The sequence below is a fragment of the Microbacterium sp. UBA3394 genome (genome assembly GCF_002358725.1).
Classification (GTDB): domain Bacteria; phylum Actinomycetota; class Actinomycetes; order Actinomycetales; family Microbacteriaceae; genus Microbacterium; species Microbacterium luteum.
In genome coordinates, this window is the sequence record NZ_DEPK01000024.1 from 1 (window position 1) to 47,001 (window position 47,001).

Below are 47,001 nucleotides of genomic sequence, written 5' to 3' on the forward strand. Positions count from 1 at the left end.
CACCCCATCCTGACGCACAGGGGTCATCAAACGGCGCAAGAGTAAAGGCCTCGCTCCCGCCGAAACGCGGTCGTACTGCTGAGGAGAGTCCACTGAACCCGCGGCGAGTGCTGAGGCAACGTCTCAACCCGCCAAGTCCGGCCAGATGGGTCGTCTGGGAGCATCCCATTGAGGGATTCAACGATCCGCTGGCAGCGGCGGCGCGTACACATCGTGAAGGGAAGAGACGTAGGTCGTCCTGAAACGACATAGACGATGTCAACCTGCCAGAGGCCAAGCGGCCCGCCGACGTACAAGGGCGCGTACCCGCTCGACCAGCCCTGGTAGGGGACGTCCGCGAAAGTGACGACGTGGTCATCAAGTCGAATCTCGTATGTGCGCAGGTATGAGCGGACGGTGAGGGTCCTCTCTTCGAACGTTGCTCGCACGCGCAACGCGAGCGCGAAAAGTGTCGCTGGGAATGCGATGAACAGCAGATCGAACGGACTGTACTCACGCGTGGCGCCGATCGCGACGTATACGGCCGTGAGGGCGACGATCAGGAGTGCCAGAGCAATCGCGGCAACCTGCCGATTGCTTTGAGCTCACCGTTGATCTCGGTCGCGCGCTGCTCATCACACCGCATAGAAGCGTCCTGCCCCGTAACCAGCGTGAGTCCGAATAATCTGTCGGCGAATTCTCACCGATGCCAACGCCAGAAGTGACGTTATCAAGCGCTTACCCATGGACTCTCGTACGGCGGACGTGCGCCCTCTGTGTTTCTTCGACCGCAACGCTGACCGCGGTTGTCCCAAGAGTCGAACTTCGCTACCTGGACCTCGGGTTCGTTGCTCATGGTGGTCCTTGGTAGCGTCGGCGGCGTGACGGGCTCGCCGACAGACCGAAGCGCCGGAGACGGCACCGCGCGTGGCCCAGAGGCGGCGATCGCTGTGCTTTCAGGCGCGTCTCTGGCATTTATCCTCGCCGCGTCTTCGCTTGGTTTGGCTCGTGAGACGCTCCACTTCAATTGTTCCTGGGGGAGCGGTGGCGAGTGGGGCGTCGATGGGACGTGGGCGTGTGCGGACGGGATCGGGTATCTGTTCGTCGCTGTGATCCTTGCCGGCATGTCGGCGCTGCTGTGCCTGGCCGGGCTGCTCACCGCCGTGACCCCGCCGTCGCGTGGACGGTCGGTCGTGTTCGTCTCACTCGCTGCGGTGTCGCTGGTGTGGGTGGGCTGGTGGACCTACTACGCGGCAACCGCGTACACCGGTCCCCGACCCGAAGGTGAAACCGGGATCGGCGTGTGGGCGGTCGCCGTGCTTCCCGCGCTCGCGCTCGCTGTGCTCGGCCTGCTGTCGGCCGCGGTGGGTGCCCTCACACGGCACCGCTGGTCGCTATGGGTGCTGTGGGGAGGAATCGCCCTCATCGTCGCAGGTACCGTTGTGCAGCCCGGGATCGGCATCGCGTCAATGGTTTCCGCCGGCCTCCTGGCCGCAGCTGCAGCAGACCGGCCCGGCTTGCGCTGAGATCCGCGCGCTTCCGTGGCGCGTCCGGGTGAGTGCCTGCCGCGGAGCGCACTCCGGATCGGGTGACGCGCATCTTCTCGCCCAGCCATCGCGTGTGACCTCGCTCGACAGTGCGGACCGCGATCTGGTCGAATGGCTGAGGACGCGGCCGAGCGCAACCTGCAGATCATCGGCGAAGCTGTCGTTCACCTCCCGGCGGAGGTCACCGGCGCCCATGCCGAGATCGCGTGGCCGCAGATCCGCGGCTTCCGGAACATCCTCGTTCACCAATACTTCGGCGTCGATGTCGATACGGTCCGCGATGCCCTGTGCTGACTCGATGCCCGCGTCCAACGGCGTCGCCGATCGATGGACCGATCGTCCTCCGCCTACGCATCGCCGCCGAGCCGCCGCTCAAGGTGCTCGAGCAGGCGTTGCTGCTGTTCGTTGAGCAGATCGGCGGAGTGCTGGGCGAAGATATCGGCCACGGCGGCGAGGTCGACAGTCGGCTCCGCGCCGACGCGATCGGCAACTATAGGGGTGAGTACCGCGGCGAAGAGTTCGGTCAACTCGTTGACCTCCCTGTCGGTGCTGTCCGGCCCGAGGTGACCGAACTTCTCGTCGATGTCCTTCACCGCGGGAGCGATCGCGCTGTCGCTGAGCCGTTCGTAGAGTCGAGCGATCTGGGCCAGCCCGTCGACGCCGGCAAAGTGGGCGAGGAGCACGGACTGGTCGCGGTCGTACGTCGCTCGTTCCCGGGACTGCCCGGCAGCGAACGCGGCGAGGAACGGGGCCAGCTCCGGCGGGAGATCAGGGGCCGCGCCGGACGTGCGGAGGTGGGCGATGATCGCGCGCTGACCGATGAGGCGGTCGATCTGGGCGGTCAGTTCCGCATCCAGTTCGTCCAGGAGCTCCCCGGCTTCGTTGGCGTCGTCGTCGAGCAGGGCGGGCATGCGGTCCAGCGGGATGCCGAGCGCAGCGAGGCGCTTTATCCGCAGGACCCGGATCAGGTCGTGCACGTCGTACTCGCGATAGCCGTTGCTGCGACGCTCTGGCTCCACCAGGACGCCGATCCGGTGATAGTGCCGCAGTGCACGCACGGTCACACCGGCGAGGCGCGCCAGTTCGTTGCTAAGCACTCTCGGTCACCGCCGGTCCGCTGCTCCTCGTTGACTCCGTCTCCGGTTCCAGATTACGGAGAGAGGGCGCGGCCACGCCGAGGACCACGGCGATCAGCCACACCGCACCGAGGGTGATGGCGGCGACGTTCACACCGGCGTACTCGGTGAGGACCGCAGCGATGACGATTCCGACCGGGACAGCGGCCGTCAACATCGCGTTCTGCGTCCCCATGATGCGGCCGCGCATCCGTTCCGGAATGCGCTCGATCATCAGCACCCCGATCAGACTCCCGAACAATCCGCTGGACAATCCCGCGACGAACGCGCCGGCGAACACGGCCCACGCCGAGGGGAGGGCGGCGACGATACCGAAGCCGAGCGCGCTGCCGTTCAGCCCTGAGAGGAACCATGTCCGACGTCGTCCGCGCGACCCGGCGATCGCATAGATTGTGCCGCCGATGAGCGTGCCTGTCGCAAGTGCGGTGAGCACGAAGCCGAGCATGCCGGGCTGGCCCAGCAGCGTGAAGTAGACGGGCAGGATCAATCCCTGCAGCGAGCCCAGCACGACCACCGATGCGAGGCTGAGTGTCGTCGTCACGACGAGGAACGGGCTGCGGAACAGAACCCCCCAGCCGTCGCGGAGCTGTGCCCACCCGCTTGCTCGCGTGGCACCTTCCCCCTCGTTGTCGCCGACGATCGTGCCGACCCGGTGGGGGATGAGCAGGGTGAGCAGAGCGGCGGTGAAGGAGGTCGCCGCGGTCACCCACAGCACCGTCGAACCATCGAACAGCACCATGAGGGTTCCGGCTGCCGCGGGGCCGAGCAACAGCGCGACGGCGCCCAGCGCCTCCCGGATGCCCATGAGCCGCTCCGATGGGATCCCGCCGTGACGGACGATCGCGGGCAGGAGAGCGTCCCTGGCCGTCATGCCCGGCACGTCACCGAGCGAGCCGATGATGCCGAACAGGATGAACCAGCCCAGGCTCAGGCCGGTGATCAGATCGATCACGGGGAGCGCAGCGATCGACGCGGCCGAGACGAGATCGGTCACCACCGACGAGGTGCGCCTGTTGATCCGGTCGATCACGACACCCATGACGAGACCGGCGAGCACGGCCGGGAGCGCGGTGGCCGCAGCGACTGCACCGGCGCCGAGCGCGCTGCCGGTGACCTGCAAGACGATCAGCGGAAGAGCGACTCCGGCGATCGAATTGCCGAGCAGCGACAGCAGATAGGACGCGAGATAGGCGACGGGAACGAGCTTCATGCCTCTAGTCAGAACCATGTCGTAGGGGCGGGGTCAAGCACCTTCGGTGATCGCGACTGAGCATCGCCCTCAACGGCGTTCACATCGCTCCGTCTCAGCCACCGATCTCGGCAGGTTCGCTCGCCGAGCGAGGATGCGACGGTGCCGCTGACGACATGGGCGTGATGGTCGGTGCCCGGGGCTGTGTTACTCGTGATGTTCTGCCACGGTTGGATCGTGGGAAGCGAGGAGAAGAAGCGGAGGAGGGGTCGCGCCAAGGTTGGCGCGGTCCCTTACGCGGGGACGGTGAGCGAGCCTCTTCTCGGTCGCGTGTCGGAACGTCACGCCGTCGATCATCTCCTTGCCGAGTTGCGTGCGGGACGAGGCGCCGCCTTGGTGGCCCGTGGACCTGCGGGCATTGGGAAGACCGCGCTTCTCGAATGGGCTGGCGACGAGGCCCGGTCGTGGTGCGATGTGTCATGGTGCGTCGGGGTCGAGTCGGAGTGCCAGTTGGCGTATGCCGGGCTGCACCAGCTTTGCGCGCCGATCCTTGGCCGCGTGTCCGGTCTGTCAGGGGCGCGCTGGGAGGCGCTGGAGATTGCGCTCGGTATGCGGCACGGTCCGCCCCCGGAGGTTTTCCTCGTCGGCGTAGCTGTCTTGAATCTGCTGAGCGAGGCGGCTCAGAGCAAGCCGATCTTGTGTCTCATCGACGACGTGCAGTGGATCGACGACGCCTCGGCGCAGGTGCTCAGGTTCGTCGCAAGGCGCCTCGACCGCGAGGGCGTCGGGATGGTCTTCGGGCTGCGCGACTACGAGGCGGCGCCGAGCGATGACCTCGACGGCATCGAGCCGCAGCTTCGATTGGAAGGTCTCGCGGAAGCCGACGCGCGGGCGCTGTTGGCCACCGCGATGCGCACGCTTGTGGACGACGAGGTCATCGAGCGGGTGATCGCGGAGGCTCGCGGTAATCCGCTGGCGCTCTTGGAGCTGCCACGTCGTGCGGCTGTGACCGATCGTGCGGGCGGATACGAGCGGCCAGACATGTTCAGCGTGCCCGAGCAGGTGGAGCGTGGCTATCGGGAGAGCTCCGCGGGCCTGGCAGACGACACGCAGCTTCTCCTCCTGCTCGCCGCCGCGGACTCGACCGGCGATGCGTCACTCCTGTGGCGCGCAGCCGGTCGGCTCGGCGTCTCGCGCACGGCGGCCGAGCCGGCGAGGCGGACCGGACTCCTCGATATCGATGACCGCGTTCGCTTTCGTCACCCCCTCGTCCGCTCGGCTGTCTATCGTGCAGCGTCGCCCCGTGACCGTCGCCGCGTGCACAGTGCTCTCGCGGACGAAGTGGACATCGAGATCTACCCGGATCGGCGGGCATGGCACAGGGCGCAGAGTGTCGTCGGAACGGACGAGGATGCTGCGGCTGAACTCGAGCGCGCAGCGGAGCGCACGCGGGCCCGCGGCGGGGTCGCCGCCGCCGCCGCATTCCTGCATCGTGCCGCCGAACTGACCCCCGACGGCGCCGACCGGGCGCGTCGAACGCTCGCCGCGGCTCACGCGAAGAACGACGCAGGAGCCTCGGCGACCGCGAGCAAGCTGCTGACGATCGCGGCTGCCGGACCGCTGGACGAGCTTCAGAGCGCCCGCCTCGATCTGCTCCGGGCGCGCATCGCGTTTCACGTTTCCGCCGACAGTGATGTGATGGGCATGCTTCTCGCTGCCGCCGAGCGGCTCGCAGCGGTCGACCCCGAGCTCTCCCGCGAGACCTACTTGCACACGATTGACGCCGCAATGATCATCGGCGGCCCGCGCGGCAGCCACCCGGCTGCGCGGGTCGCCGAAGCTGCGCGTGGCGCGCCGCAGCCTCCGGGGGTGCCTCGCCCACTTGACCTGCTCCTCGATGCGCTCGTGGCGTGGTTCACGCAAGGCGAGGAGACGGGCGCGGCAGCGACTCGACGGGCGCTGGCAGCATTCCGGGAAGTCGGCTTCGACGGGGAGGCGCTCGGTGAGATGGCGAGCCGGCACTGGCTCTGGCTGGCTACACGTATGGCTGCGGCGCTCTTCGACGGCGAGCTCGGACGTGAGTTGGGCGACCGAAACGTACGGCTGGCCCGCGAGTCCGGCGCGCTCGTCACGCTCCCGCGGTCGTTGGTCGCCTTGTCGGCGAGACTGGTGCTGTCTGGCGACATCGCGCGGGCGGAGGAGGCAGCCGCGGAGGCGAATTCGTTGACCCGCGCCACCGGAGCCGCCCCGATGCCCTACGCCGACCTGATCATCGCCGCGTGGCGAGGAAGGCGGGACGAGACGGTGCGGCTCTTCGACGCGTCGACCCACCAGACCACGGCGACCAGTGCCGCCGCCGCCACCGCCCACTACGCCCTTGCCGTGCTCCACAACGGCTACGCGAACTATGCCGCGGCGCAGGACGCGGCTCAGCGCGCCGACGAGACCGAGGAGCTCATCAACAGCAGCCTCGCCCTCCCGGAGCTCGTCGAGGCGGCGGTACGCGCCGGCGATTGGGGCGCCGCGGACACCGCGGCGCGAAAGCTCTCGGCACGCGCCGCGTCCGGCGATTCAGCGTGGGGGTGCGGCCTCGCAGCGTATGCCCAGGCGTTGATGACGTCGGGCCCTGAGGCCGACGACCACTTCCGCGACGCCTTGGGACTGCTGGAACAGAGCACGATCGTGAGCTCCCTCGCGAGGACGCGTCTCGTCTACGGCGAGTGGCTGAGGCGGCAGGGGCGCCGTCAGGATGCCCGCGAGCAGCTGCAGGCCGCGCATGACGTGTTTTCACAGATGGGCGCAGAGGCGTTCGCCGAGCGTGCAGCCTCGGAACTTGGGGCGACCGGCGAGCGCCGCCGTACTCGCGAGAGCCAGCTGACGGATTCGCTGAGCGCGCGTGAGACCCAGATCGCGCGACTTGTCGCCGCCGGACAAACATCGCGCGACGTGGCGACACAGCTGTTCCTGAGCGAGCGCACGATCGAGGCGCACCTTCGCAACGTCTTCCGGAAGCTCGGCGTCCGATCCCGCCGCGAACTCGGAGATGTCCTGCCGCGCTGATTCTCCGTCGCGATTGACCGTGTGGCGGGAACACAGGTTCGACTGATCGTGGATTCGCAGGACACTGTCGAACGGAGGCTCGTGATGTCGGATGCAACCGAGGGCGAAGATTCCGTGCCGACGGAGAACGACGCGATCACCGGCCCACCGACGTTGGCGGAAGACCTGCTCCTGCTCCTGTTCCAGCCGGGCACTTCGTCGTCGGGCCCCGGCACCATCGCCGGCGAGAACATCCTCTTCTATGTTCTCGGTGGAGCGGTGCTGGCCGAGTTGGGCATGGGTGGCCATGTACGTGGACCCGATCAGCGGGGTGCCTCGGTCGTGACAGCCGTTGCGGGAAAGCCACCGAGCGACCACGTCCTCCGGGCGGCATGGGAGTACATCGCAGACAAGCCCCGCGAGATCCAGACCGTGCTGGCTGCCATCGGACCGGCTCTGCGCGGTCCGATGCTCGAGCGGCTCATCGAGCGAGGCGACCTTCGAAGTGAAACGGCCAAGGCGTTCGGCCTGTTCACCACGACCGTCCTCCGGGAGGGGGACAGCGGTCGGCGCAGGACCCTCCTCGGCGCCGTCCGCGGCGTGATCGTCGACGGCGCTCAGCCGGACCCCTGGACGGCAGCTCTCGCCGCACTGATCTACGCGAGCGGCACGCTGCCCCAATTCGACCCCGAAATCCCGTGGACGTCCGCGGTCATCGCTCGCGCCGAAGAACTGAGGGCGGGGGAGTGGGGTGCGGATGCTGCGGCCGATGCCGTGGCCCGCACCATCACCGCCGCCATTGTCAACAACATCATCATCGCCGCGGCTGTTCTGCCGCGCACCTGACACCGTCCGAACCGGCGGCATCACCGAAAGGAACGAGAAATGAGAGTCTTCATCATCGGCATCACCGGCGGCGTCGGATCGCGCCTCGCACGAACGCTGCAGGAACGCGGCGACACCGTGTCGGGCCTGGTGCGTCGATCCGACCAGCGCGAGAGACTGCGCACAGCCGGCATCGAGGCCAGAGTCGGAGACCTGACCACCATCACGCCGGATGACCTCGCCGGACTCATGAGGGACGTCGATGCGATCGCCTTCACGGCCGGGGCGGGGGGTGGAGGGCACGACGCGACGTCTGCCATCGACCGCGACGGCGTCATCAAAACCATCACGGCGGCTCGGATCGCGGGCGTCGCGCGGATCGGTCTCGTCTCGGTCTTCCCAGAGGCGTGGCGCGAACGAAACCTCGGCGCCGGCTTCGACCACTACATCGCCATGAAGAAAGAAGCAGACATCGCGTTGACGCAGAGCGGCCTCGACTGGATAGTGCTCCGGCCAGCGGTGCTTCTCGACGACCCGGGGCGCGGCACGGTCGCGCTCGGCCCAGCCGAGTTGCACGGTGAGATCACCCGGCAGGATGTCGCCGACACGCTCGCCGCGCTTCTCCACGAGCCGCGCATTTCGAGGCAGATCCTCGAACTGAACCACGGCGACGCCTGGATCGAAGAGGCCGTCGAGACCAACATCCGGGCGGCGTGAGGTCGAACCCGGCCCGCCGATCACGAGGTGACTTGACCCGGTGGCGAGCACACGGTCTCCACTGGAGGACAGCCGGATCGCGCCCGCGACCCCAAAGCCGCAAAGGACCCTGAGATGAACCCCATTGAGCAACTGATCGCCGGCTTCCAAGACCTCGTCGCCCAGGTGCCGGCCCTGCTGCAGCCACTCATCCTTATGGCGGCGGGCGCTGTCCCCTTCATCGAAGGTGAGGGCGCAGCGATCATCGGATTGGTGGGTGGCCTCAACCCTGTGGTCGCGGGCTTGGCGGCAGCGGCGGGGAACTTCCTCTGTGTCGTTCTCGTCGCGCTTCTCACCTCGCGTGCGCGGACGGCGGTGACCAGCCGTCAGCGGGTGGGCGTCCCGGCCGGTCCGAGCGACGAGGCCCCGGAGCACACCGAATCGGTCGGCGCCGCACCGTCCAAGCCTGCGTCGAAGGGGCGTCAGCGGTTCAACAGATGGCTCGTCCGCTTCGGCGTGCCCGGTGCGAGCATCCTCGGTCCGCTCGCCATCCCGACCCAGTTCACCACGGCCGCCCTGGTCGCGGCGGGCACCCCGCGCGGGTGGGTGCTGCTGTGGCAGGCCGTCGCCATCGTCATCTGGACCACGGTGGCCACCGTGTCTGCACTGATCGCCCTGCAAGTCGTCAGCCTGATCTGATTCACCAGATGAACACGCTCATCCGACGTACTCTCATCCCCCTTTCCGGATCATCCGCGACGACCTTCCCGCGTACCTGCTCGCGAACGGCTTCGTGTACGGGCTCCTGATCATCGGGCTCCTCATCGGCATCATGTTCCCGGAGGTTCGTGACGCGCGGGTCGATGCGGTCCTGGCCGGCGGATCACTGACGGGTGTGTCGGACCTCGCGAGCAGCGTCTGGCCCCTCGCTGCCGTGGTCCTCTTCAACAACGTGCTCGTGGCGTCACTCGCCGTGATTGTGCTGCCCTCATTGGTCATACCGTTCGCGGGAATCGCCCTCTTCGCAATCAGCCTTGTCGACACCGGCATCCTCCTCGCCCCGGTCGATGCGGAGGCGGCGTGGGCCCTGCTGCCGCATAGCGTGGTCCTCCTCGTCGAGTTCCAGGCCTATGTGCTGCTGATCTTCGGCGTCTTCCTCCATGGGCGCGCCTGGTTGCGTCCGTCCAGCGTGGCTGCTCCCACCAGGCGTCGCGGTTACGTGCGCGGACTCGAGAGGATTGCGTGGCTGGGGTTACTCGCGCTCGTGATCCACATCGTGGCGGCGATCTACGAGGCATTCGAGATCGTCTACATTCTTTAGGTCGGGGCTGGTGGCGGGGCGCTCATCCGGCCCCCGTGGGGAGGGTGAGGATCTCGGCGCCGCCGTCGGTGATCGCGATGGTGTGCTCTGTGTGGGCCGCGCGGGCGCCGGTGGCGCTGCGGAGCGTCCAGCCGTCGCCGTCGGTGACGAGCACGTCGGTGTCCGCCATCACCCACGGCTCGAGCGCGAGGAGCAGACCCGTTCGGAGTCGGTAGCCGCGTCCTGGTCGGCCGACGTTGGACACGTGGGGATCCTGATGCATCGTCGAACCGATGCCGTGACCGCCGAACTCGGTGTTGACGGGGAATCCTGCGCCGAGGAGCACCTCGCCGATGGCGTGCGAGATGTCGCCGATGCGCGAGCCCGGCCGTGCCGCGGCGATCCCGGCCGCGAGTGCGCGCTCGGTCGCCTCGATCATCGCGAGGTCGGCGCTCGCCGCCGTGTCGCCCACGACGAAGCTGATCGCGGCGTCGGCGGCGATCCCGTGTTTCGACACGGCGAGGTCGAGCGTCAGGAGGTCGCCATCGACGAGCGTGTCGTCGTGCGGCATCCCGTGCAGAACGGCGTCGTTGACGGCGGTGCACACGTAGTGTCCGAACGGACCGCGGCCGAAGGGCGGCGCATAGTCGACGTAGCACGAGCGTGCTCCCGCCGCCATGATCATCTCCTTCGCCCACTGGTCGATCTCAAGGAGGTTCGTCCCCGGTGTGATTCGTGATTTGAGTGCCTGCAGGATGTCCGCGACGAGTGCGCCGGTCAGCCGTGCGCGCGCGATCTCGGCGGGCGACAGTATCTCGATCATTCCAATAACTATACCGGTCAAACAATCCCGGTATTACAATCGCCTCATGATGGTGAGAAATGCGCTCACGGCCGACGAGGTCGCCCGTGGGCAGCGGCTGGGTGAACTGTTGCGTCGTGCGCGCGGATCCCGTTCGATCCTCGCCACCGCGCTCGACGCCGGCGTCTCGCCCGAGACGCTGCGGAAGATCGAGTCGGGTCGCATAGCGACCCCCGCCTTCCCGACCGTGGCAGCGATCGCCGACGTGCTGGGACTCTCCCTCGACGCCCTGTGGTCCGAGCTCAACGGCACTCCCTCGGACGAGACGCAGACATCAACTCATCAGCTGGTCTCCTGACGACTCCGTCTCGCCCGGCGACTCCAAGCAGACCGGTTCCCGCGTCACATTCGCATGTGGGAGGCGCCGTTCAGATCCAGGATCGCCCCGGATGACCACTTGGCTGCCGGCGACGCGAGATACACGATGGCCTCGGCGACCTCTTCCGGTGTGCCCACCCGTCCAAACGGGCTCTGCCCGCGCACCCCTTCTCCGGCATCGCCGGCCAGGGTGTGCGCTTGCCTCTCGGATGAGATGAAGCCGGGCGCCACGGACGTCACGGAGATGTCGTGCGGAGCCAGCGCGATCGCCATGGATTGGCCGAGCGAATGCAGTGCTGCTTTGGTCGCGCCGTAGGCTGGATGGTCCGGCTCGCCCCGGAAGGCTCCGCGAGAACCGACGTTGACAATCGCTCCCGGGGATGCCGTCGCGATCAGGTGCCGCGCCACAGCCCAGCTCAGGTGCGCGGCGCCGAGCAAGTTCACCGCGATCATCCTCTCCCACGCCGCGCCCCAGTCCTCGAACGAAACCTCGTCGATTCGGTGCATGGTGCGCGCCAGGGGGGCTTCCGCAGCGTTGTTCACGAGCACGGAGACACCCCCGAGCGCTTCGACGGCATGGTCGACGATCGCGAGGACCGCTGCGGTGTCGCGAAGGTCACCCGGCACGAGCGCGTGCCCCGATCCGGGAAGCGCCGCCAGCGTCCTCTCCGCGCCCTCGCGGTTGTGGCGGTAGTGCACGGCCACGCAATCGCCGCGGGCGGCGAAGGCACGCGCCGTCGCGCGGCCGATCCCGCCGGAGGCGCCGGTGATCAGGACGCCACGCGAATTCTCCGCCATCGCACACATGGGTTCAGCAGATCCCGTGTGCCGACCACACGGTCAACGTGTACGCGACCCTGAAATCGCCGTTCCGTCCAGCGGGATCTGACGCAGCTCACGGCGAGAACCGATCCCCAGCTTGCGGTAGATATTGCGCAGGTGCGTCTCGATCGTCCGCGTGCTGAGGAAAAGCTGCTCTCCGACCTCGCGAGATGTTGCCCCGGCGATCACCAGCCGTGCGACGTTCACCTCCTGAGCGGTTAGGGCATCCAGCGGTCGATCGCCATAAACCCGTGGTTGATCCCCGATCGCGCGCAGCTCCCGGGCAGCGCGCTCTGCGAATCCGTGAGCGCCCATGGTCGAGAACAGGTCGTGAGCCGCGCGCAGCAGTTCCCGTGCGTCGCGACGGCGTCCTTCTCGCCGCAGCCACTCGCCGTAGAGCAGCTGGACCCGGGCGAGATGCGCCGTGATCCGCGTGCGACCCAGCCGCTCGATGGCCTCGACGAATGCGCGGTCGACGCTCGGAGCATGTCCGGTGAGAGCCCGCGCGGATGCGGCGAGCCCGAGCGCCCAGTCGGTCCCGGCGGCGCGTGCCCGCGACTCGAGCACGCGGAAACCTCGCTCGGCCTGTTCGAGCTCGTTCGAGCGCACGGCGGCTTCGATGAGTTCGGGGAGGATGAGACTCAGGTGCGGCCACTCGTCCGACTCGCCGGCGGCGACGGCGACCTCGAGGGCCGCCCGGTGGTCGCCCGCTCCGTTGCGGAGCACGGCGAGCGCGTAGTGGGCGAGGTACACCTCCGTCCCTCGCTCCCGCGCGACCGCCTCGCGAAGGATGCTCGCGTGGAGGTCGAGCGTGTCGGCTATGTCGCCGCGCCACGCAGCCAGGAAGAGCTGTGCGTGGCGCAGGGGAAGTGCGCCGACGGCCCGGGAGATGGCCAACCCCTCGCCGGCAAGCTGCTCGGAGCCGGCGAAGTCCCCCTCGAGCACCAGCAGCGCGGAGCGGAAGAGCTGCGCCGCGGGGAGCACAGCGAGGTCGCCATGCCGTCTCGCCAACCGGATGTTTCGGACGCCTAGCTCGTCGGCAAGGTCGTCGTCGAAGACGGCCACCGCAGTCCGGCTGGCCCGCCAGAGCCATTCGCGGCTGTCGACGTCGGAGTCCGCACCAGTGCGGAACGCTTCCAGCGCCTGCCGGACGAGCGGCACGCTCGGCGCGTATCCGTCGGCGAACGACGTCGCCAGACCGTCCAGAAGGAGATCAGCCGGGCGCCGCACACCAGCCGGCGCGGGCACCGAGCAGGCGGCGTCGGCGATCTCGCGAACGACGCGGGCGTCACCGAGGATGATCGCTGCATCGAGCGCGTGCAGATATGCGACGCGGGCGAAGGCCGAATCTGTCGTCGCGAGGCGCCCGGCCGCCTGCGCCAGCATCCCGGGCACGTTTCCGCGCCTCGACCGATGGAAGGCGATCCTGGCATCGATGAGGACCGAGCGGCCCCGGTCCGCGTCGTCCAGGGGCCCTGCCCGCGCAATCGTGAGCAGCCGCATTGCGGCATCCGGAGCGCCCGCGCGCAGCTTCGCCTCAGCCGCACCCATGGCGCGCACGCTGCGTTGAGCGGCATCCGAGGTCAGCTCGGCGGATCGCTGCAGGAACGCAGCCGCCGCGGCGGTCTCGCCGCGTGCCTGGGCGCGCTGCGCTGCGCGCTCGAGTTCCGCGGCCGCGTTCTCGTCCGTGCCCGTGACGGAGAGGGCCCGATGCCAGGCTTGTCGGTCTGGATCGCTGTTCGCGTCCGTCGCGTCGGCCAGCGCCCGGTGCGCGCTTCGACGGTCTGCGGGGGGCGATGCCCGGTAGACCGACGATCGGACGAGCGGATGGCGGAACCTGACGTCGCTCCCGATCTCCAGCAGGCCGGCTGTCTCCGCGGCGTCGGCCGATTCGGGCCGAACCCCGAGCTGATCGATCGCGCGCCACAGCAGACTGGCGTCTCCTGTCGTGTCAGCGGCTGCGACCAGAAGGAGCAGCCGGGTATCGGGAGGCAACGCGGAAAAGCGGAGCATGAAGGTCTCCTCCACACGCCCGGGAGCATCCGAGGCCTCGAGCACGAAGAGGCCTTCTGCCAGCCGCGTTGAGTCTGCCTGCCGAGGGAGTTCGAGCAGAGCGAGCGGGTTCCCCCGAGCTTCCGCGATCAGACGTTCCCTCACACCGCCCACAAGTGGGACCGCCACCGAGGCGTCGAGCAGCGCGCCGGCACTCGCCTCATCCAATCCTGTGAGCGAGACCTCCGGCAAGCCCTCGAACATGCTGGTGTCGGTCGCGGGCGGGTCGCGCACCGCGCACAGCAACGCGATGCGTTCCGCGGAGAGCCGGCGCGAAACGAAGGAGAGAACGTGCGCCGAGACCTCGTCGAGCCACTGGGCGTCGTCGATCGTGCACAGGACGGGTCGGTCTTCCGCCGCCGCGGCGAGCAGGTTGAGAACGCCGAGCGCCACCAGAAACCGGTCGGGCGCCGGGCCGTCGAGGAGTCCGAGGGCGATTGCGAGCGCCTCTTGCTGAGGTTCGGCGAGCGCCGGAGCCCGACCCATCAGCGGTCCGACGAACCGATGCAGCGCCGCATGCGCGAACCGTGCCTCCGACTCGACCCCCGTGACCTGGGCGATCTCGAAGCCAGAGGATCGAGCCTCCTCGCGACCGGCTTCGAGGAGCGCCGACTTGCCGATGCCCGGTTCACCGCGGATGACCAGCACTCCGCTGCGTCCTTCGCGCGCGTTGGTAAGCAGCTGTCGTACCGCGGCACTTTCGATGTCGCGCCCTATCAGCTTCACCTTCGCCCCCGCCCACACTCGTCGGGGATCACCCGGAACCGGAGACGATACGGAACCCGTGTGGTCACCACCGCAATTATCTCGACGCGGTTACGTGGTTTCCACCGACGCGACGGTACATGCACGGGTGGAATCGTGTCGATCACGGAGGCTGACGCCTCCAACACCCGCACGAAGGAGCAGGCGATGAGACACGGCATCAGACGGAATCCCGCTGCGCAGACTGCGGGAGGCACTCCCGTGCCGGGCGAGGTGAGCTTCAGCATGGCGGCCGCGCTCGGGTGGACGATGCTGACGATGGCAGGGCCCTCGGTGCCGGCCGGATCCCTCTCGCAGGTCTCCCGCGAACGGCTCGGAAGGAGCGCTTGATGGCGTGGAGTACCCGCGAGCTCGCCGAGCTGGCCGGAACCACGGTGAACACGATCCGGCACTACCACGCGCTCGGGCTGCTCGAGGAGCCCGAGCGCAGATACAACGGCTACAAGCAGTACGGCATCCGTCACCTGGTGAAACTCCTGCGGATCCGTCGCCTGGCGGAACTCGGGGTTCCTCTCGCGCACATCGACACGGTCGGCGCCAGCGGACCGAGCGCTGCCGACATCCTGAGCGAACTGGACCTCGAGTTGAGCAGGAGCATCCAGCGCCTGCGGCGCGCGCGAGCCGACATCGCCACGATTCTGCGCGAGAACGCCCCGGCCGATTCGCCCGCGGGATTCGAGTCCGTCGCGCCGCACCTGTCCGAGTCCGACACGTCGATCATCCACATCTATTCGCACCTGTTCGACCGGGAGGCGATGGCCGACCTGCGTCGGATGGTCGAAGTCGACGCGGATGCAGGAGCGCTCGGCCGCGAGATCGATGCGCTTCCCGCCGACGCCGACGAGGCCACACGGCGCCGCCTCGCAACAAAACTCGCTCCGACCCTCGCACAGAATCTGATCGACTATCCGTGGCTCAATGATCCGGCCGCCCACCTGTCGAGAAGCGGGAGGATCACGCGCCGAACCTTCGTCGACGCGGTGGTCGAGCTCTACAACCCCGCCCAGGTCGACGTTTTCGCGCGCGCGGGAGTGCTCGCGAGGGATCTGCTGTCCGCCGAGCAGGAGCGCATCGACGCCGGCGGTTCCGAGGTAGTCCGGCGATGACGAATCTCGCCCACGACTCCGATGTCGCCGACCCTGCGGTCGAGGAGCCGGTTCTCCGGCGGCGCAGGTGGCCGTGGATCGCCGGTGGGGTGGTCGCCGTCGTGATCGCAGCCGGGGTGCTCCTCACCACGGTCTTCCAGTTCGGTCTTCCGTGGTGGAGCGACGACAACGACCGCAACCATGTCTTCGTGTCCGCGGACGGCGTTCGTCAGCACTACCAGGTGCACCTCCCGCCTCAGTATGACGGGTCGACGAAGCTGCCGGTGATGATGGCAGTGCACGGCTGCGGCATGACCGGGTTCGGGTGGAACTCGATGAAGGCGTCGACCCAGTTCAACGCCCTCGCCGATCGCGAGGGCTTCATCGTCGTCTACCCCACGCAGCGCCCGTTCGAGAACGCCATCAACTGCTGGAACTCCGCGGACCCGCGCAACCAGATTCGGGGCGCGGGAGAACCGGCGCTGCTGGCCGGGGTTGCCCGCGAGGTCGTCATGACCTACGGCGCCGATCCCGATCGAGTCCATGTCTCCGGTGCCTCCTCGGGAGCGGGCACAGCAGTGATCCTCGGTGTGACGTACCCGGATGTGTTCGCGTCGGTCACCTCGGTGGCCGGCGGAGAGTACGGCCTGAACCAGGTCGACCCCGAGCAGCCCGAAGTCACTCCGCCGGCCGACACCGCGAGGCAGGCGTGGGCTCAGATGGGCGACCGAGCCCGCCCCGTCCCGTTGCTGATCGTGCAGGGTGGTCGTGATCAGGCCGTACCGCCGATCGTCGGCGAGAGACTGATCGAGCACTGGAGCGCACTGCACGACCTCGTCGACGACGGGCTGCTCAACGACAGCCTGGCGCTGGCTGCTGACACGGTCGTGCACGATCCCGCCGAGGGGCGGTACGGATACGAGGAGACCTCGTTCCGCACATCGACAGGCGACGCGCTGATCGAGTACATCTTCGCCGAAGATCTGGCTCACGCCTGGCCGAATCCGGATGGTGCCGGGCTGTTCACTGATACCGCGGGGCCGGATGCCACCCGGATCGCGTGGACATTCGCACAGCTCCACGACCGCCGCTGACCTGGGGAGGCCGAGGGTCGCGGAGCCGTCGATTTGACCTTGTGGCGACAACACCATCTTGCATGACAGGAGCCGCTGCCGCCGGAGCCGAAGAATCGCTACCGCGGTCGATGAGAGGACAGCCGCATGATTCATGCTCAATCACTGACGAAGAGGTACGGAGCGAAGACCGCCGTCGACGGCATCGATTTCTCGGTCGCTGCCGGGCGCGTCACCGGTTTCCTGGGTCCGAACGGAGCGGGCAAGTCGACGACCATGCGCATGATCGTCGGGTTGGACCGTCCCACCGTCGGGGCGGTGACGGTCAACGGAAAAGCCTACGCGTCGCATCGCGCCCCGTTGCGCGAGGTGGGCGTGCTCCTCGAAGCGAGGGCGGTGCACCCGGGGCGGAGTGCCCGCAATCACCTGCGCGCGCTGGCGATGACACACCGGATCGGATCGGCACGAGTCGACGAGGTCATTGAACTCGCCGGACTCAGTTCGGTCGCGCACAAGCGCGCGGGGAGCTTCTCGCTCGGGATGGGCCAGCGCCTCGGACTAGCGGCGGCTCTTCTCGGCGACCCACCCACGCTGATCCTCGACGAACCGGTCAACGGCCTGGACCCCGCGGGCGTGGCCTGGTTCCGTCAGCTGGCCCGCCAGCTCGCGGCGGAGGGGCGCACGGTCTTCCTCTCCTCCCATCTGATGAGCGAGATGGCGCAGACGGCTGATCACCTGATCATTCTCGGGCGGGGTCGAGTTCTGGTCGACGCGCCGCTGAGCGAGATCGTGGCCAATGCCGGCGAAGCAACGATGCGGGTCCGTTCCGGCGATCCCGCTCGGCTGGAGGCTCTGATGCTCGGTGCTGGCGCTGACGTGACGCGTACCGACACAGATCTGCTCTCGGTTCGAGGCGTTGAGGCCGCAAGGATCTCTCAGATCTCCGCGGGCGCGGGTATCACGGTCTACGAACTCGCTCCGGCCTCGTCCTCACTCGAAGACGCCTACATGAACCTTACGCGCGAAGAGGTCGAATACGCGGCCGCGTCAACAGGATCGGAGAAGACCCGATGAGCACCACGACCATCGCCGGCGCTGTTGCCCCGCGCTACGGGCTCAGTTTCGGCGGCATCATCCGCTCCGAGGTGTTGAAACTGCTCAGCATCCCGTCGACGGTGTGGGCCTATGTGGTAATGGCCGCGATCACGATCGGGATCGCCGCGCAGGTGTCCGCCTCGACCGACTTCTCCTGGGCGGAAGTGGAGGTGAGCCAGGCGGGGATGCAGGCAACCGGCGCGTATGCCTTGTCGATCAGCAGAAACATCAATGTCCTCGTCGTCAGTGCGTTGGGCGTGCTTGTGATCGCCGGCGAGTACAGCACCGGAATGATCCGGTCCACCTTCACAGCCGTTCCACGACGTGTGCCGGCGGTCATCGCCAAGTTCCTTGTCTTCGCCGCCGTCACCTCGCTTGCCGGCATGCTCGCGACGGTCATCGCCCTGCCGATCACGCTCCCCCTGCTCGCGGAGAACGACGTTCATGTCCAGGCAGGCGACCCGCACCTCTGGCGCGTCATGATCGGCACCGTCGGCTACCTGACCGCGGTCGGACTGATCTCGATGGGAATCGGAGCGGTTGTCCGCAACGTCGCTGGCGGCCTGACCGCGGCATTCGGCCTCGTGGTCATTCTTCCAGCCGCGCTCGGCTTGGTAGGGGGCCTCGAGCAGCCGATCTGGCTGCAGAATGCCGCCGTGGTCTTGCCCCTCAATCTGGGCGCCGCCCTCACCATGCACCCCGGCTACCCCGACTTCGCCGCGCCAGGCGTGGAGGTCGTGCGACCGGAGGGGCTGTGGGTACTCGAACCCTGGCACGGTGCAATCGGTCTCGCGATCTGGGTGGTGGTGGCGCTTGCCGCCGCTCTCGTCGCCGTGAAGCGCCGCGACGTCTGACCCGTCCCACGCGGAGAGGTGACCACGACCAGACCTCTCCGCGGAGCCGGGAGACAAGAAGAGGGGAGATGCCACCGTGAGCATCTCCTCTCTTCGCCGACTCTGCTGCCGACGTCGTTCCCGTCCTCAGCCGACGAAGCGCAGCAGAGCGCTGTTGACCTCATCCGCATGAGTCCATAGAAGGCCGTGCGGCGCATCCTCGATCTCGACATACTCCGCGTCGGGCAGCAGTGTGCGGAACCGGCGCGCGGTGGCGTCGATCGGGAGGATGTTGTCCGCCGTGCCGTGGAGGATGAGCGCCGGCTTTCCACTTGACCGCACGGCCGCGACGTCGTCGCGGAAGTCCTCAATCCACGACGGCACGACAGCATACGCAGCGACCGGGGCCGACGAAATCGCGACGTGCCAACTCGCCTCGACCGCTTCCCGGCTGATCAGCGTGCCGAGAGTTGTCTCGAGGTTGTAGAAGTTCGAGAAGAACTGGGTGTACCACGCGTAGCGGTCTCCTCGCGCTTGAGTCACGATTCCGTCGAACACCTCCTGTGGCACGCCTCCGGGATTGTCGTTGCGGGCCACGAGGAAGGGTTGGAGCGAGGCGAGGAATGCGAGCTTCGCCACGCGGTCATGCCCGTAGCGGGCGACATAGCGAGCGAGTTCTCCCGTGCCCATCGAGAATCCGACGAGGACGACGTCGCGCAGGTCGAGCTGTTCGAGGATCGTGTTGAGGTCTGCGGCGAAAGTGTCGTAGTCGTAGCCGCTCCCTACTTTCGACGACTGGCCGAACCCGCGACGGTCGTAGGTGATGACGCGATACCCTGCGGCGAGCAGTTCGCGAGTCTGCCGCTCCCAGCTGTGGCCGTTGAGCGGATAGCCGTGGATCAGAACGATCGGTCGCCCCGCGCCCTGATCCTCGTAGTAGATGTCGATCGACGAGCTGTTCTCCGTGCCGACGGTGATGTGAGCCATTTCGGTTCCTTCTCTCTTTCGTGTTTGCGACAGCACGGCGGTCAGCCGTTGAGGGTCGTCATGTTGGCGGGGTCGTAGCGGTCTCCTGACGCAGCCGGCAGATCGGTCAGACGACCCACCTGGTCGTCTGACAGGACGAGACGGTCTGCGCCGGCGTTCTCCTGTACGCGCTCGATGCGGGTGGTGCCGGGGATGGGGGAGATCGCATGGTCGTGCGAAAGCAGCCACGCCAGCGCGACCTGCGCGGAGGTCGCGCCTGTCTCGGCCGCGACGGCCTCCACCTCGTCGACGATGCGCAGGTTCCGTTGGAGGTTCTCGCCGATGAAGCGCGGGTTGTTGCGCCTCCAGTCGTCGCCGTCGAGACTGTCCAGCGATCGGAACGCGCCAGTCAGGAAGCCTCGCCCGAGAGGGGCGTACGGCACGAGGCCAATGCCGAGCTCGCGGAGGAGGGGGAGCACCTCTTCTTGTGGATCGCGCGTCCAGAGCGAGTACTCCGACTGGAGTGCGGATATGGGGTGGATCGCGTGTGCACGGCGGATCGTCGCGGGGCTCGCTTCGGACAGCCCGATGAACCGGACCTTGCCCTCGTCCACGAGCTCTGCGAGAGTGCCGATCGCGTCCTCGACGGGAATCTCTGGGTCGACTCGGTGCTGGTAGTACAGATCGATGTGGTCCGTTCCCAGCCGGTTGAGTGACCCCTCGACTGCGCTGCGGATGTTCTCGGGGCTGCTGTCGAGGCCTTCGCGCCCGGTGTGAGAGACAAGCCCGAACTTCGTGGCGATCACCACCTCGTCGCGCCGGCCCCTAACGGCGCGCCCGACGAGCTCCTCGTTGATGAAGGGGCCGTATGCCTCTGCGGTGTCGATGTGCGTCACGCCGAGATCGAGGGCGCGATGGATCGTGCGGATGCTGTCGGAATCGTTGCGTCCGGCGCCGGTGTAGTAGTCGGACATGCCCATCGCGCCGAAGCCGATGCGTGACACCTCGAGCCCGCCCAGTGAGATCTTCTTCATCGGTTGTTCCTTTGGTTCAGTGCCTCGTGCGCCGGGGAGTCCGGCGACGCCATGGCGGCCGAGTGCCGCCCGCGGTCGATTCCTCGGTGCCCGATCCAGCCGAGGTGCGTGTGCCGGAAGGCCTCGAGCTTCAGCCCGTATCCGAGTGCGCGATCTACGGCGACATGGAATGCCCAGCACGCGGCGATGATCACGAGCCACGTCAGCTGAGTACCGCCGAACAACACGCCCAGGTACACGGTGACGAGGACCGCCGGCCCGGCGAAGTTGTGGACGGCGTTGTACGTGAAAGCGCCCACACGCGCGTTGCGGAGATAGCCGAGGGCGGAGAGGTCGAACACGAGAAACGCCGCGAGAAGGAGCCACCAGGGCTGTCCGAACGCGATCATCGCGAGCAGAATCGCCAGTGCGATCGCGCCATTCTCGATTCGTTGAATCGTGGATGCCATACTCAGGTCCGTTTCTTGAATCTTGAGCTCGTGCGATTCATGCGAACCCCTGTGCCCACCACAGGGTCAAGGGCGCCATCGTTTCGCACTTGCGTCCGCGTCGTCCCTCACTTACAGAGTGGTCTTGGCATGCGGGTCGGCGAAGCGACCACCCTAAACCTGGACGACGTCGACGAGGATGCTGGCGTGCTCCGGATTCGGGAATCGAAGTTCGGCAAGTCGCGGCTGATCGCGATCCACCGGTCCTCACTTGCGAGGGCGAAGTGCTCAAAGTCCGCCAGGGTATGCAAAAGCGATCGGTTCGACGCTGCTATCGCACACGCCGACGCAGCTTCCCAGCCACGTCGGTCTGCGCCGTCGAGGTCACCCAACCGAGCGCAAAGTGAGTGCAGGTGATAGCGGCCCCGACTACGCCCATGATCAGTCCCAGCACGACAAGCGCGCCCGCTCCGATATTCGCGTCAGGCGTCGGAATCACCAAGTACCAAAGCGAACCGATGAGTCCACCCGCACTTCCGGCAAGGCCGACGACCGCGCCCATTCTGCGAAGCATGGGTTGACCTCCTCGCTCTGTCGCAATCGCGACGCAGCACCTTGACGAAATCCAAGGGCAATGAATGCAGGTAACTCCCTGTCCCAACCACTGGGTCAAGCGGGCCGGCCGGGCGATTTCGATCCGGCCACGTCAACGATTTCGATCGGCTCAACCGCGCTCGTCGTCCTAGCCCCCTAAGCGTGGTTGACAGTGTCCCAAGAACACGCTCTTGGATCACTTCGACGGCCGTTTCCACGCCGAACAGCCGTCATCTGCTCTGACGAGAAGGCCACATCGGCTCAGGTTCAGGAGGTCCAGTGAACAAGAAAGCCGGCATCATCAGTACGCAGCGCATTCGCCCAGCACGAAGGCGGCGTGTACTCGTCGCCGCATCGATCGCCGTCGTCGGGGCGCTCGTTACGACGACAGTCGCCGGCTGTTCCTGGGCCCCGTCCGACACCGACTCCCCGACTCCCGATGTCGCCCAACTGGCGGGTGCGCTCGCTGAGCAGGAACTGGCCTGGGAGGAGTGCGAGTTTGAGGCTCCGCCGGTTCCCGGCGCCGACGTGTCCAACGTGGAGTGCGCCACGATCAAGGTCCCACGCGACTGGCATAACCCCGATCCCGGTCAGACCTGGGATGTTCGAATCTCTTTCGCCGAGAACATCGACCGTTCTGACCCTGAGTATCACACGACGATCCTCACCCACCCGGGTGGGCCCGTTACGCCGGGGCTGTCATACAGTGCGACCGTCCAGAGCTACACGCCCGAGTTGCGCCCGACGACCAATTACGTGAGTTTCGATCAGCGTGGCCTTGGGCAGTCCAGCCACGCGGAGTGCAACTACGAATACGATCCGGCCGACGGACTGGCGGCATCGAGCAAAGCGATAGCCGAGTCGTGCGCAGAAGACCCTGACGTCCGCACGATGACCACTGAGCAGGCCGCCTACGATATGGACTTCATCCGCCACCTGCTTGGCCTCGAGACCGTCACCTATGTCGGCTACTCCTATGGGACGTGGCTCGGCACATGGTTCGGTGCCCTCTTCTCCGACCACATCGACCGAATGCTGTTCGACTCCGCCTCCGACTCGACGGCGGACTCCATACAAGCCAACTACGACGCAGCTCACGAGGGCCGAGACCGTCAGTTCCGGCTGCACATGATGAACTGGATCGCGCGGAACGACGCGACCTATGGATTGGGTGCTGATCCGAAGGCGATATGGGACCGATACTTCGACACGACGTCCGAGGCGAAGATGGCGACGGCTGCGAACTGGGCGTGGACGTCGACGAACGTCAACTTGGCCTTCTCGAACCCAGTCGCCTATCCGTACGCAGGCGAACTTGTAGGGCGAATCATCGAGGCAGGTGAGGAAGCTGACGGTGAACTGGACTCCGTACAACTGGCGAGCGGCATCATCGACAAAATGACGACACTCACCGATGAACAGCGGGCGGCTGCTCACTCGCTGCTCGCGGCGCTCTCCGCGCCACCGGCCGTCGAACCCGATGGAATGATCCGCGCGACCCATGATTTCCTTATCGACTTCACAAAGTGCACGGATGGAGAATGGGAACAGGGTGACGAATACTGGGAAGACTTCAACGACCGAACTTCAGAGATCGCTCCGTTGAGTGCGCAACTGGGGCTCCTGGACGCTCCCCAGCCGTGCGCATTCTGGCCCACGGAGTCCGAGATGCCTCCGCTCAACGACTCCTTCCCCGAGACGCTCGTGGTTCAAAGTGAGCTTGACTCGATGACCCCTTTCGAGCAAGGCCACTCCGCCGGACTGAACCTGCCGAACACCAGCCTGATCGCGGTTGACAACGAGAGTGTTCACGGTGTCTTCCCGTACTTCACGGAGGAGGTTGATGGGCCTGTCCTCGACTTCTTACTCGGAGGGCCGCGCCCAGATCGAACGATTGTGGCAGCGGCGAAGCCGATGCCGCTGGAGGAGATCACCTACGAGACGTGGACGCCTCTCGATAGCGAGGGGCAGCACGGCGCCGAGACCCCGTATTTCACGGATCCGAATATCCCAGCGCGTTCGGGAACGCCCCGCGTGAACCCAAATCAAGCGACTGAACCCAGCGAACAGGAATGAGCGACTCGAACGCAGCGTCGACCCGAACCGCCCAGCCCGCGGCACGGCCCGGCCACAAGTGGCGGTTCACGCGATCTCAGTCAACCCGGGCGAGGTCGCGCACCGCGTCCCCGCGAGCGTCGACGGTGAGGTGCCGGGCTGATCTCGAGGTCTCCGCCACCGGCATCACTGCTCGTGGAGTCGCGAAGCTTCCGATCGAGGGCGAGTATCGTGACGGCGCGATCGTGGTCGCCGGAGAGTCGTATGCGCAGTCGATATGGGACCTGCCGACGCTGTCGGCATGGCGGGAGGCTCTGCCGGCGGCAGACATCATCGAAGTGACACGCACCCGCGTGCGCCTGGGGTCCGCGGCATCCGCTCGGCTCGCCGAAGAGCTACCACCGCTCGAAGATGCGGGCGCGCTCGTGAGCGTCATCACCGCACAACTGCTCACTTTCGCGCAAACGGGTGAGCCGGATGCCTGAACCAGCGCGCTGGCGCGGATGACCGTGCTCCGAGCGATCGAGACGCTTGAGCCGGGTGCAGTGGACATCGCACCCGACGCGATTGAGGAAATGCTGCTGCCCCGTGCTCAGCGAAGTCTCGAGTATCTCACTGACGCCGGCGTCGTCGAACGGCGCGCGAAGGACACCCTCCACGTTTCTGATCTGCTCCGCGGCCCGTTCGCGCACGGCATTGCGCTCGCCCTGGCGTTCCTAAGCGATGAGCTGGAGCCGGATGACCAGCCCCTTGATGATGCCGACCCGTTCGGCGATCCCGAGGCAATAGCCGAGATGGCGCGCCTCGGGATCGTCCATACGCCCGGGATGGCCGCAGAGATGATGAGGGAGCTCGCACCGCTACTCGCGGAAGATGGCATCGACCTCGACAACCTCGAGACGGATGCCGACCTCGACACGCTGAACACCGCTCTCGCTCGCGCGACCAAGCGCCGCAACCTCGAGTTGTTCACGCCTACCGGAGAATGGCGGGCGATGGCGCTCACCGTGCACCGCCTCGTCACGGAAGCGCTCGCCGAGGGCAACACTGATCTGGCGCGCACAATCATCGATGGCATCGAACCTGACCCGGTGGACAACCTCCCCTCCGTGGCGCAGGTCATCGGCGCGGGTCTCGGTGTCCTCGACCAGCAGCGACACGACGCCACGTTCGCGCAGGCCCTGTCGTCCGCTAAGCCGCCGGAGTCGGGAGCAGAGGCGATGCGAGCCGCGCGAGACATCCTCAGTGCGGCACGCAAGCAAGGCGCCTTCGATCAGCTGGGGAATCTGCACCGTCGCTACGCCGGCATGGCGATCCTCGAGGGTACACTGCTCGCGGTCGCCGGCACCGTCATCGCCCTCGCCGGTCTGAAAGGCGCGCACCTGCGCGAAATCGCTGACAGCGTGCTCAGCGGGTGATAGAGCGAGCGTTGGGTGCTTGCGGCTGCCGCGGCGACCGAGCGTCAATCAGTCGAGATCCGCACCGCTATCGGCTTGAGTCGATATAGAGCCTGATCTATCCTGGCGGTGATGACCTGGGATGTGCGGCTCTGGAGTGATGTGGAGTCGTGGCTCCTCGGACTGGACGACGACTCCTACGACGTGATCGCCGCGGCGATCGATCACCTGGCTGACAAGGGTGCGGTGCTCGGCCGGCCGCTGGTCGACCGGATCAAGGGGTCGCGTCACCACAACATGAAAGAGCTGCGGCCGGGCTCCGCCAGCGCGACCGAGATCCGGGTGCTGTTCGCGTTCGACACGAAGCGGCGGGCGATTCTGCTGATCGCGGGAGACAAGTCCGGGCAGTGGAAGAAGTGGTACGACGAGAGCATCCCGATCGCGGATGACCGATTCGATGAATGGCTCGACGGCGAGGAGGGCTGAGATGAGCAAGACGACGAACTGGAGTGAGGTGCGCGCCAAGCGTGCGCCGAACGAGACTTCCGTCGCGCGCCACCGCGAGCGGTTCGAAGCGGAGGAGCGGGCCTACCGTCTGCGTGAGGTGCGTGAGGAGCAGGGCGTCACGCAGAAGGAACTCGCCGAGCGGATGGCGCTCACCCAACCCACCATCTCGGCGCTCGAGTCCGGCGACCTCGACCGGTCGGGACTCGCCACTCTCCGGGCCTATGTCGAAGCGCTCGGCGGTACCGTGGAGATCACCGCGACGTTCGGAGAACGCAAGGTGATCCTCTCGGATGGGCACCATTCGGCTGCGTAAGAATCGCGTAAACCTGAACGCCCGCGAGCGCCTGCGAACCTCCACGTACACCGCCGCGAACCCAGTCGTATCAACAGAATCGCCTCTGAACGCCCGCGAGCAACCGCGCGGAGCCCGGGTTCAAATCCCTCCGTCTCCGCATTTTTGCGGGTGTTCAGTTACGTTCGCGTACGTTGAGTGAGGTTTACGTGTCGTTGCGGCGTGACCTGGGCAGTTCCTCTACGCGCGTATTGAAGCGATCTGCCCCACCGCGAGGTCCTGCGTGTCGCAGAGTGGTCAAGTGCGTCCCCTTTGCGTCCCGGGAGGCGGAGGGACGTTGTCCCTCGGCCTCTTGACAGGAGTCGGAATCTCTCCGGCACGCGCGGTGCGTCGGAGTAGAGATTTCTGTCGGCTCCAAAGGACGAATAGCTGGTGTCGGTGACCGATGAGTAGTTCCGAGTGACCGGTACTCGTCGGCGATTGTCATCTCTATCGATTGTTGGCGACAGTGCTCTCCCTGCACAGTGCCGAAAGTAACAGGATTAAACCGCCGCCGACACCGCAGTCGCATCTCGCATCAAGATGGCCCGCGCCGTCAGGCGCCGATGGTGCGTGGCCATTCGAAGGCCGGTGAAGTGATCGTCCGATTTGGGGGCCCGATCCGGTCGCGGCATATGTCTATGTTCTCGGCCGGACCGGAAGCCGACGCGGTTACGACTTGTCATTCCCACCGCTCATTCTGGCATCTGCCGTCAAGACTCTGGAGGCGAACAGCCACCTGCCGCTCCATCGGACGAGTCGGTCCTCGTAGCGACCGGTCATCTCGACGATTGGGGGAGACGGGCCCCACCCACCTTGCAGCAGGATGAGGTACGCGCGTCCTCGTGCCCCTTCTGCGTCCTCGCTCAGGGTGAGGTTCACGGTGATGTGACGTCCCATGCCGCCGGTGCGATCCGGAAACGCATCTCCCACGACCCGCAGTGCGCCGGCGCCCCGGTGCACCTGATTGCGATGCGGCAGGGCAAGGGAGCCGTCCGGCGTGAAGCACTCCGCCCACTTGTTGCCGTCGCCGCTGTCGATGCAGTGGCAGTAGTAGGCGTACAGATCGAGGATTTCCATGCGGTCCGCGGGTGTCAGACGGTCTCCGCCTTGCGTCTGACTCAATGGCTCATCCCGATGATGGCGCGGCTGGTAATCTGCCCGGACGCGAGATCCTCATAGGCGCGATCGGCTTCTTCGATCGAGTACCGAGCAGTGATCAATGTGTCGACATCTAGGACTTTCTCGCTCGCGAAGCGCACGATCTCAGGTAGATCCGTACGAGTGCGGGCGCCGAACGACCCGACGATCTCGTATCCGCGCCGCACTAGAGGTGTGATCTCGATTGATGCGGCAGCCCCGGCTGGCGCGATGCCAATGGCTACCATGCGACCGCCGTCGGCCAACATGCCGATCCCTTGGGTGAAGGTGCGAGAATTGCCCAGCGCCTCGAACACGACATCCGCGCCATCGTCCAGGAGCGCGCGCACGGCGGCGACGGCGTCGCCGGCCGATCCGTCCACAGCATCGGTGGCTCCGAGAGCGAGCGCGCTGTCAAGCTTCTCTTGCGCGATGTCGACTGCGACGACACGCTCTGCGCCGGCTGCGCGAGCCAGCGGGATGAGTGTGGACCCGATGCCTCCCACTCCGATGATTGCCACTTTAGACTCTGCCGTAATATTGGCCTGACGGTGCGTTGCGCCGAAGGCAGTGAGCCCGGCGCACCCAAGGATGGCGGCGTTCTCGACGTTCAGGCCGGGAGCGATCTTCGTCACCGCCGCGGCCGGAACAACGGAATACTCCGCGAGCCCGCCCATTGAGTACATCGCCAGGAACGAGCCGTCCGGCATGCGCAGGCGGCTCTCGCCGTCGTAGAGCGTGCCGTTCAAGCGATTCATCGCAAAGAAGTTGGCGCAGAGGTCGTCGCGGCCTCGACGGCATGCCGCGCATTCGGTGCACGGCATGATGAAGCCGCTGACTACGACGTCGCCCACGCGAAGATCCCCATCCTCGAGCCCTTCGCCAAGTGCGACGATCTCCCCGCTCACCTCGTGGCCGACCACGGCGGGGCGGGGGAAGGCGACCTCCCCCTTGAGGACATGCAGGTCGGTGTGACACACACCGCAGGCGATCACCCGCAGAAGGACCTCACCTTTCCGCGGCGAGGGCGTGTCAATGTCCATGACGGTCAGTCGCGGACTCTCGTCGAGGAGCACGGCGGCTCGCATCGTGGAGGGAATGGGCATCTATGACCTCCCGGTCTGTCGAGGTGTTCTCGTGCATTATGATATTTGATACACAAAGGAGTTGCATGAGATCTGACCTCGGCACGGAGGGCGGTGTCCTCACGGGCATCAGGGTCCTCGACCTAACGCACATTTTCTCGGGCCCCCAGGCGACCCAGATCCTCGGCGACCTCGGCGCCGACGTGATCAAGGTTGAGCGTGTCGAGGGGGGCGACCCTGCACGGCGATACGGGCAGGGCGTCGACGACGATGGTTTCGGGGCATCCTTCGTCGCACTCAATCGCAACAAGCGCAGTCTCGCACTCGATCTCGCCTCCGAGGAGGGGCGCGGGGTGCTGCGCAGGCTCGTGGCTGACAGCGACGTGCTCGTGCAGAACTTCAAGACCGGGCAGATGCAGAAGTGGGACCTCGACTACGAGGCGGCCCGAGCGATCAACCCTCGGCTCGTGTACTGCTCGATCTCGGGGTTCGGATCGGAGGGGCCGCTGGCGGCGCGTGCGGCGAACGACCTTGTCATCCAGGCCTACAGCGGACTGCTCAGCTTCACTGGGGAGGTGGGCGGCGGCCCCGTGCGCGTGGGCACCGCCGTCGCAGATCTGACCGCGGGGACGAATGCGGCCCTCGGTATCGTCGCCGCCCTGTTCCAGCGCGAGCGCACGGGGGAGGGCCAGGAGGTGCGCACCTCGATGCTCGAGGGCCTGGTGAACATGCTCAGCTACTTCTTCGCGGATTACTGGCAGAAGGGCGTCGTGCCCGAGCGGTTGGGGACGGCCAACCGGCTGGGCATCCCCAATCAAGCGTTCCCGACCTCGGACGGCTGGATCGTCATCTCCAACGCCAACGAGGCGATGTGGCGCCGCTGCTGCGCGGTTCTCGGGATCCCCGCTGTGGCCGAGGACCCGCGCTTCTGTTCGCTCGCCCGCCGCTACGAGAACACCGAAGCCCTCGTGGCGGCGGTGTCGGAGGCGACGCTACGCTTCACGACCGACGACATCGCGCGGCGGCTGGGTGAGGCGTCCGTCTCGTCCGGTCCCATCAACGATCTCCCGACGGTGGCGGAGGACGAGCAACTGGCGGCGCTCGGGACCTTCATCGAGGTGCCGGTCGGTCACGAGGGTGGCCGCACGGGGCGTGTGGTGTCGAGTCCGTTCTCGCTGTCTGCCGCTCCGCTGGCCGCGCGTCGCGGCGTGCCCGAGCTCGGCGCCGACAGTTCAGCGATCCTCGCTGAGCTCGGCTACGACGAGGGAGAGATCGCGGCGTTGAAGTTGGACGGTGTGGTCGATGGAATTTGATTTGTGATATTTGATACGCAGGCGTGATACGCTCGCGAGGTCGCGCCTGACGTGACCGTTTCGACGAGGAAAGGAAGTCTCGTGCTTACAAAGAAGTGGGCTTACGTAGGGTCCGCAGTGGTCCTGCTGGCGCTGACCGGATGCGCAGGTGGCGGAGGCGGCACCGGCGGTGATGGCGGAGAAGGTGGGGGCGGCGAGCCGATCACTCTCGGCATGGTCGCACCGCTGTCGGGCTCGTTCGCCGACGTTGGCGCCCAGATTGGCTACGGGGCGCAAGTCGCACTCGACGAGATCAACGACGCCGGGGGAGTGTTGAACGGTCGGGAGCTCGCGATCGAGAAGGCCGACACAGCCGACGGTGCCCAGGCGTCCGTGCAGGCCATCCGCGACTTCTCCTCGGAGGGACTCGACCTGGTCTTCGGCGAGCTGTCCAGCGCGAACTGCCTCGCCCTGGCGCCGCTCGTGGACGAGCTCGGCTCAGTCTTCATCACCACCACCTGCACCAACGACGACCTCACCGGCAAGGACGGCGGCGAGGCGCCCTTCGAGCGCTTCTTCCGCGTGGGTGCCACCAGCGCTCAGGACATGGTCGCGCTCGCGCGCACCATGAACGAAGCAGCGCCCGAGGTGACCACCTACGACGTCTTCGCCTTCGATTACGTCTCCGGCCACCTGCAGTGGGAGCAGTTCTCGGGAGAGCTCGACCAGCTCGGCGTGGACCTGAGCGCCGATGTGCAGTACTTCGTGCCGCTCGACGAGCAGAACTACACCTCCCAGATCTCGGCCCTCGCGGGTGTGTCCGAGGGCGCGGAGAACCGTGGCCTCTACCTCGGTACCTACGGTTCGGGCACGTCTTCGTTCATCAACCAGGCCGCCCAGTACGGGCTGTTCGACAACTACGACGTCGTGGTCAATTCTGGAAGCTACTGGCCCATCGCCACGTCCCTCAACGGCAGCGCGCCGGAGGTTTACAACGGCTACGACTACAACTACGCCGCCTACGACACCCCCGAGAACGAGGCGTTCGTCACGGCGTACACCGAGCTCGCGGAGAGCGTCCCGGACACGTGGGGCTACCAGGGCTACCTCGCCGTGAAGGCGTACGCCGCCGCGATCGAGGAGGCCGGCAGCGACGACGTCGACGCCGTCTTCGAGGCGCTCAAGGGCGTGAGCTTCATGACCCCACAAGGCGAGTTCACGATCGATCCCACGACCCACCAGGGCTCGGCGAACATCGTGGTCACCCACACCGTCGGCAACCCCGCGGAAGAGACCGGCGTCGAGGTCCTGGAGTCCTACGTCGTGCCCTACGCGGAGACCGAAAAGTAGGTCTCCCGGGCTCCCCGGGCGTGCGCCCGGGGAAGCCCGTCCACGCGGGCGAGATCCCGCGCTCGAAGCCACCGTCAACGAAAGAACGCGACGTGACCCAGTTCCTCACCGCCATCGTGAACGGTCTCGCCCTCGGCGTGCCGCTCTTCCTCGTGGCGAGCGGCCTCAGCCTCATCTACGGCGTGATGGGGGTGCTCAACTTCGCACACGGCGCTCTGTTCGCGGTCGGTGCCTATGTCGTGGCCACATCGCTCGCAGGTCAGACCGTCGGAATCGGCGGCTTCCTGCTGGCCGCCCTCGTCGGCGCCGTCATCGTGGGGGCGCTCGGCTTCATCAGCGAGAGGGCGATCTTCTCCCGACTCTACGCGCAGGGGCATGTCATCAACCTGCTGGCCTCCTACGCCCTCATGCTGATCCTCGACGGACTGATCATCATCACCTTCGGGCCGGGCATCTATCAGACTCGTCCGCCGCAGGAGCTTACGGCTCCGCTACGCGTGGGCGGGGTTATCCTCCCCTCCTACGCGGTGTTCCTCATCGTGGTGGGACTGACCGTCGCCGTGGCGCTGTGGTTCATGCTCGATAAGACGATGCTCGGCATCCGCATCCGCGCCGTCGCACACGACCGGATCACCGCCAGTGCCCTGGGCGTACGCACCCGGTGGGTGGGTGCGGGGGTCTTCGCAATGGGGACGGCGCTGGCCGGACTCGCGGGCGCGCTCGCAGCGCCGCAGCTCACGGTGGCGCCCGGTCTCGACGCGGTCTACATCATCCAATCGTTCGTCGTTGTGATCGTCGGAGGTCTTGGCTCGATCTGGGGGGCGCTGGCGGCATCGATCGGCCTCGGCCTGATCACGAGCTTCCTCATCACTTATGCCCCCGGGTGGGAGGCGTACGGCATGTACATCGCCATCGCCGTCGTGCTGCTCCTGCGCCCGCAGGGTCTGTTCGGCCGCACGAAGCTGCAGGGGGCATGACATGGTCATCACCAACCCCACCTCACTGATCAAGACCGATCGCAGGAGCTCGTTCGGTGGGGGCGCGGGGCGCGTCCTGGCGCGGTTTGACGTCATCGTCGTGGCCGTCGTCGTCGGCGTCGCAGTCTCGTTCGCGCAAGGGAACATCCAGTTTCTTGCCGCGACAGTCGCGATCTACGGCCTTTTCGCGATGGCGACGAACATGCTTGTCGGGTGGCTCGGGATCGTCACGTTCGGCGCTGCCGCCTACTTCGGGGCGGGAGCGTACTTTGTCGCCCTGATGCGCGAGTTCGAGATAGCCCCGCCGCTGCTCATTCTTCTGGCCGGTCTCGTCGGCGCCGTCCTGGCGTTGTTGTTCTCGGCCATTACGATCCGCGTCAATGGCATCGCACTCACCATGCTGACGCTTGTCTTTGGGCAGATCCTCTACCAGCTGCTGTTCTCGTTTTCCTTCCTCGGGGGCGACGACGGCATTCCCGGTGTCCCCTCCGGGCAACTCCTCGGGCTGCGACTGGCAAGGCCTGAGGACTTCTGGATTTACGCCATCGTCATCGTGACGCTGTGCGTGCTGCTGCTGAAGGTCGTTTACCGTTCCTCCTTCGGCCGGAGCGTTCTCGCCGTGCACGACGACCCGCTCCGCGCCGATTCGCTCGGCATCCCGCTGAAGAGCACGCGGGTGAAGGTCTTCGTCCTCGCGGGGTTCTTCTCGGCGATCGCGGGGGGACTGCTGGCCCAGCAGCAGGGGATCGTGACGAGCGAGAACCTGTACTGGATGACATCGGGACAGGTCCTCATCATGTGCCTCATCGGGGGCAGCGGACGCTTCTGGGGGCCGCTCATCGGGGCCGCCATCCTGCTCGTGCTGGAGAGCCAGCTGTTCCGCGGGATTAGCTACTCCGCCCTGTTCGTGGGACTGATTCTGCTCGCTGTCGTGATGTTCTTCCGCGGCGGTGTCGCCGGCCTCCCAGCACAGATCCGCGGATGGGTTCACTGGTTCGCCGATCGGCGGGACGCGAAGGCGAAGGAGGGCCGTTCGTGAGCGCGTTGCTGGAAGTGTCCGCCGTCGGCAAGTCCTATGACGGGGTCCCCGCCGTCACCGACGTGTCGTTCTCGGTCGTCGCCGGCGAGACCCTCGCGGTGATCGGCCCCAATGGCGCCGGCAAGTCAACCCTGTTCGGAGTCGTCGCCGGGGAGCACCGCGCGTCGACGGGCAGCATCCGCTTCCAGGGCGCCGATGTCACCTCCTGGCGCGCGAATCGGCTGGCCGGCGCCGGGATGAGTCGCACCTTCCAGGTGGCGCGCCTTTTCGGGAGCCGCACCGTGGAGGAGAACGTCGCCCTCGCGTTCGCCGCGAAGGATAGTTGGTACCGGAGAATGTGGGACTCCTTCGACTCGACGGTGCGCCATCACCGCGAGCGTCTGGACGCCTCGATCGAGCGGTTACACCTCGACCACGTGCGCGACCGGCTCGCCGCCGACCTGCCGCAGGGCGACCGGAAGCGCCTCGAGCTCGCCATGGCGGTCGCCCAAGACCCCGTGATGCTGCTTCTGGACGAGCCCACCGCGGGCATGTCGAACGAGGACTGCGACGTCACCGTCGCCCTGTTGGAGGAGATCAAGCGGGATCGGCCCGAGCTCGCGATCGTGATGACCGGACACGATATGCACGTGCTCCTGGCCGTGGCAACCCGCGTCATGCTCATGGCTGAGGGGCGGAAGGTACTCGACGGCGACCCCGAGGCGGTACGAACGAGCAAAGAGGCACGCGAGCTGTACCTGGGAGAGAACGCATGACCGCCACAGCGTTGCGCATGACGGGCGTCGAGGCCTGGTACGGGCCCGCCAAGGCCCTCTTCGGCATCGATCTGGAGCTGCGTGGGGGCGAGACGGTCGCACTGCTCGGGCGCAACGGCGCCGGGAAGACCACGACGCTGCGCAGCGTCATGAACCTGATGGTGCGGCGCACGGGCGACATCGAGGTCTTGGGCGAACCCGCGAAGGGCGGCGCCGACGCCATCGCGCGGCGGGGTGTCGGGTGGGTGCCCGATGACCGGCGCATCTTCCCGACTCTGACGGTGCGTGAGAACCTCACCCTCGCGCAGAAGGCGGGACGGTCGAAGGGGCGGGAGCCGGTCGCGCTCGACGAGGTCGTCGAGATCCTCCCGATCATGGGGCGTCTGATCGACCGACGCGGCTCGGCGCTGTCGGGCGGAGAGCAGCAGGCGGTAGCGATCGCGCGCGCGATCGTGGCTCGACCGCGGCTGCTGCTGCTGGACGAGCCCACAGAGGGGCTCGCTCCGGTGATCGTGGATGAACTGGAGCGGGCGGTCGCCGACCTGCCCGGTCGATTCGGGATGTCGATCGTGCTGGCCGAGCAGAACCTCACCTTCGTGCAAAGCGTGGCCCAGCAGGTGCTGGTGCTGGAGACGGGCCGGCTGGTCTACAGCGGAACGGCTGAGCAGTTCGCCGCCGACCCGGGGATCAAGGAGCAATTCCTGGCGATCGGTACTCGATGACCGGGGAATCGCGAACCCTTGCCGAGGCGGCCGCGGCGCTGAGCGGGGACGGGCTCCTCGAGCACGTGCGCGTGCGTGCCGCCGCGATCCTCCTCGACACCGTGGCCGGAGCTGTCGGAGGGCGCGGCAACGGGATGCACCGGCGTCTCGCGGATCTGCTCGAGCCCGCCGGAGGCGGACGGTCGACCCTTCTCGGGCGCGCCGAGACCGTCTCGGTGGGAGATGCCGTCGCCTACAACGCCACCCTCCCGACCGTGCTTCAGCTCGACGAGGGCGTCCGGCGCACGAAGGGCCATCCCGGAATCCATGTCGTCCCCGTCGTCCTGGCGGTGGGCGAGCAGCGCGGTAGTAGTTGGGCTGAGGTCCTCACGGCCCTCGTGGCCGGGTACGAGACCGCCGCCCGGATCGCGATCGCGATGGGGGGGACGAAGGCAGACATCCACCCGCATGGCAACTGGGGGAGCGTCGGCGCCGCCGTCTCCGCCGCACTCTTGTACGCCGGGCCCGACCCCGACGTCCTCACCCACGCCATCGACATCGCCGCCGGCGTGGCCGGCCGCTTCGACCGCCGGGCCGTCAACCGCGGCGCCGACACCCACCACCTCTGGTCCTCCGTCGGTGCGCACACCGGTCTGATGGCGGGCGCGACGGCGGCTGCGGGCGGCGAGAGCGTCCCCGACACCTTGGTGGACTATCTCCTCCCCACCAGCGGCGCGCGGCCCCGCGCCGAGCTGCTGGGCGAGGGCATCGACGACGGGCGGTTCCGCTCCTTTGTCCTGGCCGAGAACTACTTCAAGCTCTGGTCGGCGTGCGGCCACACCCACACCGCGATCGGGGCGGCCCTCGATGTCGCGGGTCGGGGCGGCTTCGTCGCCGACGACATCGAGGCAGTCGAGGTGCGGACGTTCGCGGCGGCGGCGAGCCTCGGCGCGCAGCGTGTGCGCAACGCTCTCGCGGCGCGTTTCAGCATCCCCTTCGTGGTCGCAGCGTCGTTCTTGGACGGCGAATTCACCGACGACTCTCTGGCCGACCCGGGCCTTGCCCGCCTGGCCCCTCTCGCTGGCCGAGTGCGGACGGTGCACGACCGCGAACTCGACGCTGGTTACCCCGAGGCGGGTCGCCCCCTTCACCTGACGGTGCGACTGCGGGACGGACGCGCTCTCGAAGCGGACGCTCTGCTCTCGGACGGGGACGCGGAGCGACCGGTGGGCACGGACGTGCTGCGCGCCAAGGCCCGACGGCTGCTGGCCCGTTCCTTCGGCGACGCGGGGACCGCGCGCGTGATCGAGGTCTTCGACGCGCTTGGTCCGGCCGATCCGGTGACCATATTCGGTGAGGCGCTGCGCGTTGCGGCGCGGGAAGGTTGAGGATGGACGCACACGACAAGACGACGTGGACCATCGAGCCGGTGTGTTTCGGGGAGTTCCCCATCCTGGAGCAGTCGGCTTTCACATACATGCGCGGCTTCGGTGAGAAGTTCTCGGCGCCCTCGATCGGATTTGTGCTGCGCTCCAAACTCGGCACCGTGCTGCTTGACACAGGACCCGGGTCGCAGTCCGGCGACCTCGGCCTGCACTCCCCGTACACCCAGACGCGCGAGCAGGAGATCGCCCCTGCGCTGGGCGCGATCGGCGTCGAGGCGGACGAGCTCGAGTGGGTCGTGCTGTCGCACCTCCACTACGACCACTCCTCCAACCTTGACCTGTTCCCCAACGCGACCTTCATCGTCCAGGCCGCGGAGGTCCGAGAGGCGGTCGATCCTATCCGGCCGCAGCGTGGGATCTACGAGTTCGGTTACGAAGGCCTCGTCCCGCCGTGGATGAGCGTCACCTCGCGTCTGCGGCTGGTGCGGGGCGACACCCGGCTGTTCCCGGGGCTCGATCTGCTGCTCCTGCCGGGACACACGCCGGGCACGCAGGGCGTGCTCGTGCGTACCGAGGCGGGACCTTACATCATCGCGGTCGACCTAATCAGCGTGCTCGACAACTGGGGCGCGGGGGGGCCGGACGACTGGGTCTCGCCCGGCATCCACGTCGACCTCCGGGAATGCGAGCGTAGCTTCGAGCGGATCCGCGCCACCGGCGCGACCGTGCTGGCCAGCCACGACTGGCGCACGTTCGACCAGCCGAAGTACCCCGCTCGATGACCGTTCGCATCGTCGTCCTCGACGACTGGGAGGGGTTCGCTGCCGATTCCGGCGATTGGTCCGCGCTCGGGGACGTGGACCTCGACGTCGTGACCGAGCACATCGACGGCGCCGAGGCGCTCGCCGAGCGGATCGGCGACGCCGAGGTCGTCGTCGCGATGCGCGAGCGTTCGCCGTTGCCCGCGGTGGTGATCGACGCTCTTCCTCGTCTTCGGCTCCTGGTGACCACGGGGATGCAGAACGCCGCGATCGATCTCGACGTGTGCCGCCGACGCGGGGTGACCGTGTGCGGCACGCGCTCGCATCCCGGCGCCGCGTCGGAGCTGACGTGGGCGCTCATCCTCGCCGTCGCCCGGCGTACGGACCTGGCGGTGCCCGAGATGCGCGAGGGGCACTGGCGCTCCCGTGTCGGGACAGCCCTACACGGTCGTCGGTTGGGGCTTCTCGGACTCGGCCGCGTGGGGAGCACCGTGGCGCGCGTGGGGTCGGCCTTCGGGATGGAGGTTTCCGCCTGGACGCCGTCGCTCACGTCCGAGCGTGCAGCGGAGACGGGCGCGGTGCGCGCCGGATTCGACGAGGTCGTGGCCTCGGCGGACATCCTCTCGCTGCATCTGGCACTAACCCCAGAAACGGCGGGGATCATCGACGCGCGAGCCCTGGGACTGCTTCCCCCCCGCTCGTGGTTGGTGAACACGGCGCGCGCGGGTCTCGTCGATCAGGAGGCGCTCGTCGACGCGCTGGATGCGGGCTCGATCGCGGGAGCGGCGCTGGACGTGTTCGACCGCGAGCCGCTAGCCGCCGACTCTCCGCTGCGCGCTCGCCGGAACGTTCTGCTCACCCCTCACTCGGGGTACGTGACCGATGCAAATCTCGCGCGCTGGTTCGACGACATCCGCGACAACATTCGTGCGTGGATCGATGGCAATCCGATCCGTCTCGTCGGGGATGCGTGATACTGTATCAAATATCAGAAAGGGTCCGCGGTGGAATTCTCGACATTGAAGACGCTACTCAACGACGACGGCGTACTGGTGGTTACGATGGATCGCCCGCCGGTCAATGCGCAGAACCTCCTTGCCCGGGAGGAACTCATCGAAGCGTTCGACCGCGCCAGTGCGGATGACGCCGTGCGTGTGGTGGTCCTGACCGGGGCGGGAGAGGTCTTCAGTGCCGGGGCGGACATCAAGGAACGCGGTTCCCTCGTTGCCGAACCGCACGCGTACGTCTCGCACAACCGTGTCACCCGGGAGTCTTTCTTCGCGCCCGCGGACTGTCAGAAGCCCGTCATCGCCGCGATCAACGGGCCCGCCATCGGCGCCGGCTACGCGCTGGCGGCCATGTGCGACATCCTCCTCGCCGCCGAGGAGGCGTGGATCCAGATGCCCGAGATCGACCGCGGGCTCCTCGGCGGAGTGCAGTTCCTGAAGCAGCACTTCTCGCGTTCGCGCTCGCGCTTGCTGTTCTTCACCGGGCGACGCGTCGACGCCGCCGAGCTCTACCGCCTCGGGATCGTTGACGAGGTGGTGCCGCGCCGGGACCTCCTCGACGCGGCACTGGTGGTCGCCCGGCAGATCGCCCGCAAGAGCCCCGACGCCGTCCGCCGAGCGAAGGCGGCGTTCACCGCCTTGGAGGAGGTGCCGCTGCGCGACGGCTACCGCTGGGAGCAGACGCAGACCTTTGAGTTGTCGCAGACCGCCGACGCCGCGGAGGCGCGGGCGGCGTTCCTGGAGAAGCGCGAACCCCGATACGGACAGGGATGACACGATGCAGTTGAACGGGCGGACCGCTCTGGTCACCGGTGGTGCCGACGGCCTCGGGTGGGCGATGGTGCAGCGTTTCTCACGCGCTGGCGCCCGGGTCGTGATCGCCGATCTGCGGGAGGACGCGGCGGCCGAGCGCGCCGCCGAGATCCGTGACGGCGGAGGATCGGCGACCGCCGTGGGCGTCGACGTCACTGACGAGCTAGCCGTGACGCGGATGTTCGACATCGCCGCATCCGCGGAGGGCGTGCCTCAGATCCTCGTCAACAACGCCGGGGTCACCCGGGATGCGGTGCTGCGCAAGATGAGCCTGGACGACTTCCGGCTCGTGATCGACGTGCACCTCCAGGGCGCGTGGCTGTGCACCCGCGCGGCGGTGTCCGCGATGCGCGGCGCCGGGCTGGAGGGCGCGATCGTCAACATGTCGTCCATCTCGGGCAAGGTCGGCAACCCAGGCCAGAGCAACTACTCCGCCGCGAAGGCCGGGATGGTGGGGCTGACGAAGTCCGTGGCCAAGGAGGTCGCGCGCTACGGGGTCCGCGTCAACGCGATCGCGCCGGGCCTGATCCGCACGATCATGACGGAGCGCATGGACCAGGACGCCCTCGCGCGCGGTATCGCGGATGTCCCCTTGGGACGTATCGGCGAGCCCGAGGACGTCGCCGAGGTGGCCCTCTTCCTGGCAAGCGAGAGCTCTTCCTACCTGACCGGCTGTGTGCTGGAAGTCTCCGGCGGAAGGAACATGTGAGATGACCGAGGCCACGACGACGGAGTTGCGCGTGGGGGATGTCGTGTCCCTCGGACCGCGCCGTATGACACGCGAGCGGATGCGCTGGTACTGCGACGCGTTGGAGACCGCGGCGGAACGCGACGGGAACTTCGTCGTAGCCGAGCCGACGATTCACTCCGACGACGACTTCGCCCTCGCCCAGGGGCTGCCCGGCATCATCGCCGACGGCATGCTCTCGACAAACTATCTCTCCAGTCTCCTCTATCGACACTTCGGAGTGGACTACCTCGCCGGCGGCGAGCTCGACACGAAGTTCATCCGCCCGGTCTACGAGGACGAGATCATCGACGCCTTCGCCAAGGTCGTCGGCGACGAGGGCGGCATGGTCGAGCTGGAGGTGTGGTGCGAGACGTCGGAGGGCCGCACCTGCACGGTCGGTCGCGCGAGCGTACGGAGGTCGGCGGCATGAGCACCGGAAGATTCGTGAGTGATCTGGAAGTGGGCGACGTGCTGGAGCCCGTCCGCTACGTCATGACGCCGTTCATCGTGCGCGAGTACTGCCACGGTATGGACGAGTTCGCGGAGGAGTTCCACTCGGACGCGGCGACGGGCGTGCAATACGCACCCCCGACTCTCACCCACATCGACAAGATCCGTCTCTACAAGAAGAACTGCCCTGAGGGCGCGGGCCCGGACGCCCGCATCCACTACCGGTTCCACACCCGGCATCACCGGTTGATCCCGGTCGGCGCGGAGCTGGAGGTGAGGGGCGAGGTCGTCGGCAAAGAGGAGCGCCGGGGCCGCACCCACATGCGGATGGAGATCCGGGTCAGCGTCGCCGAAACGGGCGATCTCGTGACCGAGGCGTGGGACACGGCGATCCTGAGCTTTTCCCAAAGCTGACGAAGACACACAAGGCGGAGACACCCATGCACGCACTCTTTTTTGAGGACATCAACCCCGGCGACGCATTCGTCAGCACGGGCAGGACGATCACCGAGACCGACGTCGTCAATTTCGCCGGAGTCAGCGGCGACTTTAATCAGATCCATCTTGATGCCGAGGCGGCGAAGAAGTCGATGTACGGACAGCGCGTCGCGTACGGCATGCTCGGCGTCTCCATCGCGACCGGGCTGCTCGACAGGCTCGGGCTGTTCCGTGAGTCGATGGCGGCCATGCTCGAGATTGAGGACTGGAAGTTCCAGCGTCCGATTTTCATCGGCGACACCCTGCATCTGCGGTTGGTCATCGAGTCCACGCGGCTCGTCAGCCGCGGCGACCGCGGCATCGTGCGCCGACGCCTGGAACTGATCAATCAGCGCGGCGAGGTGGTGCAGTGTGGCATCATCACGGTGATGGTGCTGTGCCGCTCGGCCGCCCTCGGTGCCCCCCAGCCCGAGGAGTCCCTGGCCTGATGCTCATGCGGAAGCGCCGAACCTTCTCACGCCGCGGAGGGGTCGGGCTCGTCAGACCAGAAGTCCTGCCGCTCCAGCACGCGCACCGCCTGCTCCCCCGTGTGGGCGAAGTGGCTCGTCAGGGCCGCGGAGGCCGACGCCGCGTCGCCTGCGCGCAGCGCCGCGATGATCTCGTCGTGCTCGGCGATGGCTCGTTCCTTCCACTCCCACTCCACGGGCTGGGCGAAGAACGCACTCGGCATGTTCCGCGACAGCACCCGCAGCACCGAACGGAGCCGCCGGGATGCTCCGGCGCGATTAATGAGCTGGTGGAAGGCGAAGTTCAGCCGATCGTGCTCGTGGGGGTCCTCGGTCGCTCGCATCTCGCGTTGGACCGTTTCGAGCTGGTTGAGGATGTCGACGTCGCCATGTCGGGCGAGGCGTCCCGCCGCGATGCCGGAAAGCATGCCGTACATCTCGTAGTGGTCGCGGATGTCGTCGCGCTCGAGTTGCGCGACGTACATGCCGCGGCGGGCGATGCCTTCGACCAGCCCTTCGGACTCGAGGGTGATCAGCGCCTCGCGCACTGGGAGGCGGGAGACGCCGAGGTTCTCGGCGATGCGGTCCTGATCGATCCGCTCGCCTCGTCGCAGGTCGCCCGAGAGGATCAGGTCGCGCACGTGCTGAGCCACCTCCTGCTTGAGGTTGCCGCGGGCCGCCGGGCCGATCTCCTCGGTACTCATGCTCGTGTCTCTTTCTTTTGCCGGTCTCGTCATCGGCTGATACTTGATAACGAAATGGTCGCCTGATGTTATCGCACGCTCCCGAGGCATCCGGGAAATACATGGACTGGATACGGCGACTCGCCGCAGCGAGTGCGGCCGAGGGGACGCACCGCCTCGGAACGCTCGCTCGCGTCGACGAGGGTGCGCGGAGGCGGGGCGCGGCTGAGGTGCGCCGCGGTGCCGTCGTGTCGCTCGCGCTGCCGCTGACCGACGGCGCGAACCTCCGCCGCGACGGCCTGCCGGTGTTCGAGCTGCAGACCTTCTACCGCCAGGAACCGACCGGAGTCTTCACCGATCCGGCGATCGGTTCGGGCACGGATCACGTGCGCTTCGACCCTCACGGCATCGACAACACCCACATCGACGCGCTCAACCACACCGCCGTCGACGGCCGCTGGTATGGCGGGGGCAGCGTGGACGACCCCGCAGGCCCCGGCCTCGCCGAGTTCGCCCCCGAGGGGGTCGTTACCCGCGCGGTGCATCTCGACATCGCAGCGCTGAGAGGCGTGCCGTTCGTGCCCCCCGAGGCGCCGGTGACCGCCGCCGACCTCGAGGCGGCGGTGGCGGCGACCGGCCGGACGATCGAGCCCGGCGACGTCGTGATGATCGACCTCGGTCGTGACCGCTACGTCGCCGCCGGTGGCGCACTGCGCGCCGACATCAGGCCCGGCGTTGGCGAGTCCGGGGCGCGGTGGCTGGTTGAGCAGCCCATCGCCGCGGTGGCATGGGATCTGCTGGATGCCAAGCATCCCGCCGAGCCCCCGGCCGCGGTGCACCTGCTCAATTGGGCCATCGGGCTCGTGCTGGTCGACAATTGCGACTTCTCCCATGCCCGCGCCGCGCTCGCGCAGAACGGTCACGCCGCGCTCTTCTGCGCCGCCCCGCTGCCGGTCGCCGGTGCGACCGGGGGGAACATCAACCCATTGATCGTGCTGTGAGGACGTACTCCATGGATTTCACCGATCGCACCGTCGTGGTCACGGGTGCCGCCGGAGGCATCGGCGCCGCCGTGGCCGACCACCTCGCCCGAGCCGGCGCGCGGGTGTACGGCTTTGACCTCGACCCGGGCGTGGAGGGGCGGATGTCGACGCTCGGCGGGACCGGCATGCCCGTCGACGTGGCCGACGCCCCCTCCGTCGACGAGGCAATCGCTCGCGTCGTCGACGAAGTCGGTGCCGTCCATGCGCTCGTCAACGCTGCGGGCATCGTCCGGAGGAGTCCGTTCGTCGACATGCCTCTGCCGGAGTTCGACCTCCTCTGGAGGGTGAACGTCCTCGGCGTCCTGGTCCCGAGCCAGGCGGTGGCGCGCGCCATGATCGCTGCTGGGACCCCCGGGGCGATCGTCAACTTCGCGTCCGTGGCGGCCGAGCACGTGGGGCCGACGAGCTCCGGCTACGCCGCGACCAAGGGGGCCATCGTATCTCTCACGCGAGGCGCGGCGGTGTCGCTCGCGCCCCACCGGATCCGGGTGAACGCTGTGATGCCCGGTCCCGTCGAGACGCCGATGAACGCCGGCCTGCGCGAGGACCCGGAGTACATGCGGGCGCTCCTCGCCCGCATCCCACTCGGCAGGCAGGGGCGCGCCGACGAGGTCGCGCAGGCTGTGGCCTTTCTCTGTGGGAACGGGGCCGAGTGGATCACCGGTGAGGTCCTCCGCATCGACGGCGGGGTTTCTGTCCTTCGCTGAGCGATCAGCGAGTCGAACGAAACGAAGCGAACCGAAGGAGTTCTGATGAGCATTGTCGAGAGTGCGGGATCCGAGGAGTCGGGCGGGGATGTGCCCGTGCTGGGGCACTGGATCGACGGAGCGGTGCAGGTGTCCGCCGGCGGCCGAACTGCGCCGGTGTACAACCCCGCGACGGGGGCGGTGTCCGGGCGGGTGAAACTCGCCGACGAGCCGGTGATCGCGAAGGCGATCGCATCGGCCGAGGCGGGGTTCGCGGCGTGGAGCGCGCTGTCGATGGCGAAGCGGCAGGGGGTGCTGTTCGCGTTCCGCGAGCTGCTGAACGCCCGCAAGGGCGAGTTGGCGGCGATCATCACCGCCGAGCACGGCAAGGTCGTCTCTGATGCGATGGGGGAGATCCTTCGCGGGCAGGAGGTGGTCGAGCTCGCCTGCGGGTTTCCCCACCTGGTAAAGGGTGCGTTCAGCGAGAACGTGTCCTCGGGCATCGACGTGTACTCCCTGAAGCAGCCGCTCGGGGTCGTGGGCATCGTTTCTCCGTTCAATTTCCCGGCGATGGTTCCGATGTGGTTCTTCCCCATCGCGATCGCGGCCGGCAACGCGGTGGTGCTCAAGCCCAGCGAGAAGGATCCGTCCGCGGCGCTGTGGATGGCGGCGCTGTGGAAGGAGGCGGGCCTTCCCGACGGCGCCTTCACGGTGCTGCAGGGCGACAAGCTCGCGGTTGACGGGCTGCTGGAGAGCCCGGTGGTGCAATCGCTCAGCTTCGTGGGGTCCACGCCCATCGCGCAGTACATCTACGAGACCGCGTCGCGTCACGGGAAGCGCGTGCAGGCGCTGGGTGGAGCGAAGAACCACATGCTCGTCCTCCCGGACGCGGATCTGGATCTAGTGGCCGACCAGGCCGTCAACGCCGGCTACGGCGCGGCCGGCGAGCGATGCATGGCGATCAGCGTCGTACTGGCCGTGGAGCCGGTCGCGGATGAGCTCGTGGCGAAGATCGCGGAGCGGATCGCGGGCCTGCGGATCGGCAACGGTGCCGGTGACGCCCTCGGCGAGCCTGACATGGGTCCGCTGATCAGCGACGCGCACCGCGATAAGGTCTCTGGATACGTCGACATCGCCGAAGCCGACGGCGCGACGGTCGTGGTCGACGGTCGCGGGGTGCGCGTGGATGGTCACGAGGGCGGGTTCTTCTTCGGCCCCACGCTCCTCGACGACGTCCCGACCACCTCGCGCGCCTACGCCGAGGAGATCTTCGGGCCGGTGCTCTCGATCGTGCGCGTCGCGTCCTACGAGGAAGGGGTTGCTCTGATCAACTCTGGAGAGTTCGGCAACGGTACGGCGATCTTCACCAACGACGGGGGCGCAGCGCGCCGGTTCCAGTCCGAGGTCCAGGTCGGGATGATCGGGATCAACGTCCCGATCCCGGTGCCGGTGGCCTATCACTCGTTCGGCGGCTGGAAAAAGTCGCTCTTCGGCGATGCCAAGGCGTACGGCGTGCACGGATTCGACTTCTTCACGAGGGAGAAGGCCGTCACCTCCCGATGGCTCGATCCCGCCAGTCACGGCGGCATCAACCTCGGCTTTCCTCAGAACAGTTGATGTCTAGCTCAGGGATTGAGTGCGTTTCAAGGACAGGCAATCGTGGACGCATCGAGGGCTGCCAAAGGATAGCCATGGAGATACGCGCCCTACATGACGGCTGGAGCGCGTCTCGTGCGTTCCCTGCTGGGGTGGAACTGGAGGAACCACGATGACCGCAAGCTTCGTATACGACGCTGTTCGCACACCATTTGGGCGCGCTGGCGGTGCTCTATCCGGCATCCGCCCCGACGACATGGCGGCGGTGGTCATGCGTTCGCTCGTGGAGCGCTCCGGGACCGATGCCACACTTATCGACGACGTGATCCTCGGCGACGCAAATCAGGCGGGTGAGGACAACCGCAACGTAGCTCGAATGTCCGCGCTCCTCGCCGGTTTTCCTACGACCGTGGCCGGTACGACAGTGAACCGTTTGTGCGCATCGTCGGTCGAAGCAGTGATACAGGGGTCGCGAGCGATCGAGACCGGCGACGCGAAAGTCATCCTCGCCGGAGGGGTGGAATCGATGAGTCGTGCGCCCTTCGTCGTGGAGAAGTCGGCGCGGGCATGGCCTGCGGCCGGCAATCCGACAATGTGGAACACATCGATCGGTTGGCGAATGACCAACCCCGCTATGCCGAAGCACTGGACTATCAGCAACGGCGAGTCGGCCGAGAAAATCGCCGCGGAATGGAGGGTGTCCCGTGAAGCGCAGGATGAGTTTGCCGTGCGCTCGCACCGGCTGGCGGCGAAGGCATGGTTGGAGGGCATCTACGATGACGAGGTTGTGCAGGTGCCCGGCGCTGAATTGGCGAGGGACGAGGGAATTCGTGACGATAGCACCATCGATACACTTGCGTCGCTGAGGGCCTTGTTCGCGGCCCACGGTACTGTCACAGCCGGAAACTCATCACCGATCAACGATGGCGCCTCCGCGGTGCTCCTAGGCGCTGAAGGTGCGTTGCGCGGTGAACCACTCGCACGGATCGCAGGGCGCGCGTCGCACGCGGTGGAGCCGGACAACTTTCCGATCGCGCCGATTGAGGCAGCCAACAAAGCGCTCTCGCGCGCCGGGAAAAGATGGGCGGATGTCGATGTCGTCGAACTGAACGAGGCGTTCGCTTCGCAGGCGCTCGCATGCATCGCGGGATGGCCCGAACTGGACGCCGAGAAGGTCAATATTCATGGCGGGGCGCTGGCTATCGGCCATCCGCTGGGTGCGTCCGGTGGGCGAATCGTCGGTCATGCAGCGCACGAACTGAGGCGCCGCGGTGGTGGAGTAGCGGTCGTCGCAATCTGCATAGGTGTCGGCCAAGGGCTCGCCGTCGTCCTCGAACGATGAGCCTTCGAGGCCACTAACTCTCGGCGCCACTGATGGACAGGTGAAGCGACGTACCCGGTGTCAATGTGAGAAGCGCATGCGCATAGTGGCCGATAGACTGCGGCGCGTAACGTGCGTCTGAATCGCGTCCCGTTCAGTCGCTCCGAGCATTCGTCAACGCCCACGAACGCCGTTGCGAATCCCGGCAAATCAACATGACTCTTCTCGAACATGCAAGAGTGTTCTCATGCAGGCGGGGTTCAAATCCCTCCGTCTCCGCCACGAAATTTCGGCTCCGATCCCTTGAAAACACTGGGATCGAGGGCATCACCCCATCGGCGGAATCGGCCATTTGGGAAGAATCTGGGAAAGCGCGCGCGAGTGGGGGGGACTGCTGCACGAGTAGGTGACATCTGATCTGGCTTGCCCTTGGGGTGGGCCTGGAAGGATGTTGCTGTGCCCAAGCCCTACCCGAGCGAGTTCCGTGACGATGTGGTCCGCGTCGCGAGGAACCGCGAGCCCGGAGTGACGATCGAGCAGATCGCGAAAGACTTCGGTGTTCACCCGATGACGCTGCAGAAGTGGTTGCGTCGCGCCGGCATCGACGAGGGCGCCAAGCCCGGGGAGACGCGGACTGAGTCCGCGAAGCTGCGGGAGGCGCGCAAGCGGATCCGGCTTCTCGAGCAGGAGAACGAGGTGCTGCGTCGTGCGGCGGCGTATCTGTCGCAGGCGCATCTGCCGGGAAAAGGCTCTACCCGCTCGTGACCGAGCTCGCCGCCGACGGTATCCCCGTCGCGGTGACGTGCCGGGTGCTCAAGCTCTCCCGCCAGCCGTACTACCGGTGGCTGAGGGACCCCGTCACCGCCAGCGAGGTGGTGCGGGCGTACCGCGCAAACGCACTGTTCGACGCGCACCGCGACGACCCCGAGTTCGGGCACCGGTTGCTCGCCGACGAGGCCCGTCAGGTCGGCGAGGGCATGTCGGACCGGACGGCGTGGAAGATCGTATCGCAGAACGGCTGGTGGAGTGCGTTCGGGAAGAAGCGGGGCCGTGGCAGCGGGAAGAAGGCTGGTCCGCCCGTCCATGACGATCTCGTCGGCCGGGACTTCACCGCGACCGGACCGAACCAGCTGTGGCTGACCGACATCACTGAGCATCGCACCGCGGAGGGGAAGCTGTATCTCTGCGCGATCAAGAACGTGTTCGCGAACAAGATCGTCGGGTACTCGATCGACTCCCGGATGAAGTCGAGCCTGGCCGTCAACGCGTTGAACAACGCCGTCGCGATCCGCGGCGATATCGCCGGCTGCGTGGT

General features: G+C 67.0%; 49 protein-coding genes. 38 read left to right on the forward strand and 11 right to left on the reverse strand.

Annotated elements, in window-relative coordinates; all coding sequences use genetic code 11:
- Positions 1 to 980: 980 nt before the first annotated feature.
- Both B4E30_RS01035 and B4E30_RS01040 read left to right on the forward strand, forming a co-directional pair.
- On the forward strand, positions 981 to 1,505 hold the full coding sequence (locus tag B4E30_RS01035) for a hypothetical protein (protein WP_286793116.1): 525 nt from the start codon (positions 981 to 983) through the stop codon (positions 1,503 to 1,505).
- A gap of 132 nt (positions 1,506 to 1,637) precedes the next feature.
- Positions 1,638 to 1,820 (forward strand): DUF86 domain-containing protein, encoded by a 183-nt coding sequence (locus B4E30_RS01040; protein ID WP_286793117.1) that lies wholly within the window; start codon positions 1,638 to 1,640, stop codon positions 1,818 to 1,820.
- A gap of 53 nt (positions 1,821 to 1,873) precedes the next feature.
- On the opposite strand, the gene B4E30_RS01045 is transcribed toward B4E30_RS01040, so the two are convergent.
- On the reverse strand, positions 1,874 to 2,623 hold the full coding sequence (locus tag B4E30_RS01045) for a MerR family transcriptional regulator (RefSeq protein WP_286793118.1): 750 nt from the start codon (positions 2,621 to 2,623) through the stop codon (positions 1,874 to 1,876).
- Positions 2,616 to 3,872 carry an MFS transporter gene (locus B4E30_RS01050; RefSeq protein WP_286793119.1) on the reverse strand — a complete coding sequence of 419 codons (1,257 nt, stop codon included), beginning with the start codon at positions 3,870 to 3,872 and terminating at the stop codon, positions 2,616 to 2,618. The genes B4E30_RS01045 and B4E30_RS01050 overlap by 8 nt, the downstream gene beginning before the upstream one ends.
- A 195-nt stretch (positions 3,873 to 4,067) precedes the next feature.
- On the opposite strand from B4E30_RS01050, the gene B4E30_RS01055 reads away from it, so the two are divergent.
- The 5 genes from B4E30_RS01055 to B4E30_RS01075 all read left to right on the forward strand — a co-directional run bounded on the left by B4E30_RS01055 (position 4,068) and on the right by B4E30_RS01075 (position 9,732).
- Positions 4,068 to 6,911, forward strand: a complete 2,844-nt coding sequence (locus B4E30_RS01055; RefSeq protein WP_286793120.1) for a LuxR C-terminal-related transcriptional regulator — start codon at positions 4,068 to 4,070, stop codon at positions 6,909 to 6,911.
- An 84-nt stretch (positions 6,912 to 6,995) separates the two neighbouring features.
- Positions 6,996 to 7,736, forward strand: coding sequence for a GOLPH3/VPS74 family protein (locus B4E30_RS01060; protein ID WP_286793121.1), 741 nt, complete (start codon positions 6,996 to 6,998; stop codon positions 7,734 to 7,736).
- A gap of 39 nt (positions 7,737 to 7,775) precedes the next feature.
- The gene (locus tag B4E30_RS01065; RefSeq protein ID WP_286793122.1) at positions 7,776 to 8,432 is read left to right on the forward strand and encodes an NAD(P)H-binding protein; all 657 of its coding nucleotides are present in this window, start codon (positions 7,776 to 7,778) and stop codon (positions 8,430 to 8,432) included.
- Between the two features lie 114 nt (positions 8,433 to 8,546).
- Positions 8,547 to 9,110 carry a small multidrug efflux protein gene (locus B4E30_RS01070; protein ID WP_286793123.1) on the forward strand — a complete coding sequence of 188 codons (564 nt, stop codon included), beginning with the start codon at positions 8,547 to 8,549 and terminating at the stop codon, positions 9,108 to 9,110.
- Positions 9,111 to 9,204: 94 nt separating this feature from the next.
- Positions 9,205 to 9,732 (forward strand): hypothetical protein, encoded by a 528-nt coding sequence (locus B4E30_RS01075; protein ID WP_286793124.1) that lies wholly within the window; start codon positions 9,205 to 9,207, stop codon positions 9,730 to 9,732.
- Positions 9,733 to 9,754: 22 nt separating this feature from the next.
- Here B4E30_RS01075 and map read toward each other — a convergent pair whose 3' ends face one another.
- Positions 9,755 to 10,534: a type I methionyl aminopeptidase gene (map, locus tag B4E30_RS01080; RefSeq protein WP_286793125.1), complete on the reverse strand. Its 780-nt coding sequence runs from the start codon at positions 10,532 to 10,534 to the stop codon at positions 9,755 to 9,757.
- 49 nt (positions 10,535 to 10,583) lie between these two features.
- Here map and B4E30_RS01085 point away from each other — a divergent pair, with 49 nt between their 5' ends.
- Positions 10,584 to 10,871, forward strand: a complete 288-nt coding sequence (locus tag B4E30_RS01085) for a helix-turn-helix domain-containing protein (RefSeq protein WP_286793164.1) — start codon at positions 10,584 to 10,586, stop codon at positions 10,869 to 10,871.
- A gap of 44 nt (positions 10,872 to 10,915) precedes the next feature.
- Here the strand turns inward: B4E30_RS01085 and B4E30_RS01090 are convergent, their stop codons facing one another.
- On the reverse strand, positions 10,916 to 11,698 hold the full coding sequence (locus B4E30_RS01090; protein WP_349676937.1) for an SDR family oxidoreductase: 783 nt from the start codon (positions 11,696 to 11,698) through the stop codon (positions 10,916 to 10,918).
- A 33-nt stretch (positions 11,699 to 11,731) separates the two neighbouring features.
- The gene (locus tag B4E30_RS01095; RefSeq protein ID WP_349676938.1) at positions 11,732 to 14,509 is read right to left on the reverse strand and encodes an ATP-binding protein; all 2,778 of its coding nucleotides are present in this window, start codon (positions 14,507 to 14,509) and stop codon (positions 11,732 to 11,734) included.
- 168 nt (positions 14,510 to 14,677) lie between these two features.
- On the opposite strand from B4E30_RS01095, the gene B4E30_RS01100 reads away from it, so the two are divergent.
- From B4E30_RS01100 to B4E30_RS01120, 5 genes are all read left to right on the forward strand, one after another.
- Positions 14,678 to 14,860 carry a hypothetical protein gene (locus B4E30_RS01100; RefSeq protein WP_286793128.1) on the forward strand — a complete coding sequence of 61 codons (183 nt, stop codon included), beginning with the start codon at positions 14,678 to 14,680 and terminating at the stop codon, positions 14,858 to 14,860.
- On the forward strand, positions 14,860 to 15,636 hold the full coding sequence (locus tag B4E30_RS01105) for a MerR family transcriptional regulator (protein WP_286793129.1): 777 nt from the start codon (positions 14,860 to 14,862) through the stop codon (positions 15,634 to 15,636). Before B4E30_RS01100 ends, B4E30_RS01105 begins: the two co-directional genes overlap by 1 nt.
- Positions 15,633 to 16,709: an alpha/beta hydrolase family esterase gene (locus B4E30_RS01110; protein WP_286793130.1), complete on the forward strand. Its 1,077-nt coding sequence runs from the start codon at positions 15,633 to 15,635 to the stop codon at positions 16,707 to 16,709. The genes B4E30_RS01105 and B4E30_RS01110 overlap by 4 nt, the downstream gene beginning before the upstream one ends.
- Positions 16,710 to 16,835: 126 nt before the next feature.
- Positions 16,836 to 17,762, forward strand: a complete 927-nt coding sequence (locus tag B4E30_RS01115) for an ABC transporter ATP-binding protein (protein WP_286793131.1) — start codon at positions 16,836 to 16,838, stop codon at positions 17,760 to 17,762.
- Positions 17,759 to 18,637: a hypothetical protein gene (locus B4E30_RS01120; RefSeq protein WP_286793132.1), complete on the forward strand. Its 879-nt coding sequence runs from the start codon at positions 17,759 to 17,761 to the stop codon at positions 18,635 to 18,637. Before B4E30_RS01115 ends, B4E30_RS01120 begins: the two co-directional genes overlap by 4 nt.
- Before the next feature lie 126 nt (positions 18,638 to 18,763).
- Here B4E30_RS01120 and B4E30_RS01125 read toward each other — a convergent pair whose 3' ends face one another.
- From B4E30_RS01125 to B4E30_RS01135, 3 genes are read right to left on the reverse strand one after another with little or no spacing between them, the layout of a single operon-like run.
- A complete protein-coding gene (locus tag B4E30_RS01125; protein WP_286793133.1) occupies positions 18,764 to 19,603 on the reverse strand; it encodes an alpha/beta fold hydrolase in 840 nt (279 codons plus the stop codon).
- A 41-nt stretch (positions 19,604 to 19,644) separates the two neighbouring features.
- Positions 19,645 to 20,616 carry an aldo/keto reductase gene (locus tag B4E30_RS01130; RefSeq protein ID WP_286793134.1) on the reverse strand — a complete coding sequence of 324 codons (972 nt, stop codon included), beginning with the start codon at positions 20,614 to 20,616 and terminating at the stop codon, positions 19,645 to 19,647.
- Positions 20,613 to 21,065, reverse strand: a complete 453-nt coding sequence (locus B4E30_RS01135; RefSeq protein WP_286793135.1) for a DUF4260 domain-containing protein — start codon at positions 21,063 to 21,065, stop codon at positions 20,613 to 20,615. Before B4E30_RS01135 ends, B4E30_RS01130 begins: the two co-directional genes overlap by 4 nt.
- A gap of 852 nt (positions 21,066 to 21,917) precedes the next feature.
- Here B4E30_RS01135 and B4E30_RS01140 point away from each other — a divergent pair.
- The 5 genes from B4E30_RS01140 to B4E30_RS01160 all read left to right on the forward strand — a co-directional run bounded on the left by B4E30_RS01140 (position 21,918) and on the right by B4E30_RS01160 (position 25,910).
- Complete coding sequence (locus tag B4E30_RS01140; RefSeq protein WP_286793136.1) at positions 21,918 to 23,714, forward strand: alpha/beta hydrolase; 1,797 nt, start codon at positions 21,918 to 21,920, stop codon at positions 23,712 to 23,714.
- Between the two features lie 125 nt (positions 23,715 to 23,839).
- Positions 23,840 to 24,178: a hypothetical protein gene (locus B4E30_RS01145; protein ID WP_286793137.1), complete on the forward strand. Its 339-nt coding sequence runs from the start codon at positions 23,840 to 23,842 to the stop codon at positions 24,176 to 24,178.
- 18 nt (positions 24,179 to 24,196) lie between these two features.
- Positions 24,197 to 25,111, forward strand: coding sequence for a hypothetical protein (locus B4E30_RS01150; RefSeq protein ID WP_286793138.1), 915 nt, complete (start codon positions 24,197 to 24,199; stop codon positions 25,109 to 25,111).
- Between the two features lie 111 nt (positions 25,112 to 25,222).
- On the forward strand, positions 25,223 to 25,576 hold the full coding sequence (locus tag B4E30_RS01155; RefSeq protein ID WP_286793139.1) for a type II toxin-antitoxin system RelE/ParE family toxin: 354 nt from the start codon (positions 25,223 to 25,225) through the stop codon (positions 25,574 to 25,576).
- Between the two features lies 1 nt (position 25,577).
- Positions 25,578 to 25,910 (forward strand): helix-turn-helix domain-containing protein, encoded by a 333-nt coding sequence (locus B4E30_RS01160; RefSeq protein WP_286793140.1) that lies wholly within the window; start codon positions 25,578 to 25,580, stop codon positions 25,908 to 25,910.
- A 690-nt stretch (positions 25,911 to 26,600) separates the two neighbouring features.
- On the opposite strand, the gene B4E30_RS01165 is transcribed toward B4E30_RS01160, so the two are convergent.
- Both B4E30_RS01165 and B4E30_RS01170 read right to left on the reverse strand, forming a co-directional pair.
- Positions 26,601 to 27,053, reverse strand: coding sequence for a nuclear transport factor 2 family protein (locus tag B4E30_RS01165; RefSeq protein ID WP_286793141.1), 453 nt, complete (start codon positions 27,051 to 27,053; stop codon positions 26,601 to 26,603).
- Positions 27,050 to 28,174 carry a zinc-binding dehydrogenase gene (locus B4E30_RS01170; protein ID WP_286793142.1) on the reverse strand — a complete coding sequence of 375 codons (1,125 nt, stop codon included), beginning with the start codon at positions 28,172 to 28,174 and terminating at the stop codon, positions 27,050 to 27,052. Before B4E30_RS01170 ends, B4E30_RS01165 begins: the two co-directional genes overlap by 4 nt.
- A gap of 65 nt (positions 28,175 to 28,239) precedes the next feature.
- On the opposite strand from B4E30_RS01170, the gene B4E30_RS01175 reads away from it, so the two are divergent.
- The 14 genes from B4E30_RS01175 to B4E30_RS01240 all read left to right on the forward strand — a co-directional run bounded on the left by B4E30_RS01175 (position 28,240) and on the right by B4E30_RS01240 (position 40,339).
- Positions 28,240 to 29,466, forward strand: coding sequence for a CaiB/BaiF CoA transferase family protein (locus B4E30_RS01175; RefSeq protein WP_286793143.1), 1,227 nt, complete (start codon positions 28,240 to 28,242; stop codon positions 29,464 to 29,466).
- Positions 29,467 to 29,547: 81 nt separating this feature from the next.
- Positions 29,548 to 30,795, forward strand: a complete 1,248-nt coding sequence (locus tag B4E30_RS01180) for an ABC transporter substrate-binding protein (RefSeq protein WP_286793144.1) — start codon at positions 29,548 to 29,550, stop codon at positions 30,793 to 30,795.
- A 92-nt stretch (positions 30,796 to 30,887) separates the two neighbouring features.
- On the forward strand, positions 30,888 to 31,772 hold the full coding sequence (locus B4E30_RS01185) for a branched-chain amino acid ABC transporter permease (RefSeq protein ID WP_286793145.1): 885 nt from the start codon (positions 30,888 to 30,890) through the stop codon (positions 31,770 to 31,772).
- Position 31,773: 1 nt separating this feature from the next.
- On the forward strand, positions 31,774 to 32,811 hold the full coding sequence (locus B4E30_RS01190; RefSeq protein WP_286793146.1) for a branched-chain amino acid ABC transporter permease: 1,038 nt from the start codon (positions 31,774 to 31,776) through the stop codon (positions 32,809 to 32,811).
- Complete coding sequence (locus B4E30_RS01195) at positions 32,808 to 33,566, forward strand: ABC transporter ATP-binding protein (RefSeq protein WP_286793147.1); 759 nt, start codon at positions 32,808 to 32,810, stop codon at positions 33,564 to 33,566. The genes B4E30_RS01190 and B4E30_RS01195 overlap by 4 nt, the downstream gene beginning before the upstream one ends.
- Positions 33,563 to 34,288 (forward strand): ABC transporter ATP-binding protein, encoded by a 726-nt coding sequence (locus B4E30_RS01200; protein WP_286793148.1) that lies wholly within the window; start codon positions 33,563 to 33,565, stop codon positions 34,286 to 34,288. The genes B4E30_RS01195 and B4E30_RS01200 overlap by 4 nt, the downstream gene beginning before the upstream one ends.
- Complete coding sequence (locus B4E30_RS01205) at positions 34,285 to 35,655, forward strand: MmgE/PrpD family protein (protein ID WP_286793149.1); 1,371 nt, start codon at positions 34,285 to 34,287, stop codon at positions 35,653 to 35,655. Before B4E30_RS01200 ends, B4E30_RS01205 begins: the two co-directional genes overlap by 4 nt.
- Before the next feature lie 2 nt (positions 35,656 to 35,657).
- A complete protein-coding gene (locus B4E30_RS01210) occupies positions 35,658 to 36,434 on the forward strand; it encodes an N-acyl homoserine lactonase family protein (RefSeq protein WP_286793150.1) in 777 nt (258 codons plus the stop codon).
- Positions 36,431 to 37,387, forward strand: coding sequence for a D-2-hydroxyacid dehydrogenase family protein (locus B4E30_RS01215; RefSeq protein ID WP_286793151.1), 957 nt, complete (start codon positions 36,431 to 36,433; stop codon positions 37,385 to 37,387). Before B4E30_RS01210 ends, B4E30_RS01215 begins: the two co-directional genes overlap by 4 nt.
- Before the next feature lie 30 nt (positions 37,388 to 37,417).
- Positions 37,418 to 38,194 (forward strand): enoyl-CoA hydratase/isomerase family protein, encoded by a 777-nt coding sequence (locus tag B4E30_RS01220; RefSeq protein ID WP_286793152.1) that lies wholly within the window; start codon positions 37,418 to 37,420, stop codon positions 38,192 to 38,194.
- A gap of 4 nt (positions 38,195 to 38,198) precedes the next feature.
- Complete coding sequence (fabG, locus tag B4E30_RS01225; protein WP_286793153.1) at positions 38,199 to 38,942, forward strand: 3-oxoacyl-ACP reductase FabG; 744 nt, start codon at positions 38,199 to 38,201, stop codon at positions 38,940 to 38,942.
- Position 38,943: 1 nt separating this feature from the next.
- Positions 38,944 to 39,393, forward strand: coding sequence for a MaoC family dehydratase (locus tag B4E30_RS01230; protein ID WP_286793154.1), 450 nt, complete (start codon positions 38,944 to 38,946; stop codon positions 39,391 to 39,393).
- Positions 39,390 to 39,827 (forward strand): hypothetical protein, encoded by a 438-nt coding sequence (locus B4E30_RS01235; protein ID WP_286793155.1) that lies wholly within the window; start codon positions 39,390 to 39,392, stop codon positions 39,825 to 39,827. Before B4E30_RS01230 ends, B4E30_RS01235 begins: the two co-directional genes overlap by 4 nt.
- A gap of 26 nt (positions 39,828 to 39,853) precedes the next feature.
- Positions 39,854 to 40,339 (forward strand): MaoC/PaaZ C-terminal domain-containing protein, encoded by a 486-nt coding sequence (locus B4E30_RS01240; protein WP_286793156.1) that lies wholly within the window; start codon positions 39,854 to 39,856, stop codon positions 40,337 to 40,339.
- A 26-nt stretch (positions 40,340 to 40,365) separates the two neighbouring features.
- Here the strand turns inward: B4E30_RS01240 and B4E30_RS01245 are convergent, their stop codons facing one another.
- Positions 40,366 to 41,061: a GntR family transcriptional regulator gene (locus B4E30_RS01245; protein ID WP_286793157.1), complete on the reverse strand. Its 696-nt coding sequence runs from the start codon at positions 41,059 to 41,061 to the stop codon at positions 40,366 to 40,368.
- Between the two features lie 65 nt (positions 41,062 to 41,126).
- Between B4E30_RS01245 and B4E30_RS01250 the strand changes: the two genes are divergently transcribed.
- The 6 genes from B4E30_RS01250 to B4E30_RS01275 form a co-directional block, all read left to right on the forward strand.
- Positions 41,127 to 42,041, forward strand: coding sequence for a cyclase family protein (locus tag B4E30_RS01250; RefSeq protein WP_286793158.1), 915 nt, complete (start codon positions 41,127 to 41,129; stop codon positions 42,039 to 42,041).
- Between the two features lie 11 nt (positions 42,042 to 42,052).
- The gene (locus B4E30_RS01255; protein WP_286793159.1) at positions 42,053 to 42,790 is read left to right on the forward strand and encodes an SDR family NAD(P)-dependent oxidoreductase; all 738 of its coding nucleotides are present in this window, start codon (positions 42,053 to 42,055) and stop codon (positions 42,788 to 42,790) included.
- 45 nt (positions 42,791 to 42,835) lie between these two features.
- Entirely contained in the window at positions 42,836 to 44,386 is a 1,551-nt protein-coding gene (locus B4E30_RS01260; protein WP_286793160.1) for a CoA-acylating methylmalonate-semialdehyde dehydrogenase, read from the forward strand.
- 151 nt (positions 44,387 to 44,537) lie between these two features.
- Complete coding sequence (locus tag B4E30_RS01265) at positions 44,538 to 45,707, forward strand: thiolase family protein (RefSeq protein WP_286793161.1); 1,170 nt, start codon at positions 44,538 to 44,540, stop codon at positions 45,705 to 45,707.
- A gap of 435 nt (positions 45,708 to 46,142) precedes the next feature.
- Complete coding sequence (locus B4E30_RS01270) at positions 46,143 to 46,451, forward strand: transposase (protein ID WP_286793162.1); 309 nt, start codon at positions 46,143 to 46,145, stop codon at positions 46,449 to 46,451.
- Positions 46,448 to 47,001: DDE-type integrase/transposase/recombinase (locus tag B4E30_RS01275; protein WP_286793163.1), on the forward strand; the 554-nt coding region annotated here is incomplete at its 3' end. The genes B4E30_RS01270 and B4E30_RS01275, both read left to right, overlap by 4 nt.

Bases quoted from the DNA above. Each gene is read 5' to 3' on its own strand.
- B4E30_RS01115 (WP_286793131.1), top strand. From the start codon at position 16,836: ATGATTCATGCTCAATCACTGACGAAGAGGTACGGAGCGAAGACCGCC.
- B4E30_RS01070 (WP_286793123.1), top strand. From the start codon at position 8,547: ATGAACCCCATTGAGCAACTGATCGCCGGCTTCCAAGACCTCGTCGCC.
- B4E30_RS01055 (WP_286793120.1), top strand. From the start codon at position 4,068: ATGTTCTGCCACGGTTGGATCGTGGGAAGCGAGGAGAAGAAGCGGAGG.
- B4E30_RS01130 (WP_286793134.1), bottom strand. From the start codon at position 20,616: ATGAAGAAGATCTCACTGGGCGGGCTCGAGGTGTCACGCATCGGCTTC.
- B4E30_RS01250 (WP_286793158.1), top strand. From the start codon at position 41,127: ATGTTATCGCACGCTCCCGAGGCATCCGGGAAATACATGGACTGGATA.
- B4E30_RS01245 (WP_286793157.1), bottom strand. From the start codon at position 41,061: ATGAGTACCGAGGAGATCGGCCCGGCGGCCCGCGGCAACCTCAAGCAG.
- B4E30_RS01135 (WP_286793135.1), bottom strand. From the start codon at position 21,065: ATGGCATCCACGATTCAACGAATCGAGAATGGCGCGATCGCACTGGCG.
- B4E30_RS01210 (WP_286793150.1), top strand. From the start codon at position 35,658: ATGGACGCACACGACAAGACGACGTGGACCATCGAGCCGGTGTGTTTC.
- B4E30_RS01265 (WP_286793161.1), top strand. From the start codon at position 44,538: ATGACCGCAAGCTTCGTATACGACGCTGTTCGCACACCATTTGGGCGC.
- fabG (WP_286793153.1), top strand. From the start codon at position 38,199: ATGCAGTTGAACGGGCGGACCGCTCTGGTCACCGGTGGTGCCGACGGC.
- map (WP_286793125.1), bottom strand. From the start codon at position 10,534: ATGATCGAGATACTGTCGCCCGCCGAGATCGCGCGCGCACGGCTGACC.
- B4E30_RS01160 (WP_286793140.1), top strand. From the start codon at position 25,578: ATGAGCAAGACGACGAACTGGAGTGAGGTGCGCGCCAAGCGTGCGCCG.
- B4E30_RS01085 (WP_286793164.1), top strand. From the start codon at position 10,584: ATGGTGAGAAATGCGCTCACGGCCGACGAGGTCGCCCGTGGGCAGCGG.
- B4E30_RS01050 (WP_286793119.1), bottom strand. From the start codon at position 3,872: ATGAAGCTCGTTCCCGTCGCCTATCTCGCGTCCTATCTGCTGTCGCTG.
- B4E30_RS01240 (WP_286793156.1), top strand. From the start codon at position 39,854: ATGCACGCACTCTTTTTTGAGGACATCAACCCCGGCGACGCATTCGTC.
- B4E30_RS01120 (WP_286793132.1), top strand. From the start codon at position 17,759: ATGAGCACCACGACCATCGCCGGCGCTGTTGCCCCGCGCTACGGGCTC.
- B4E30_RS01100 (WP_286793128.1), top strand. From the start codon at position 14,678: ATGAGACACGGCATCAGACGGAATCCCGCTGCGCAGACTGCGGGAGGC.
- B4E30_RS01215 (WP_286793151.1), top strand. From the start codon at position 36,431: ATGACCGTTCGCATCGTCGTCCTCGACGACTGGGAGGGGTTCGCTGCC.
- B4E30_RS01065 (WP_286793122.1), top strand. From the start codon at position 7,776: ATGAGAGTCTTCATCATCGGCATCACCGGCGGCGTCGGATCGCGCCTC.
- B4E30_RS01090 (WP_349676937.1), bottom strand. From the start codon at position 11,698: ATGTGTGCGATGGCGGAGAATTCGCGTGGCGTCCTGATCACCGGCGCC.
- B4E30_RS01150 (WP_286793138.1), top strand. From the start codon at position 24,197: ATGACCGTGCTCCGAGCGATCGAGACGCTTGAGCCGGGTGCAGTGGAC.
- B4E30_RS01175 (WP_286793143.1), top strand. From the start codon at position 28,240: ATGAGATCTGACCTCGGCACGGAGGGCGGTGTCCTCACGGGCATCAGG.
- B4E30_RS01170 (WP_286793142.1), bottom strand. From the start codon at position 28,174: ATGCCCATTCCCTCCACGATGCGAGCCGCCGTGCTCCTCGACGAGAGT.
- B4E30_RS01190 (WP_286793146.1), top strand. From the start codon at position 31,774: ATGGTCATCACCAACCCCACCTCACTGATCAAGACCGATCGCAGGAGC.
- B4E30_RS01105 (WP_286793129.1), top strand. From the start codon at position 14,860: ATGGCGTGGAGTACCCGCGAGCTCGCCGAGCTGGCCGGAACCACGGTG.
- B4E30_RS01235 (WP_286793155.1), top strand. From the start codon at position 39,390: ATGAGCACCGGAAGATTCGTGAGTGATCTGGAAGTGGGCGACGTGCTG.
- B4E30_RS01200 (WP_286793148.1), top strand. From the start codon at position 33,563: ATGACCGCCACAGCGTTGCGCATGACGGGCGTCGAGGCCTGGTACGGG.
- B4E30_RS01125 (WP_286793133.1), bottom strand. From the start codon at position 19,603: ATGGCTCACATCACCGTCGGCACGGAGAACAGCTCGTCGATCGACATC.
- B4E30_RS01205 (WP_286793149.1), top strand. From the start codon at position 34,285: ATGACCGGGGAATCGCGAACCCTTGCCGAGGCGGCCGCGGCGCTGAGC.
- B4E30_RS01155 (WP_286793139.1), top strand. From the start codon at position 25,223: ATGACCTGGGATGTGCGGCTCTGGAGTGATGTGGAGTCGTGGCTCCTC.
- B4E30_RS01260 (WP_286793160.1), top strand. From the start codon at position 42,836: ATGAGCATTGTCGAGAGTGCGGGATCCGAGGAGTCGGGCGGGGATGTG.
- B4E30_RS01230 (WP_286793154.1), top strand. From the start codon at position 38,944: ATGACCGAGGCCACGACGACGGAGTTGCGCGTGGGGGATGTCGTGTCC.
- B4E30_RS01110 (WP_286793130.1), top strand. From the start codon at position 15,633: ATGACGAATCTCGCCCACGACTCCGATGTCGCCGACCCTGCGGTCGAG.
- B4E30_RS01255 (WP_286793159.1), top strand. From the start codon at position 42,053: ATGGATTTCACCGATCGCACCGTCGTGGTCACGGGTGCCGCCGGAGGC.
- B4E30_RS01060 (WP_286793121.1), top strand. From the start codon at position 6,996: ATGTCGGATGCAACCGAGGGCGAAGATTCCGTGCCGACGGAGAACGAC.
- B4E30_RS01040 (WP_286793117.1), top strand. From the start codon at position 1,638: ATGGCTGAGGACGCGGCCGAGCGCAACCTGCAGATCATCGGCGAAGCT.